Genomic DNA, 57,671 nt, shown 5'->3' on the forward strand with positions numbered 1-57,671 from the left:
GGTTCTCGCATCCCGCGTTTCAACGTCCCATCCTTCGTCCTTTTTCGCTTCTCTCACCGGGTTATCCAGCAGGGTGAGAGCTTCTCCCACCAAATCACTGAACCAACGGAACATCAGCTGCTGCAGCTTTTCTTCCATATCCAAAACATCCGGTGTTTCTTTCAATATCTCGTGCATTTCTGCTATAATGGGTTTCATGAGAAGGCCTCTTTTCACTCTGTATTTGCTCGCTAGGCATACATTGATGATAGAGGACCTTCTCTTTTTTTGCCACCGATCAGCTCTCGCAACTACCGAGAACTATTTTACACATACATTCTACACCTTGTAACAGAATTTTAATGTACTGAAACTTGAATTATTAAAAAATTGATTCTATACTGAAAATAGATTCATCAAGATAGATGAGTAGATGGATATAGTGTTCGAAGACGGCATGTATAAAGGAGGTCTGTCATGACTGATAAAAAGTTCGCCTATCTTTATAATGGCACGGAACGGCAGATTACCGTCGGCACTTCCGACACCATCGAACGAATGCAGGGTGGAAATACGCACATTCATTATGCAGGAACCGAAGAAGAACTGGCAGAAGATGTGCATCCATATTACAAGCAGGAATACATCGTCACGATGGCTAACCGGCTGCACGATTTTGAAGACAAATTATTTTTATAGAAAACGGCCTGTTCTCCTGTTTAGGGAAACAGGCTTCTTTTGGTCAGGATTCTGTTTTTCTGCTTCATAAAGAATGTCCACTCATTTCCTGAAAGAATGAAATGAGTTTTTAAATAATATAGTCATCTGATGACCATATCACTTATTGTAATCGGTGTCATTCTTGTTTACAATAGTATAATAGATTGGATGGATAACAGACTAAAAGGGATTGTGCGGGGTCTGTCCTGCTTTAAAAAGCGAAGGAGGAACGAATATGACCGATAATCAAACGACAACCGAAGTTATTCTCATTGGTGCCGGCATCGTGAGTGCGACACTGGGAACACTTCTGAACAAGTTACAGCCGGACTGGCATATCACCATTTTTGAAAAGCTCGACACAGCAGGAAAAGAAAGTTCGAACGAATGGAATAACGCAGGTACAGGGCACGCAGCTTTGTGTGAATTAAACTACACCGTCGAAAAGCAGGATGGCTCCATTGATATAAGCAAGGCAGTTAAAATTAATGATCAATTCCAGGTTTCCATGCAGCTCTGGTCTCATCTGGTAAAGACAAATGATATTACAGATCCCCGGGATTTCATCCGTCCCCTGCCCCATATAAGTTTTGTGTCCGGGGAAAAGAACACAGCCTTTTTAAAGAAAAGGTATGACGCCTTGTCCAACCACCCCCAATTTCAGGGCATGGAATTTTCCGAAGACCCTGAACGCTTAATGCAGTGGATACCTTTAATGATGGAGGACCGCACTTCTGAAAAACCTGTTGCGGCAACAAAAGCCGGCCACGGAACAGATGTCAATTTCGGTGAATTAACGCGTCAGCTTCTGGACAGTCTGGCTCAACAGGATAATGTAGATATTCGTTATAATCATACGGTGGATGATCTCAACCAATTGGAAAACGGGAGCTGGGAAGTAAAAGTACAGAATACAAAACACCACACCCTGGAAGAACATACAGCCGATTTCGTATTTATCGGTGCCGGAGGTGGTGCGCTGCCGTTACTGCAGAAAACAGGGCTCCCTGAGAGCCGGCATATCGGCGGCTTCCCTATCAGCGGCGAATTTCTCGTTTGTCATAATCCAGAAGTTGTCAAACAGCACGACGCCAAAGTGTACAGTAAAGAACCGGAAGGCACACCGCCCATGACAGTTCCCCACCTGGACCGGCGGCATATCGAGGGGAAAGACACTCTGCTGTACGGACCATTCGCCGGCTTTACGCCGAAATTTTTAAAGACCGGTTCTTACATGGATTTATTATATTCTGTTAAACCGAACAACACCCTTACCATGCTGGCAGCGGGCGCAAAGAATATACCGATGATTAAATACCTGGCCAAACAGCTGAAAATGTCCAAGGAAGAACGAATGGAAGAGCTGCGTCAATTCGTTCCGAATGCTAAAAGCAGGGATTGGGATATCCTGGTGGCAGGTCAGCGCGTGCAGCTGATTGAAGATACCGAGAACGGCGGCCGGGGAGCTCTGCAGTTCGGCACAAAATTGATTCATTCTGACGATCAGTCGCTCGCGGCGCTTCTCGGCGAGTCCCCCGGAGCTTCGGTGTCAGCTTCCATTATGCTGGAAGTCTTGGAAAAGTGCTTCCCGGATCATCTCGAAGCATGGAAGCCTAAAATTAAAGAAATGATTCCTTCTTACGGCGAATCACTCGAGGACAATCCTGATTTGCTTGATACTGTTCATGTTTCAACTTCACGCACCCTCGGCTTGACCGATGCCAAAACGTAAAAAGCCGTATTCGGCTGAAAGCTGATTCCTATGGGAAAAGCAGCCCCATCTGTCATTTGACGGGGCTGCTTTTTTTAGAAAGATCCATTTACTGGAGCTCTGCTGCGGTTGTTCTTGGCCGCAGCGGTTCGGTGGACACTAAACCACCCGGCAGTGCCCATAGCATCTACGGAAGTACTGTTCGTGGACACTATTACTCCCCTGCCGGCAGATAGTGTCCATGGACTTCCGCCGGCACCTATTACTTCCTGCTTTCAGCGGCATAGTGTCCACAAAACAGTGATTCGTGTACACTATTCCCTTATTTTTCGACGGCAGTGTCCACAACCCGCTCAGCCCTCGTTTAAAATCAACTGCTCCCGGTTGTCTCTGGTGACAGCCGGGAGCAGTTTTTCAGCGGACATGCCGCGTATTATTTTTAGTCTTTGTTTTTCCATTTCTGCAGAGCTTCGGCGAGGGCCGGGTTGGCGATGCCATCGTCCTCCTGATTGTTCAGGTATTTATTCACGTCCTGCTTCGACGCTTTGTCCTGCTTTTCCTTATTACGCCGTTCCACAAAAGATGATTCTTTTTCTTTATACCCGCAGCGGCAGACGAAAATCTTTCCATCCCCTTCCCCGCGCAGCTCCATTTTCTTCTTGCAGTTCGGACAGCGGGCGTTGGTCGACTTTGCGATGTTCTTTTTGTACCCGCAGGAGCGGTCCTGACAGACTTTCATTTTACCGTTTTTGTTTTTTACTTCAAGCATCAATTTGCCGCATTCGGGACACGGCGTTCCAGTGACATTGTCGTGTTTGAACGACTGCGAACTCTTCTTTATACCGTCCACAATTTCTCCGGCATAGGATTTCATCTGATTGATGAATTCCTTCTTATTCAGGTTTCCCTTTTCAATATCATCAAGCTGCTGTTCCCACTCGGCCGTCAGTGTAGCTGATTTCAGTTCTTCGGGAACAAGGTCGAGCAGCTGCTTTCCTTTTGAGGTAACATGAAACGCATTTCCTCTTTTTTCAAGCAGAAAAGAGTTCTGGAGCTTATCGATAATGTCGGCCCGCGTCGCGACTGTACCAATGCCGCCTGACTGCTTAATTGTTTGAAGGAGTTCCTTGTCTTCTCCCTTCATAAACCGGGCCGGGTTTTCCATCGCCGAAAGCAGTGCCGATTCCGTCAGCGCCGACGGAGGCTTTGTTTCTCCTTTGTCGAGTCCGCTTTTCACGAGGTTCAGTGTATCCTGTCCCTTGACTCCGGATGGAATGCTGTTCTTTTCTTCGTTTTCTTCCGAATCATACACCGCTTTCCAGCCTGTTTCGAGCACCTTTTCTCCTTTTGCGGCAAACGGCTCTCCGCCGATCTCTGCCTGCAGGTCCGTCATCTCTTTTTTCTGCGGCGGGAAGAATGCTGCGAGAAAACGGGTGACGACCATCTCATACAATTTCTTTTCTTTATCGGACATTTTTGGGTATACCGGCGCTTCTTCGGTTGGAATGATGGCATGGTGGTCGGAGACTTTGCTGTCATTGAACATCCGGCCGGCCATCTTCCACCCGTTTTTGTTGATGGTCAGCACATTTTTCGAAAACGGACGGACATCGACGGCTTTCAGTCTTTCTTTCATCGTGCCTTTTAAATCGGAAGAAAGATAGTTCGAATCTGTCCGCGGATAGGTGAGCACTTTGTGCGTTTCGTACAGCCGCTGCAGGACACTGAGTGTCTCTTTGGCGGAGTACCCGAAGCGCTGGCTGCATTCGCGCTGCAGTTCGGTTAAGTCGTACAGAAGCGGCGCATCATTCTTCTTTTCTTTTCGCTCCACCGACGTGATAACGGCCGGCTTGTTTTTCACTTGTTGCTCAAGCTGTTCCGCTTTTTCTTTGGAAAACAAACGGGTATCGCCCGATTTTGAATGTTTCCACCAAAACACGGGTCCTCGTTCCGCCTTCGCATAAAGCTGATAAAACGTGTCGGGCTTAAATTCTTTTATTTCCTGTTCCCGGGACGCCACCATCGCAAGAGTCGGCGTCTGCACTCGACCGCAGGAAAGGGAGGCATTGAACTTCGTCGTCAGCGCGCGGGTGGCGTTCATGCCGACGTACCAGTCCGCTTCGGCTCTTGCCTGAGCCGCTGCATAAAGCGAATTGAATTTCCGCCCGTCGTGAAGGTTTTGAAAGCCCTGTTTTATGGCCTGATCGGTTACCGATGAAATCCAGAGCCGCTTGATTTTTTTCTTTGTGTTGGCTTTATCGAGGATCCAGCGCGCGACAAGCTCGCCTTCGCGGCCGGCGTCAGTGGCGATAATCACTTCACTGACATCATCACGGGACAGCTGTCTTTTTACCGTATTGAACTGTTTCCCGGACTTATTGATCACAGACAGTTTCAGCTGCTCCGGCAGCATCGGCAGGTCTTCCAGCCGCCACGTCTGGTACTTTGCGTCGTACGTATCCGGTTCCGCGAGGCCGACAAGGTGGCCGAGCGCCCACGTTACGATATACTTCGACCCTTCAATAACACCATTTTTTTCGTTCCTGCATCCCAGCACTCTGGCAATATCTTTTCCTACCGATGGTTTTTCGGCAAGAATGACTGATTTACTCATCGATCAAAATCCTTCCTCTTCTGTTCTCTCTCCCTCTATTTTATCATATCCTGCTTTTTAAAGGTTGACGGATGCAGAACGTCATCTTATGGTAGGATTCACACTGTTGTCAAATTTTCACCATGGGTATAAAGGGGGCGGGGACATGCGTGTCAGTATTCAAACGAAAATTATAGTACTTATCTTATCCCTGCTCACATTTATCACCGTTATTTTATCCGGTTTCTTTGCCTACATGGAGTTCCGTGACATTGAGGACAGACTAGGAGATAAGGCGTTAAGTACAGCAACCTACGTCGCAGGTTCACCTGTTGTCAAGGAGGCTTTCCGTTCCCCTGATCCAAGTGAAAGACTCCAGCCTTATGCCGAACGAGTCCGTAAACAGGCTGGGGCTGAGTTTGTTGTCATAGGAAATGAAAGCGGTATCCGTTATGCCCACCCGGATGAATGGAAAATCGGCAGACATATGGTAGGTGGTGATAACGCCAGAGCTCTTCAACATGGTGAATCTTACATATCCAGAGCAGAAGGAACACTTGGGCCTTCGCTGCGTGGTAAAACACCGGTTCGAAATGACAATGGTGATATAGTAGGAATCATATCTGTCGGTTTTTTAATTGAGGATCTGCGAAGTACTGTGCTGCAGCGCCTCGGGGTTCTAGGACTCCTTACCTTTCTTGCGATTGGATTCGGAACGGTTGGAGCCATATTCCTATCCCGCAGCATCAAAAACGATATGTACGGACTCGAACCGTATCAGATTGCTGATCTATATGAAACACGTCAATCTACACTGAAAGCCATACGAGAAGGGATTATCGCCATCGATACAGATGGAAACATTACGACGATAAATGACTCGGCTGCTGACATGCTGGGCTTAAAGAGCCATGTTGAAGGAGTCCCGGTAACGAGTATCCTTCCCAATTCAGTCATGAAACGAGTACTGCAGCATGGAGAACCGGAATTCAATCAGGAACTGTCGATGAACGGTAAACTTTTCATTGTGAACCGCGAACCAATTTATCATAAGAATACTATTGCCGGGGTGGTCGCAACATTCCGGGATAAAACAGAGATGATGGAGATGGCAAATACATTGTCGGACATAAAAAAGTATTCGGATGATCTCCGCTCCCAGAATCACGAGTTTTCAAATAAGCTCTATGCCCTTGCCGGCTACCTCCATTTAGGTAAAAACAAGGAAGCTGTGCAGCTGATTGAAGAAGAAACAGTTAATCAAGAAAAACAGGCATCCATTTTATTTCATCAGATTAAAGACAGTGCGGTCCAAGCCATACTCACCGGCAAAGCCGGCCGTGCTTCGGAAAAGAAAGTCGACTTACAAATCGATGAATCGAGCCAGCTCGATCCGCTTCCGCCTCATATCAGTCAAAGCCATTTAATATCCATTCTTGGAAATATTATCGATAATGCTCTTGAAGCAGTATCATACCAGGAGAATCCTGTTGTGTCCTTTTTTGTAACCGACCTTGGCCGCGACATTGTATTTGAGGTCTCTGATAACGGCCCAGGTCTTCAGGCTGATATCACTGAAATACTTGAGAAAGGCTTTACTACGAAAGACGGTTCTCAAAAAAGAGGATACGGCCTCGCTATTATTCAGGAAACTGTTCATGGTTTGGGTGGAATGATGGAAATCGAGAATGGAACAGAAAACGGAGCCGTATGCTCCATTTATATTCCGAAAGAAGAAGGGAGCGCAGCAAAGCCATGATACATACAGCTGTTGCAGAAGACGATTTCCGCATCGCATCCATTCACCAGGAACTTGTAGAGCGTGTCGATGGGTTTCAATGCAGCCACCAGGCATTGAACGCCAAGGAGACGATGGAAATACTGGATCAGCATCCGGTCGACCTTCTCCTTTTAGATATTTTTATGCCGGATGAACTTGGAACCAATTTATTCAGTCGAATCCGCGAGAATTTTCCGGATATAGATATCATTATTATCTCTGCATCTTCCAGTACCACTCACGTGCAGAAATCTCTCCGATACGGGGTTTTTGACTATATAGTGAAGCCAGTGTCTCTGGAAAGACTGGAACAGACGCTGCAGAATTATCTTGCTTTCCGAGGACTTTTAAGTGAGGACGGGGAAATGACACAGTCTCATATCGATCAACTCACCTTCCATCAGCCTCCCGATCCACCTTTAGAGCAAGTAGAAGTAAATTCCGAGGAACAGCTCCCTAAAGGTATAGACCCACTTACCCTGCAGTCCGTACGCAAGAAAATGAATGAGATGAAAGAAGGAGTTACCGCCGAAGAGATGGGAACATTTCTAGGAGCCTCCCGCACCACTGCAAGACGCTACCTCGAATACCTGATATCAGCTGATGAAGCAGAGGCCAAACCAATATACGGCATCGTCGGCCGCCCGGAACGTAAATACTTTCAAAAATAATCCCGCTTTGCAGAGCGGGGTTTTTTATGTCTGTAAAAGGCCTGTTCATCTTAACCTCCACCCCCTCGATTCCTTTTACCCTTTTATTTTTCAGAACCACCATGAACAGAATGAACATTATTCGTTTATTGTTTTTTATATCGTTTAAATTGAAAACGATTACATAAACCGCTGAATCTTTTATGATGTGTACAGTTATTTAAACAAAGGGGGTTTCTTAATGAAAAAATCACTGGTTTTATCTTTAAGTCTTTTCACGGTACTGGGTCTCGCCGCCTGTGGAACAGAAAATTCGGGTTCGAATGAAAATGGAAGCGCTTCCGGTTCGTCCGGACAGGAAAACTGGACACCACAGCAATCTCTTGAAATCGTTGCTCCCTCCGGAGCCGGCGGAGGCTGGGATACAACTGCACGTATGGCTGCCGAAGGATTCGAAAGTGAAGGCATCATTGATAAAGGCATTGGTGTGGTAAACAAAGAAGGCGGAGGGGGAGCCATCGGCTGGTCTTATATCGCTGAGAAAGCCGGTAATCCTCATCATATGTTTGTTTCATCCCCCCCACTTCTCTTGGTTCCATTAAACGGGCAATCTCAGTACGGATTTGAAGATTTCACTCCGATTGCCAATATGATTTCTGATTACGGAGCTTTCGCAGTCCGGGATGATGCAAAGTGGGATAACCTTAACGAACTGTTTGACGATATGAAGGACAATCCTGAAGATATAACGGTTATCGGGGAATCTTCACCAGGCAGTATGGACCACATCCAGTTCGTTAAAATCGCCAAGGCTGCCGGTGTTGATCCACAATCCATTAAATATGTATCGGCACAGGATGGGAGCACAATGACTAACCTGCTGAACGGCAACGCGGATGTCTATTCTTCGGGAGTAACAGAAACCATTGAGCAGGTTCGCGCTGAAGAAATACGGGTTCTCGGGGTTACCGCGGAAGAACGGCTGGAAGGCGATGTAGTCAGTGAATTCCCGACTGCAAAAGAGCAGGGTATTGATGAAACATTTGTAAACTGGAGGGGATTCTTCGGTCCACCTGATATGACAGAAGCACAAATCAGTTACTATGAGGAAAAATTCAAAGCATTGAGTGAGTCTGAACACTGGGCCGACACGCGGGAAAAATTCGCCTGGAATGAAATGTACATGGACAGCGGGGAATACACGCAGTTCCTGAAAGAAGAAAAAGAATCCATGCAGCAATTATTAAATGAATTGAACATTTCAGGCGGATAACACTTAAACTACTTGTGCCGTGATCGCATTCCGGTCACGGCTCTGTCTTACTTACCACCATTATAAAGGGGGTGCTGCCGGTGTTGAAGCCGGTCCACCGGAAAGCCAGTCTATTTCTCATTGCTCTGGCCGTTTTTTACTTAATTCTCGCCTATCGACTGGAAAGTTTCACAGCAGGACCGATCGGCGCTGATACGATGCCGAAAATTCTGGGGTGGCTCCTTATTCTTCTGAGTGTCATTCTGTTCTTTTTCAAAGACCAGGAGACAGAAGAAGAGAAACAAAGCAGGCGTATCGCAAAAAACGATCTTATAAAGATGGCAGGAGTACTGCTTCTTACTTTCTGTTATATCTTTCTGCTGGAACGTGTCGGTTTTATTGTTACATCGTTCTTGTTTATCTGGCTTTGTTCCTGGTTCCTTGGCTATCAAAAACATGTCAAAAACATTGTAACGGCAGTCTTGTTTCCAGTTGTTTTATACAGTCTTTTTACATTTATGCTCGGTATCGCACTGCCATCCGGCATTTTGCCGTTTTAGAAAGGAGGACAGATCATGGGTTCATTGGAAGGAATATTAAGCGGAGTACAACTTGCGTTTAGTTTTCAGGGATTATTATTTGTATTCTTAGGGGTCGTAGCAGGAACCCTGATCGGCATGATGCCGGGTCTTGGTCCTATCAGCGCCATTGCGATCATGATTCCGATTACGTATAACATGGATCCGGCTGTTGCGCTCGTGCTGATGGCAGGTGTCTATTACGGAGCTGTTTTCGGTGGATCGACTTCTTCCATATTGTTGAATGCACCGGGAATTTCCGGGACGGTCGCCACGACATTTGACGGGTACCCCATGGCACAACGGGGAGAAGCCGGAAAAGCCCTTGCCATTGCCGCCATCTCCTCGTTTGTCGGAGGAACAATCAGCGTTATCCTGCTGATGCTTTTTGCTCCGGTGCTGTCTAACATCGCTATTCAATTCGGCCCTGCCGAGTATTTTGCTTTAATGGTACTGGGTCTTACAGCAATATCCAGTCTGGCTGATGGTTCCACCATCAAAGCCTTGATATCAGCTGTAACCGGCATTATGGCCGTTACAATCGGTATTGACAGCCAGACAGGGACGACACGGTTCACATTCGGTAACCCTAACCTTCTCGAGGGAATTGATTTTCTTGTCGTCGCTCTCGGGTTGTTTGCTATTGCTGAAGTATGCGCTCTTATTATCAACCGGCATGAATCACCAGAGCGAAACGGCTCCATCGGAAGTCTAAAGTTGACGAAAAAAGACCTGAAAGACATGAGCGGTCCTATGGGAAGGCAGTCGTTTCTTGGTTTTATTCTTGGTATTCTTCCGGGGTCCGGAGCTACTATCGGCTCATTTATGGGATATATCTCAGAGAAAAAGATCGCTAAAAATCCAGAAGAATTCGGAAAAGGATCGGTCAAAGGAGTCGCCGCTCCGGAAACGGCCAATAACGCAGCAACGAGCGGAGCCTTTGTGCCGCTTCTCAGCCTCGGCATTCCGGGATCCGGCACTACGGCTGTGCTGCTGGGGGCACTGCTTGTCCTCGATATTCAGCCGGGACCGCTTTTAGTTCAGGATCAACCTGCATTGTTCTGGGGTGTCATTATCAGCATGTATATCGGCAATGTTTTTCTATTGATTCTGAATCTGCCGCTCATACCCTACATTGCAAAAATACTGGCGATCCCACGTCCGATGCTGATTTCCATGGTAATCATGTTTAGTATGATCGGGGTTTATGCCATCAGTTTCAACACATTTGATTTGTACCTGCTTTTGATTTTCGGAGCCATCGGATACATTATGAGGCTTTTCAAATTTCCAGCTGCCCCTTTCATTCTTGCCTTTATTCTCGGTGGGATGATGGAAGAATCATTCCGGCAGGCGATGACGATATCGAATAACGATATCACCGTGTTCGTCACCCAGCCGATTGCAATGAGTCTTTTACTTATCGCCCTCTTATCGTTTATTGTGCCGATCGTACAGAACACACGCCGCAAAAAAGCGGAGCAGAAATAAAACGGGAAACCACAAAAAAGCGCCCCGGTCCGGGACGCTTTTTTTCATTATTTCGCTTCGGTGTTAATGGTTACTTCGATGTTGCCGCGTGTTGCCTTGGAATACGGGCAGACTTGATGGGCAGCGGCTGTGAGCTCTTCTGCTTCTTCCTGGGAAACGCCGGTTATCTCCACGTTCAGTACAACACTGAGTTTAAATCCGTTGTCGGTTTCGTCTTTATTAAGGTTGACTTCACCGGTGACTGTGGAATCAATGTCCTTTTTTTGGTTCTTTGCGACAAGGTTCAACGCACCGTCATAGCATGCGGAATAGCCTGCTGCAAACAACTGCTCCGGGTTGGTGCCTTCATCAGAGCCGGTTCCCGGAGTGACAAGGTTTACATCAATTTTTCCATCTTCTGTTTTTACATGACCGTCACGGCCGCCTTCTGCTATTGCTTTTGCTGTATAAATTGCCATACAAATCACCAATCCTCTTCGTATATTTTTTAGTTATAAGTATCTAAGCTGCACAGTGATATATATTTCACGTTTCATCGCTGATTAAACATAAAATTGATGATTTTCTTTCTGCAAAGAGAGGAACTGCTTTAAAAAATTTGATATAATATAGTTTAGATATCAGGGCAAAGGAGTCAACACATATGCAAAATCCCTTTTCTAATCCAATCTCCATAGATCTTCTTATGAAGACTCTGGATGCCGCAGGCTCAGGTATTATCATTACTGACCCTGAAAAAAATGACAATCCCATCATTTACGCAAATGAAGGTTTTTTTCATGTTACCGGCTACAAAGCAGAAGAAGTCCTCGGATTCAACTGCCGCTTCCTCCAGGGAACAGATACCCCGCAGAAGGAGATTGATAAAATCCGGCATGCCATCCAGAATGTATCTCCTGTATCCGTCCAAATTCTGAACTACAGGAAAGACGGCACAGCGTTTTGGAATGATCTTCACATGGAACCTGTTTACATAGAAGAAGAAGATAAACATTATTTCGCCGGTGTACAAAAAGATATAACAAAGCAGCGCTCGGCTGAAGAAAAAGCCGCCGGCTACAACAAAGAAATTCAACTGCTTTCTGCGCCCATCATTCCCATTGCTGATGATATTTTTGCCCTTCCGGTTATCGGTAATGTGGATGACGAACGGCTGCAGATTATATTCGATCAAACCACTGAAACGATTCATTCCTCCAAAGTGGGAGTGCTTATTCTTGATTTGTCCGGCCTCACAAGTCTGAATGAGGAGACGATCAAAGGTCTCTTCAACCTGTATCATCTCGTCCGCCTGCTTGGTTCTGAACTTGTCATCACCGGCATCTCCCCTCATATGGCAATGAAGTCGAATCATCTGAACAGCGGGATCAGCAACATCAGAATTTTTTCTACGATTAAAGATGCTGTGAAGGTATTGCAGGAGAGTGATTAAATGTTGTAAAACATTTTTCGTTCAATGCTTGCATTTATTTGAAAGCCATGATAAGATGAACTTGCTATTTTGTCACCTAAGATTGTTGGAATAAATTTTCCGGGCAATCGTAGCGTTTAGCAAGATAAGTAATTTATTTGGTGCGCAAAAAGCGTACACAGGAGGATCACATGGAACAAGGAACAGTTAAATGGTTTAACGCAGAAAAAGGCTTTGGATTTATTGAACGTGAAGGAGCAGACGACGTATTTGTTCACTTCTCCGCTATTCAGGAAGAAGGTTTCAAAACACTTGAAGAAGGCCAGCAGGTTAGCTTCGAAATCGTTGAAGGCGACCGCGGTCCACAAGCTGCTAACGTAAACAAACAATAATGACAACAAAGATATGAAAAGGACCCTCCACGCGGAGGGTTCTTTTTACGTTTGAGGGTTTAATTCGACGGTTATGCCTGCCTCGTTACAGCTCCACCGCGCCATCCGTATAATATGTCACACAGGAACATAATCCTTATTTTTCCATTTAAGAATAAAAAAACGGCCGGGGTCTTTCCTTCGCGAAAAACTCCGGTCTTCTTTTTCTTCTTTAATGTTTATGAAAGTGATCAGAAAACAGAGCCATAAACGCCTGTACCACTTCCACCGATTGAAAGGTAAACAAACTTAACGCTGTCAGCGAAAACAATCCGACAGCAACAGCTCTGAGGTGCTGCATCACATGTAAGACAACCATCACGTATCCCTCCTGTATTATCTATTATATTCCGGTATTCCCCCATTGAAAAGCAATATGCTCAACTTTTGACTTTCCCGGCCGCTGCACGCTGCAATACCTCCAGAAAAGGTTCTCCATATGTTTCGAGCTTCTGCCTGCCGACTCCTTTGATTTCCATCATCTCCGATTCCTCCTGCGGCAGATGACGGCAGAATTCTTTCAATGTTTTGTCCGAAAACACCATATAAGGAGCAACACCGTGCTGTTTAGCCAGATGCAGGCGCAGCTGTCTCATTTCTTCAAACAGCGGATCTTCGCTGCTTACGGTTTCCGCTGTCAATGTTTCCTTTCTCATCACCCGGTCTGTGCCCCGCAATACATCTATCGCTGCGTTTGTCAGGGTGAGAACCGGATAAGCCCCGTCAGACAACGAAAGGTAGGCATGAGCAGCAAGAAAATCAATAAAGGCGGCGACGTCCTTCTGGGTTCTGTTCTTCATCAGACCGTAGGTAGGGAGTGTATGAAGATTCAGCGTACGGATTTTTTCATTGGATGACCCTGCCAGAACCTGAGCCGTCATCACTTTCCCGAACCGCTCCCGCATACGTTTCACACACGAAAACACCATCTGCGCTTCTTCGGTCACATCTTCAAGCGTCCGGTCATCGGTACAGTTCAGACACCTGCCGCACGGCTCCTGCGGCTCTTCCCCGAAATAACGGAGCATCTCATTCTGCAGGCAGTCTTCAGTATGGCAGTAATGAATCATCTGCCTCAGCTTGCGGTATTCTTTATCTTTTCGTTCTTCGTCAAGATGGGACTGATCGATCAAAAACTGGTGCGTGCCTGCGTCCTGCGGCGAGAAAAGCAGCGTGCAGTCTCCAGGATCACCGTCGCGTCCGGCACGACCCGCTTCCTGATAATATGATTCTATGTTTCTTGGCATGCGGGCATGAAGAACAAACCGGACATTGGATTTATTAATCCCCATTCCAAACGCTGTGGTTGCTGCCATGACCGTCACTTCATCATACACAAAACGCTCCTGCGCCAATTCTCTTTCGGCCGGTTCCATGCCCCCGTGATATTTTTCCACGGCGATGCCTTCTTTGTGCAGCATCTCCCAGAGCTTCTCTACTTCTTTTCTCGTGTTCGCATAAATAATGCCCGGATGTTGTTTACGTTTCTTGACGTAATCGATGATATAGGCCTCCCGGTTCTGACCCTTCACGACAGAAAACGTTAAATTTTCACGCGCAAATCCTGTTTTCACCATTTGGTCCGGCGGGATGTCCAAAGCATGCGATATGTCCTGTGCCACCTGCGGGGTTGCTGTTGCGGTGAGAGCGAGGACTGCTGTGTCACTGCCTGTAAAGGAAAGGAATTTTGGGATTTCCATATACGCAGGCCGGAAATCATGACCCCACTGCGACAAACAGTGAGCTTCATCCACCGCCGTAAGCGATACCGGAATGGACTGGAGTTGACGCAGAAACTCCTGGTTGGACAGGCGCTCCGGTGCAACATAAAGAAGCCGGCACTCTCCCCGCCGGAGAGAATCCATCTGCTCCTGCATCTCGTCATAGGACAGCGAACTGTTGATAAATGTTGCTGGAATGCCGGCTTCACGCGCTTCATCCACCTGGTCTTTCATTAAGGAAATCAAAGGGGAAATGACGACGGTAATCCCCGGAAGTAAAAGGGACGGAATCTGGTAACAGACCGATTTGCCCCCGCCCGTCGGCATAATACCGAGCACCGACTGCCGCTGCATGACGTGATGCAGAATATTCTCCTGTCCATTCAAAAACGTTTCATAACCGAAATGATGCTGCAGTTTCTCTTTCGCTTCGTCCAGCATAACCGTCCTCCTGTTCTTCATCTATTATACTGCGCTTTCGCTCTATTGAAAAAGGGATTTTTCAACGATTAGTAAAGCGGACCGAAGGGAATGCAAAAACCAAATGCTTTTTACCCAAAGGAGGAGAAAATGAAAAAAATAATAGCAGCAGGCAGTGTTATGATACTGCTTGGCGCCTGCAGTCCCGCAGATAACGAAGAAGAACCAGACAGCGGAATGGAAAACGGTGCCTCCTCCGGTCCGGAAACAGACAGCGGAGACGAACCGACAGACGGGAATACGATTGATGACGCGTCGTCTGCCTTGTCAGCCGAAACGATTGCCTCCGGTCTGAATGTGCCGTGGGACGTGGAGGTTCATCAAAATTCCTTTTATATCACGGAACGGGGCGGAACTATAGTCCACGTGAATGAAAATGGAGAAAAAGAACGGCAGAATATCGAACTGAACGAGCCTGTGGCGGCTTCCGGAGAGGGCGGACTGCTCGGTTTTGAACTGGCCCCGGATTTCGCGCAGTCGCAGGAAGCATGGGTATATCACACATATGAAGAGGATCAATCACTGTCGAACCGGATTGTGTCGGTGACGCTTGAAAATGGAACATGGCAGGAACAGGACGTGCTGGTGGACGGTATTCCGGGAGGTGCAATTCATAACGGCGGACGCCTGAAACTCGGGCCGGATGATATGCTATATGCGACCGCAGGAGATGCCGGCAGAGAAAATGCCGCCCAGAACAGAGACTCCAAAGCCGGCAGCATTCTCCGGATGACACAGGAAGGAAACGTACCGGACGATAACCCGTTTGAGGGATCGTATATTTATTCCTACGGCCACCGGAATCCGCAGGGCATCTCCTGGAATGAAAACGGGGAAATGTACAGCTCCGAACACGGCTCCAATGCACGCGATGAAATCAACCGGATTGAAGCGGGCGCGAACTACGGCTGGCCGGAGATCACCGGGAACGAAAGCGCAGAAAACATGCGGGCCCCGCTCGTTCACTCCGGCTCGGACACATGGGCCCCGTCGGGAACAACGTTCGGTGAATCCGGCGCGTTTTATGTCACCGGCCTGCGCGGCACCCAGCTGATGCGTTTTGATGTGGAGAATGAATCAATGGAAGTCGTGTTCAGCGGACAGGGGCGGCTCCGAGACGTACTCCAGCACGACGGCTCCCTTTATGTAATCACCAATAACACCGACGGCCGCGGAAACCCCGGGAAAGAGGACGACCTTTTGCTGAGACTGAACGGCAGCTCCTGATCGCGCAGCCAAAACAAGCGACATATGATCCGGATGGTAAAGCCCGCTGTGCTGCCATCCGGATTTTTTAATGACTTACCAGCCAAATTTCTTTATTTACATGCCAAATGCCCGTTCATACATGCCAAGTGAAAGGCAATACCGTCCGAGTCATTTTTTACAATCCAACCGGAGCTGAATACATGCCAAGTCTCTCCCTTCACATGCCAAATCAACTGGAATACATGCAAAGTCCAAAAAACAACAGCGCAGCTAAAAAAGGCACCGGGGCATACACCCCGGTGCCTTCTTTCTTTTAAAATATTTTCTGCCGGTCCCGTTCTTCTTTCAGCATCTCCACTGCTTCCCGGAAGCGCTGGGAATGAACGACCTCCCGCTCGCGCAGAAATTTGAGTCCGTCGTTTAGATCCGGATCATCACTCATATCAATAATCCATTGATATGTAGCACGTGCCTTCTCTTCGGCTGCGATATCTTCATACAAGTCCGCAATCGGATCCCCTTTAGCCTGGATATAGGTCGCCGTCCAAGGTGCGCCGGCAGCATTGTGATAAAACAGCGCGTTATCATGATTCGCGTAATGAGCCCCGAGCCCCGCTTTCTCCATTTCCTCGGCAGTAGCATCTTTTGTCAGTTTGTACACCATCGTCGCAATCATCTCAAGATGCGCGAATTCTTCGGTACCGATGTCGGTCAAAAGCCCAATCACCCGGTCCGGAATCGAATACCTCTGATTCAGATACCGGAGGGCGGCGGACAATTCCCCGTCCGCTCCCCCGTACTGTTCGATTAAATACTTCGCGAGCATCGGATTACATGTGCTCACTTTCACGGGGTACTGCAGCTTTTTTTCATAAATCCACATACACAGCCTCCTTCATTATATCTGCCATGGCCACGGTGCCTGATTCCAGTTCCACGGATAACCGCTGTAGCTGTTACCGAACTGCTGCAGCGGACCGATGTACTGTTCGACTTTTGGAACGAGCATTCTGCGGTGGTAGGAGGCATCGTTGAACTGCTGGATTGCTGCATAATCTTCCGGGTGGGTATCAAGATAAAGGGTCAATTCGACGAGGACAAAATCCACCACCTGCAGTTCTTCCATCAGCGGGTAAAACTCTTTTGGGAGCTGCACCTGGCTGCTCATGACTCTTCCCTCCCCCAGTATCTGCCGTTGTACGGAGAAAACAGCGCCGGCCACAGCGTCCCGGCGTAAAGCGCCTGCTGCGGCGGATACTGCGGCAGATTGTACGGCTGATACCCAAGATAAAGTTCAGGCGGTGTTTCGTAGGATTTCACACGAATCGGCGGACACGGATCGAACGGACTGACATACGGCCGGTAATACTTCCGCTGGGTAAATTCTTTCATGTGCATACCTGCCTTTGTATAAAACGGATTACTTCACCTTATGCCGGATTATGTTTGATTAGAATGCTTTTCATTTTTCTTTTCTTTTTTTCAGCCATTTTTGCACAAAGCTTGTCTGATAGAGGAGATCCAATGCTGTGCTTATGATTAAGCCGTACAACACCACGCCGAGAATGCTGAGCAGGACGAGCAGAAAACGTCCAGCTCCGGTGACAGGATCAAAGTCCGAACGTCCGAAAAAAACGAGCGACAGCAGGCTGCTGGAGAAAGCGTCCCAGTAACTGACCAGCTCCGGCTCCAGGTGATAAAGCGGAATGATGGTGATAAATAAAAAACCAAACGCCGCAGATGCGACGAGTGCCAGGTTCTGCTTTTTCAGAAAGCGGATCAGCGGCATCGTATAATATTTCGTGATCGTCTTCAGGCGGAGAAGATGGAGGATTCTGGCGAAACGCGCAAACTGGAAGATGGCATCAAGCGGAATGACGGCAATGACTAGAAAGGGGTTGGCCTTGATAAACTGCCATTTGCTGTCGGCGCGCCAAAGCCGGTAGACAAAATCTGCGAAAAACACACCCCACGTTCCCCATATCAGATAATTATCCACCGCCGTGTCATACCAAAGCGTTCCGATCGATAACGCCGCGAGCAGCACCATGATAATTTCATATGTAATATCCAGATTGGAACGCTCAGTGTTTGCTGCAGTCATGCTCAGCCACTACTTTCTTTCGTATATAGGATAGATTGATTGTTTTATATCTAAAAAACCGGAGCAGGGCAGCTCCGGTTTTCATTACCCTCGATTTACTCAAGGTATTCCGCGAGTTCCTGGAGGAGGCGGGTGTAGACCTTCTGTCCTTTTTCAAACTGGGAAAGCCGGTAGAATTCGTTCGGTGCGTGCATGCCTTCATCAAAAACCGAGTAGCCGAGCTGAACGGTATGCACGTCAAGCAGCTGCTGGAGTAGTCCGGCAACAGGAATGGATCCACCGATACGGAGTTGGTGGGGGGATTTTTCCTCCACGTGCTGCACCGCTTCTTCCACAGCTTTCAGTCCGGGATGGTCTTCCGGGAGCATGTAAGGGTACGCTTTCCCTTCAAGCGGGAAGACGAGAGCATCCACTTCTGCGGGAGTATGGCGCTCGACGTGCCGCCGGATGAGATCAATCACATGTTCCGGATCCTGATTGGGCACCAGGCGGCACGTGACTTTGGCGTGGGACTCTGCTGGTATTACCGTTTTCACACCGATGCCCTGATAGCCTCCCCACAATCCGTTGATATCAAGGGTCGGGCGGATCAGCGTCTGTTCTCCCGGCGTGTAACCCGGCTCCCCGTACACCCGGTCCACGCCGGCCTTCTGCTGAAACGTCTCGTCGGAGCTGAAGGTAGCATTGATTGTTTCTTTTTCTTCATCGCTTCGTTCCATCACGTCGTCATAGAATCCTTCCACCGCCACGGTACCGTCCTCGTGCTTTAACGAATCGAGGATACGCGCGAGAGCCTGCGCGCTGTTTGGCACCGCGCCGCCGTACAGGCCGGAATGAAGATCGCCGCCAGCACTCCGCACATCAATCTGCACACCGGCGAGGCCGCGCAGGCTGACCATCGATGCCGGCTGGTCTTCTTCCATCCGCCCGGAATCGGCGCTGATCGCGGCATCAGCGCGCAGCAGTTCTTTGTTTTCTTCCATAAATCCGGCAAGCGATGGGCTGCCGATTTCTTCTTCGCCTTCAAACAGGAATTTCACGTTCACCGGCAGTGTGTTGGCGTCTTTCAGCCACGTTTCACACGCAATCACCGGCAGCAGGACGTTGGCTTTCATGTCTGTTGCGCCTCTGGCATAAATCCGTTCGTTTTCGATGACTGGTTCAAACGGCTGGCTGTTCCATAAATCCAGCGGTTCCGCCGGCTGCACGTCATAATGCCCGTAAAAAAGAACCGTCGGCGCCCCTTCGGCATGAAGCCAGTCCCCGTACACAATCGGATGGCCGTTTGTCTCCATCACCTTCACATGTTCAATGCCCGCGTGCTGCAGACGCGACGCCGTCCACTCCGCCGCCTGCTGCACACTTTCCTTGTATTCAGGCAGGGTCGAAATACTTGGTATCCGGAGAAACTCCGTTAATTCATCGATAAACCGTTTCTGATTGTCCGTTATATAGGAAAAATCCATGTCACTGCCTCCCTGTGATTTGCTGCTTTTATTGTACCATGTCATTTCTAAAAAAAATATTTAAAAACCCCTTGCAAAAATCAGGGGGCTCTTATATAATAGAATTTGTCTTGCGGTTGTGGCGGAACTGGCAGACGCGCACGGTTCAGGTCCGTGTGGGCATAGCGCCCTTGGAGGTTCAAGTCCTCTCAGCCGCACCAATTTTAACATGAAATGCAGGACCTATAACACAAAGCAGTGTTGGCTTAACAGTCAGCGCTGTTTTTTTGTATTATAAGTATGGACCCATAGTGAAAGTTTTCCGCGTTTTATACCATTTTTCAACATTAACGTAGTAACTGCATGATTTTGTCTTTTAACGGTGGAAGCTCTTTATCAATCACATTCCACACGATGTCATTATCTACGCCGAAATACTCATGAATTAATACGTTTCGGATTCCTCTCATCTCTTGCCAAGGAACATGAATGTGTTGGTTTCGAAAGTCTTCGGAAATATGCGTTGCTGCCTCCCCCTATGATTTCCAGATTACGAATCACTGCATCCTGTACCAATTTGGAACGGAAAAAGTCTTCCTTACCATTTGGAATATACGTTTCAATGTTTTCTATACACTCCAAAATATGAGTCAGATAAAGGTTGTCATCCTTCATAATTGTACAGCTCCATTTATGACATTTTCCTTGATACGCCAATGAACAGCGTTTTCCGTAACAACATCCACTTCTCTGTTAAACAGATATTCCATATCTTGTTTAAAACGTATCAAATCAAATAAACTTCTTCCTTCTTCAACATCAACTAACAGATCAAGATCGCTTGCAGAATTGGCTTCGGATCGCACAACGGAACCAAACACCCTTACATTTTTCATGCCGTGTTCCTGCGCTTTTTCCAAAACCACATCGCGCTTTTCCTGAAGATCGTCTAACATGCAAGTCCCTCACAATCTTCATACTTTTTTCTTGTATTCATTATACCATCTCCCAACAAATTTTTATGTTGGAGAGTATCTTTTAACACAACCGAAAATAGTAGTAACCGGCGGATAAAAGATGGCAGAGCATTGTTTTCTATTTCCATCAACAAGTCGGCAGCTGGAACAACCCCGTGTTCTCATGCTACTCGATTTTTCTTTGCTTCACCATTCCAGTCACAATCGGAGTGAAGACTCCTATTAGAATAATGGGCAGCATCCATTCCCCTGCCCCTTCTCTCCAGCCCAGGGCAATAGAGATCGATTCCACTAAGAGGAAAGCAAACATAATCAGGCAGATATTTTTCAGCTGGTTCACCATCTTCCGGCTGTGGCGGTAAAAACGGGCGGCATTGGATTCATTCAACCGCTTGGGATAGTTATGGATTTCCGGGAACTTTTCAAACAGCGTCATCAACAAAATAATAAAAACCCCGATGCCCGGCAGAATCAGAAGCTCCCATTTTGACCCCATGCGGTCCACCTCCCCTGCTGCGTTGTAGTGGGCAGGCACCTGTTCCGGAAGCGCGCTCCAGGTCAGGAGCAGAAAAACAATGGAACAGAAAAAACAGAAATACCCGGTGAAATCCCAACCTTTTTCGCTTTTTGTTTTTGGAATATTGATTTTAGGACGATTCTCTAACGCTGCCATCCATTCCTCTCCCTTTGAACAAACACTTCTGTGCTTTCTTCGTATTTTCATCATTGCAATCTATTCTTTATATTTAGGATAATGGAAATTACAACAGCTCACAAGAAGAGGTGATGGCATGAGTGAACTGGCTGATCTTTTAAGAGAATCAAACCATACCGTGGTGATGACCGGAGCGGGCATGTCCACGGAAAGCGGACTGCCGGATTTTCGTTCAAATACAGGGTTATGGCAAAACCGCGATCCGGCGGCGCTTGCGAGTGTGGATGCGATGGAACACCACCGCGGTGATTTCTTTGAATTTTACCGGTCGCGCATCGAGGCGCTGCACGGCGTCGAGCCCAATGCCGGACACCGGATTCTCGCAAAGTGGGAACAACAGAGTTTGGTGCAGAGCGTGATTACGCAGAATGTGGACGGGCTTCATCAGCAGGCCGGCAGCCGGAACACAGCGGAACTGCACGGTTCCATCGCGGGACTGCACTGCCATTCCTGCGGACACAACACCGGGAACGACCGCTACCTGGAACATGACACGACCTGCCCTGTCTGCGGTGGATTCCTGCGGCCAGGTATTGTGTTATTTGGTGAAATGCTGCCGGAGCAGGCGATTGCAACTGCGCAGCAGGAGGCCGCCCGGGCCGACCTTTTTCTCGTTCTCGGAACCAGCCTCACCGTCGCCCCCGCGTCACATTTTCCGGCGGAAGCCAAGCAGCAGGGCACCCGGCTCGCCATCGTCAATCAAATGCCGACCGACATGGATGACGAAGCAGACCTCCTCTTTCAGGGAGAAAATATCAGCACCGTGCTCAGCGAAGCCGATGCCTGCCTCCAGGACGGACCTTGATTCAGGGTCCGTTTTTTTATGATAATACCCCAGCACTGTTCCCCTTTCTTCCATAAAGTTTGAAAAATAATCTGACAACACATGCTTGTAATTGGAAATGATATGATACTATTTCTTTACATTATAGACGAAAGTCCGTGTTACAAAAGGAGTGTTTTTATGGAAGAGCTTCAGTTTCATATTGATATGGTGTGGATTATGCTGGGAGCGGTGCTGGTGTTTAGCATGCAGGCTGGTTTTACCGCTCTGGAATCCGGCCTGACCCGGGCGAAAAATTCTATTAACGTCGCGATGAAAAATATGACGGATATTCTGATAGCATCGGTCGTGTTCAGCCTGGTCGGCTTTCCGCTTATGTTCGGGGCGTCGTACGGAGGATGGTTCGGCACGGATGCTTTTTTCTTCGAGGGGATGGATGACTCGTTTACGTGGGCCTTTCTTATGTTTCAGATTGTGTTTGCCGGAACAGCGGCGACGATTGTATCCGGCGCCATCGCCGAGCGGGTGAAATTCAGCGGTTATATTCTCGGTACAATCGGTATTGTTATAATTATTTATCCAGTTTTCGGCCACTGGGCGTGGGGAAGCTTGTGGAATGCCGACCAGAGCGGCTGGCTGGAGGCAATGGGCTTTGTTGATTTTGCCGGGTCGACCGTCGTCCATTCCATCGGCGCCTGGACAGCTCTCGGCGCCCTTCTCGTAGTCGGCCCGCGTATTGGAAAGTTCGATCAAGACGGGCGGCCGGCGGAATTTGGCGGCAGCAACACCGTGTTGGCCGCGCTTGGTGTGATGGTGCTCTGGATCGGCTGGTTTGGATTCAACGGTGCCTCCACATTGACGGCTGATGGAAGCATCGCGCTTATTCTTTTAAACACACAACTTGCTGCGGCAGCCGGTGGTATCGCGGGTCTTGGGACCGGCCGCTGGATGCACGGAAAATTAAAAGCAGAAAGCTTGTTGAACGGAGTGATCGGCGGTCTCGTCGGTATTACGGCCGGGGCTCATCTTATGGATCCCCTGTCATCACTTGTCATTGGCTTTCTTGGCGGCGCAGCTGCAGTGGCGGGTGCCAAAGCACTGGAACGTTTCCGGATAGACGACGCCATCGGAGCTGTCGGTGCGCACGGTTTTGCGGGCGCCTGGGGAACTTTGGCAGTAGCTGTGTTTGCACCCATTGAAGCGCTCCCCGCCGCCGGGCGCGGAGCCCAGCTGCTCATTCAGTTTACCGGCGTGGCCGCTGCGTTTGGCTGGGCTTTCTCCCTCGGTTTTGCCCTCTACTGGATCCTGGATAAAGCCATTCATCTCAGGGTGTCAAAAGAAGACGAGCTTGCCGGGCTGAATGTGTCCGAGCACGGGGAACATATTGCGCTGGTGGATACCATCTCTGCGATGCAGGAAATCGCCGCATCCAAAGGAGACTTGACGAAAAAACTGCCGGTTGAGCCCGGCGAAGATAACGCGGAAGTCCATTCTGCTTTCAATACACTGCTGGACAAGTTGAATACATTAATAGGAGAAGTGAAAGCGCAGGCCCGGGTGGTTGAACAGGAAACCGGGCAGATCAGCGGCATCTCCTCGACCATCGAAGATCATTCTCATCATCAATATCAGTTCGTCAACGATTCGATCGGCTATTTTCATAATGCTTCACGGCAGTTTGAAGAAAACACTGCATCCACCCAGGAACTGATTGCCTCCATTCAGGAAACCTTCCAGTCGATCAGTGAATGGGGCCGGGATTTACAGGCGTTTAAAGAAGAACTCGACAGCATGCAGGGGGTTGTCCAGGAAGCCGATGAGTCGAACCGGCACGTGCAGCGATCGGTACAGCAGGTGAGCCGCACATTAACGGATATGAACGAACAGTCGACCGATATTCAAGATGCGATTTCAACCATTAATGGTATTTCCGAACGCATCAATCTTTTATCCCTGAATGCTGGAATCGAGGCGGTTCGTGCCGGAGAATCCGGGAAAGGATTTAAGGTCGTTGCCGAAGAGATCAAAAAGCTCGCGGAAGAAGCCAAAACCTCCACCTCGCGTATCACAGGGATCCTGGAGCAGAACACGGAAATGATTGCCTACGGAAACCGCAGCATGGAGGAATGCAGTGCACGAAGTACGAGCCTTCAGGAGACTCTCGGCCAGATACCAGTTCTTTTCTCGACGTTTCAGGAGAATATGGATCACATGACGCGGGGCACCGCGTCCATGAACGAACGGCTGGATCAGATGAAAACTGAAACCAGCAGACTCGGCACGTCCCAGCAGGAGCAGCTGGAAGAAATGCAGCGGCTGCTTTCGATGATGGACACGATGCAGGATACGACCGCCGAAAATGCCACCCTTGCCCGGCAGCTGCGGGAACAGATGCAGAGCCTGCAGGAGCGGAGCATGCAGCTAGGTGCCGAAGTGAATCAATTCACCATCGAAGAAGCACCTGCTGCCGGCTGGTAACCTTATTTTCTTCAACAAACCTGCCTGTAAAACAGCGCATGCCCATTTTTGGACGTGCGCTCTTCTACGATGCACTTCCTGCTGTGGAAACAATTATTGTGACTCTTAGACGCTGCCTAAACCACACATTTTCGGCTTGCCGCTCCAATTGTGACTCTTACCGCTTTTCTACGAGTCACAATCACAGCCTCTCTGCCAAATTGTGACGCTCAGACAGTCTGCTCATACAGGGAAACAACGTACCCGCAGCGGGCATTACAGGATCTGCAGTCTCACGGCTTCCCCGTATGCCGGCATGGAGGTATCCACTGCTTGAAACCATACTTTCACGTGCATCCCCGGTTTCAGTGCTGCACTGTTCTCCACATCATCTGCATCAAACTTTATGCCGTTTTCGTATTTTTTAAGAAGCTTCTTTGAAGACTCAGCTTTTGCTTCTCCTGGTTCTGCTCCCTTGATCATCAGCACGCTGTCTTCTTCCATCGACACAATCGTACCTGTTCTAGCGTTGTTTGCATTGGAGTCAGAATCCGCTGACATAAACTCTGACATGAACAGTCCTCCGGAGAAAAGCAGTCCCAGTACCACAACCAGTGCAGCAAGCAGTACTTTCTTCAACGTGCCCGCCTCCTTTTTTCTTCCTATTCTATCACATCCACCAAACATAAAGAGCGCACGCCCTATATTTGGACGTGCGCTGGTCTACGCTGCACTTTTTGCTTTTCAAACATTCATTGTAACTCTTAGACGCTGCCTAACCCTCACTTTTTCGGCTTGCCGCTCCAATTGTGACTCTTACCACTTTTCTACGCGTCACAATCGCAGTCGTTCTACCAAATTGTAAGGCTTAGCCATCTCCAAACCACGTGCTGCCTGTTCAAACCGCTCATCTGTCAGCAGAACGAGTCTTTGGATTTTGGCACAGATAGCCCAAACAGCGGCCGGATAAACAATGCGACAAACGTTCCGGCGAGGGCTAGAATGCCCCATAGGTAGCCGTGCAGACTGAAGGACGCGATGCCGGTGAAATAAGCGCCGATGTTGCACCCAAAGGCGAGGCGGGCGCCGTAGCCCATCAGCAGACCGCCGATGACAGCGGTGGATACGTTTTTCACGTTGACACTGGTGAAACGGAACAGGCCGCCTGCTGCTGACGCGATAAACGCGCCGAGGATGACACCGAAGTTCAAAACGCTGGTGCCATGGGCGAAAACACTGGACTGCAGCGTTTCAGCACTGCTTCCCTGCCAGTATCCCCAGCTGGCCACATCCATGCCCATCGTTTGAAGAACCTGGGAACCCCAGAGTGTGAACCCTGACGTGACACCCCAGCCGCTGCCGCGGGTAAGAAGCGTCAGCGCGTTAAGAACCGCCAGTACAACGGCTGCGGTGATGAGCGGCCATGACCCGCGGAGAACTCTTTTCCAGCCTGACGCTGTCGGAACCGGCGCCATACGGGGCGGCTGTGTCCTTTTCTCCCGGCGGAGGGTCCACCAGATAATGAATCCGAAAAAGAGAACCGAAACGGCCCAGGCGCCGAAATAACCGAGTCCGGTTGATGTCGCGAGCGATACAGAGCCGAATGACGGCATCTCTTCTGACCAGAACGGCAGGTGATAAGCGCCGAGCGTTGCGCCGATAATGAAAAAGAACAACGTCACAAACATGACCGTGCGGCCGCCGCCTACTGCGTACAGTGTACCGGATGCGCACCCGCCTCCAAGCTGCATGCCAAGACCAAACAAGAACGCACCGACAACCAGGCTGATACCGATTGGGTTTACGTTACCAGTGGCTGCTCCGCCGAAAAAGGTTGTACCTATGGCAAGAATCGGAGCGAACAGCGTAACGGCAACCGCGAGCATAACCATATGCGCCCGCAGCGCCTGCCCGTTGCCGACGGAGGCAAATCTCCGGAACGCCGATGTGAATCCGAATCTGGCATGAAATAACGTATAGCCAAGTAAAAGTCCGAGAATTAAAAGAATCGGCTGGGCCGGCTGCTGTGTCAGGGCCAGAAAGACCGTTAATACAGCAGCGACAATGAGGGCCCCGACAACAAGTGGTATCTGGGCTTGATTCAGCGAAGGCTCTTTGGCGCCTTCATGTTGATGACCGGTAACAGCTTCTGCTTGAACCGCCATATTATCCACCTCTTTCTTATAATACCTATATTATTAGTAGGGATTTAGAACAATCATATTATATACCGCCTTAAACCATATTGTAAAGTTAAATGCCCAGTTTTCTCATTTACTGGAGTACCGGGGATTTGTCGTTTTTTTGTTATCATAGAAGAGGCTGTATCAAAAATCTGTGAATAAAAAAATGCCTCGTCGACATATTGAGTATGCGCTGCAGGCGGACACTTTTCCTCCAGAGTACAAGAGCGGCATCGACTCGCAGATGCTCACTGCGTCTTCTTCCCTCTGGAGATGTATCTGTTTTTTTGCAGAAAAAGGGCCGTTACATCTGGAATCGAGCTTTGGCTGTTACGTACCGGAGTGGCTTCGTGGACACTGCATCGCCTGAAAAACACTTAGAGTCCACGGAGGTAGTGTTTGGGGACACTGAGACTTCCCCGCCGTCGGTTAGTGTCCTTTGATTTACGCCTGCACCCACTAATCCCTGATTCCAGCGGCGTAGTGGACATTAAGCGGTGCTTTGTGGATACTACGCCCCTATTTTTCGATAATAGTGTCCAAAACTGGAGGAATTGCAGCCGAAAGCGGCCCGCTGAAATACACGGCATGCACTTATCCTCCAGAGCACAACCGCGGCATTCCTTTCCTGCCTATGATTCAAAAAAAGGAGCTGTATCTGTTTGATACAACTCCTCTGTTCATTAATTCCGTATCAAGTAGTCAAAGGCGCCAAGAGCTGCAGAGGCTCCGGATCCCATTGACGTAATAATCTGTTTATACGGCATATCGGTGCAGTCGCCTGCCGCGAAGACGCCGGGAACATCGGTGGCGCCTGTTTTATCCGTGACGATTTCACCGAATTTATTCTTTTCTACCGTATCCTCAAGCCATGCGGTATTTGGATCAAGGCCGATCTGGACAAAAACACCGGCGAGTTCAATGCTGCGCTCTTCGTCAGATTCGCGGTCTACATAGCTCAACCCCTGCACCTTACTCTCGCCGTAAATTTCAGATGTACGTGCATTGGTGATAACCGTCACGTTGGAGAGGCTGTGCACCCGTTCCTGCAGCACGCTGTCTGCGTTCAATTCAGGCAGGAATTCGAGGATCGTAACGTGCTTGACGATACCGGCTAAATCGATCGCGGCTTCAATGCCGGAGTTCCCCCCGCCGATGACCGCTACATCTTTTCCTTCAAACATCGGACCGTCACAGTGCGGGCAGTAGGCGACGCCTTTATTGGTGAATTCCGCTTCGCCTGGTATACCGATCGTTTTCCAGCTCGCGCCGGTGGAAAGAACGATGGTTTTACTCTGCAGCGCCGCACCGTTTTCCAGTTTCAGCTCGAAATCGTCTTTTTTCTCCAGTGAGTCGGCGAGCATGGAATCCAGGATATCGACATCATAGTCGCGGACGTGTTCTTCAAGGCTCGCTGTCAGCTGCGGTCCTTCGGTGTACTTGGTCGCGACAAAGTTTTCGATCCCCTTGGTATCTGCTACCTGGCCGCCGAAACGATCCGCTACAATACCGGTACGAATGCCTTTTCTCGCCGCATAAATGGCAGCACTCGCGCCGGCCGGTCCACCGCCGACAATGAGCATGTCATACGGATCTTTATCGTTCAGGGCGTCGACATCCACTGCCGTATTTCCGAGTTTTTCAAGGATACTTTTCAGCGTCTGGCGTCCATCCACAAAAGCATCTCCATTTAAGTAGACAGACGGAACAGCCATCACATCTTTATTCTCTGCCTCGTCTTTAAAGGCTGACCCTTCAATCATCGTATGGGTGATATCCGGGTTAATGACACTCATAAGGTTCAGCGCCTGCACCACATCCGGGCAGTTATGGCAGGACAGGCTGACAAATGTCTCAAAATGAAGCGGACCTTGCAGCTGTCTGATTTGTTCAAGCACCTGCTCTTCTTCTTTCGGAGGACGGCCGCTCACCTGCAGCAGTGCCAGAACCAGGGACGTGAATTCGTGGCCGAGCGGTACACCGGAGAATACAACACCTGTATCTTCGCCGGGCCGGTTCACACTGAAACTCGGCACCCTCGGGAACTCTCCCTGTTCCATCGTGATTTTATCAGACATACCGGTGATTTCCTGCACGAGTTCATCTACTTCTTTCGAAACATCGTCGGAGCCGAACTGCACTTTCAGAACAATGTCGTTTTCGAGCAGTTTCAAATACTCTTTAAGCTGTGATTTAATTTCCTGATCGAGCATAGGGACCCTCTCTTTCTTTGTATCTCAACAGTAAGGAAGTTCGACGCCGTTAAACGTCGAACCCCCTTCAAAAAACCGTCATGTTTTTATTTTGCTGCGGATAACGGCGTTTCTCTTAAATTTTACCTACGAGATCAAGGCTCGGCTTCAGTGTTTCACCGTTTTCATCCCATTTGGCAGGGCATACTTCATCCGGATTTTCACGTACATACTGCGCTGCTTTGATTTTGCTGATGATGGTGCTTGCGTCACGGCCGATGCCGTCTGCGTTGATTTCCACCGTCTGAATCACGCCGTCCGGATCAATGATGAACGTACCGCGGTCAGCCAGACCTTCGTCTTCGCGCAGCACATCAAAGTTGCGGGAAAGCTGCTGGGATGGATCACCAATCATGGTGTACTCGATTTTGTTGATGGATTCCGAAGCTTCATGCCATGCCTTGTGTACAAAATGTGTATCTGTGGACACCGAATACACTTCTGTTCCAAGATTTTTCAGCTCTTTGTACTGTTCCTGCATGTCTTCGAGTTCTGTCGGGCAGACAAAGGAAAAGTCTGCTGGATAAAACACGACAACGCTCCATTGACCTTTAAAATTTTCTTCTGATACATCGATAAACTCACCTTGATGGAACGCCTTGGCTTGAAATGGCTCTACTTCTTTTCCTATTAGTGACATCGTATAGGTCCTCCTTCTTGAAAAAACAATATTGGATGTACGTTTTCTATAGTACCATTAAACTTGCCATTAATAAAAATATAATGGTTTTTTTATTATAAGAAGTATTAATAATTGTCACCAATTCATCAAATACATTCTCATAACTAAGAGTCCTTTCCCCCGATCAGTCAGTAAATAAACACAAGATTTTTTGAAAACGCTTTATTTTCTATTCTTAATGTATAGATCTAATTGAGAAAGAAAGGCTCTGTCAGCGCTTTAAAACAGCCTGCAGCGTTTTATTTCGATACAAATCGATTCCCCGTTTCCCAAAACCTGTAGGGATAGTCTCTAGCTTCTCCTGTATTCTCGATTCCTATCCGGGGCCCGGAAGAAATCTCTGCGGGATTTTGTCCCGGTATGATGTACAGCGGTTTTTCAGAAAAATGGCGTCCGTAATCCTCCATCGTGATGCCAAGGGCCTTCGTTAATTTCCCGGGACCGTTCGTTAATTCTATGTCCTTCTGCCGGTTCCGCCGCGTGCGCATGAGGTCGATTCCGTCCACCGGCTCAAGTGCCCGGATTAACACCGCTTCGGGCCTCCCTTCCGGTGCGGTCACTACGTTCACCAGACAGTGGGTGTGCATTTCAAACGTATAGACATGTCCCGGGGCATGGAACATAATTTCGGTTCTTTTTGTTCGTCTGCCACCATAACTGTGCGCGGCCCGGTCCTCAGGGCCTGTATAGGCTTCTGTTTCTACAATTCTACCGGCGGCGGCCCCGTCTTTTGTTTCTTTTACGAGTATACACCCAAGAAGATCTTCTGCTGTTTGCAGTGTAGATTCACAAAAAATTTTTTTGATATTGGAATGTCCCATTATTTCGCCTCACCTCGTACATGTTGGTATTTATAACGCTCTCAAACACAATATATGCGGTCAAGGTGCCCTTGACAGGACGGCAGTACAAGCGATATAGTTTGTCTACAAACATAGATATATGACGGAAACAGGCACCCTGTTTATTACCTTATCAGGATGGCGTGAATCTGCCGGGCTGCTTCCGGGATTTTCACTTCTTCTAAAAGAAAAACCGGCAGATCCGCTTGTTTTATGACACCGCCCGGTCTGGGGGAGACAGCCAGGTGTCAGATACCACGTATCCAGCTGGGTATTTTTACTTACGCTTCTCCCGCGCCCGCGCGCCGTAATTACAGTAAAAATACCTTTTTTTTACGGCTTTTATCTTTTATTATGAACACTTTATTCTACCAAGGAGGCAGCCATATGGAAACCAACTGGATCAGCAGTTCCCCCGGATACCCCCGGCTCGGGGAAAATCGCGAATGGAAACGGATCCTTGAAAGCTATTGGTCGGATAAAATCAGCAGAGAAGAATTTCTGCAGACGATGAAAGATCTCCGGCTTCAGTATCTGCAAAAACAAAAAGACAAAGGCATCGCGCTTGTTCCTTCCAGCGATTTTTCCTACTATGACCACATATTGGATACAGCTGTGATGTTCGGTCTTGTCCCCGAGCGGTTTCAAGGCAGCGGTGACATGCTGCAGACCTATTTCAACATGGCGCGCGGCACAGATGAAGCACCAGCGTGCGAAATGACAAAATGGTTCAACACCAATTATCACTACATCGTGCCGGAACTTGGTGAAATCACCCCGTCCCTTCAGGAAAACAAACCGCTTCAAGATTTCAAAGAAGCCAAAGAGGAACTGGGGATGGATACAAAGCCGGTCCTTATCGGGCCGTTCACGTTTCTGAAACTGTCCAAAGGGTACGAGACTGCCGACTTTGAAGCGAAACTGGAGCAGCTTCTGCCGCTTTACACGACTGTACTGCAGCAGCTTCAGGAAGCCGGTGCCTCCTGGGTGCAGATAGATGAACCTTCTCTCGTGCCGACAATAAGCGAAGAGGAATTCCGCTCTGTACAGCACATCTACGAGACGTTCGCCGCAGATGTTCCGGAACTCTCCATTCTACTTCAGACCTACTTTGAAGGTGTTCATTTTTACGAAAAGGTAACGAGCCTGCCCGCTGCCGGTATCGGGCTGGATTTTGTTCATGGATATGAGAAAAACATGGCCGCTCTGAAACAATTTGGATTCCCGGAAGACAAGACACTTGCCGCCGGCGTTATCGACGGACGCAACATCTGGCGCGCCGATCTGAAAGCCAAAGAAGAACTGCTGAAAGAAATCGATGCACATGCGCCCCAGTCGGATAAAATTGTGCAGCCGTCCTGCAGTCTGCTGCACGTACCAGTGACCAAAACACTGGAAACAAAGCTCGATTCCGTCCTTTACGGTGCCCTCTCTTTTGCAGATGAAAAACTGGAAGAGATTGCTGCACTTACGGATGTACTCAGTGGGCACAGTGCTGCAGATACTATGGAAGAAAACCAGCAGGCACTGAAAACTTTCGCAAAAACGTACCGGCAGCAATCTGCGGACTTAACAAAAGAACGTGAATCGCTGCCGTCCAAACGGGAGCTTCCCTTTGCTGAACGGAAAAAGTATCAGGATGAGACATGGGAACTTCCGCTTCTGCCGACAACAACCATTGGCAGTTTCCCGCAGACAAAAGAAGTCCGCGTAGCGCGTCAGCAGTTCCGTAAAGGAGAAAAGAGCCCGGAAGCCTATAACGAATTCATCCGCAGCAAAATCAAGGAATGGATTGATCTTCAGGAAGATATAGGCCTTGATGTGCTTGTACACGGAGAATTTGAGCGCAATGATATGGTCGAATTTTTCGGGGAAAAGCTGAACGGCTTTGCCTTCACAAGCTACGGCTGGGTGCAGTCTTACGGTTCCCGCTGCGTCAAGCCGCCGATCATTTACGACGATGTTACGTTTGAGGCGCCGATGACCGTGGAAGAGTCCCGTTACGCCCAATCGTTGACTGATAAGCCGGTAAAAGGTATGCTGACTGGTCCGGTGACAATTCTCAACTGGTCGTTTGAACGGGACGACATTCCAAGAAAGGAGACTTCTTTCCAGATTGCCGTCGCCCTCAGCCGTGAAGTGCAGGCACTGGAGGAATCCGGCATCAACATGATTCAGGTGGATGAACCGGCAGTACGGGAAGGTCTTCCGCTTAAGCGGGAGGAATGGGACGAATACCTGGATTGGTCTGTGACTGCGTTTCGGCTGGCCACGTCCAATATCAAGGCGTCCACCCAGATCCACACTCATATGTGCTACAGCGAATTTCAGGACATGATCGAGTCCATCCGGGATCTGGACGCCGATGTCATTTCCATCGAAACGTCCCGCAGCCACGGCGGGCTGATCGAGTCCTTTGAAACAGCTGTATATGATAAAGGAATCGGACTCGGTGTGTATGATATTCACAGTCCGCGGGTTCCTTCCGTCGACGAAATGAAAGATATGATTGACCGTGCGCTGCGCGTGCTGCCGGCGGATCTGTTCTGGATCAACCCTGACTGCGGCCTGAAAACAAGGAACACACCGGAAACGGTCGACTCTCTGAAAAATATGGTTCGCGCAGCAAGAGAAAGTCGGGAAACACGAGAAATGCCTACTAAGTAAAACAGAGGGGGGCCGCTGCACGGCACCCTAATGATGGAGGAATCAAAGTGACAGTAATTACGAAAGACAACGGTAACCGGGAACTCCCTTTTGACAGAGATCGCCTGAGCCGTTTCATTGACGACGTAACAGCCGGCTACCCCAATCTATCCATACTGGATTTCAAAAATGACGTAACGACCAATATTGAATTCAAGGACACGTACGCTTCCGAGCAGATCACCCACCTGCTTGCGTTAAACGCATCCGAACGGATTGACCGCACAGAACCGGACTGGACGTATGTCGCTGCCGGTATTTATCTGCGCCAGCTGTATAAAGAAGCTTCTAAAAACCGCGCGTATGACACGGATGAAAAATACGGCTCTCTCTACGGGCTGCTGAAAGTCCTTGGTTCCAAAGGTGTTTATGACCAGACCCTCCTGAGGGACTATTCCAAAGAGGAAATCATGGAGCTTGAAAAAGCAATCGACCCGGAGCGGGATAAGCTGTTTACATATGTCGGGATTCTGACACTTGCCCACAAGTACCTGGCTAATGATAAAAACAATCATGTATTTGAGCTGCCGCAGGAACGCTTCATGATTATTGCGATGAAACTGATGATAAATGAGCCGGTTTCCAAGCGTCTTGACCTCGTAAAAGAAGCTTACTGGGCGCTGTCGAACCTCTACATGACGGTTGCTACACCGACGCTCACAAACGCCGGCAAAAATACCGGACAGCTCAGTTCCTGCTTTATCGATACCGTTGATGACAGCCTGCGCAACATTTTCGATTCCAACACGGATGTTGCCAACCTGTCGAAAAATGGCGGCGGTGTCGGTATCTATTTCGGCAAACTCCGCAGCCGCGGTTCGGACATCAAAGGTTACACAGGTGTTGCCGGCGGCATCATGGGCTGGATGAAACAGCTGAACAATACCGCCGTCTCGGTCGATCAGCTCGGTCAGCGCCAGGGGGCATTCGCCGTCTACCTCGACGTATGGCATAAAGATATCTACGAGTTTCTTGACGCGAAGCTCAACACCGGTGACGAGCGTCTGCGCACCCATGATATTTTCACCGGCGCCTGCATTCCGGATCTTTTCATGGAAAAAGTCGAGAACCGCGAAGACTGGTACCTGTTTGATCCGCATGAAGTGCAGACCGTGATGGGCTGGTCCCTTGAAGATTTCTATGATGAAAAAGAAGGAGCCGGTTCCTTCCGTGAAAAATATCAGCAGTGCATCGACCACCCGGATCTGAGCCGCGAACGCGTACCTGCCATCGATATCATGAAACGTATTATGAAGTCACAGCTTGAAACCGGCACGCCGTATATGTTCTACCGCGATACAGTGAACCGGGACAACCCGAATAAGCACGCCGGCATCGTGTACAGCTCCAACCTCTGCACCGAAATCATGCAGAACATGAGCCCGACGACCGTGAAAGAAGAATATTTGACCGAAGAAGGAACCATCATTACCGAGAAATCTCCGGGAGACATGGTTGTCTGCAACCTCTCTTCAATTTCGCTTGCCAAGTCGGTACGTGAAGACGTGCTGGAGCGTCTCATTCCCATTCAGGTCCGTATGCTTGATAACGTCATTGACCTGAATACAATCGACGTGCTGCAGGCGCGCCATACCAATGAACGGTACCGCGCAGTCGGACTCGGCACATTCGGCTGGCATCACCTGCTTGCCCTCGAGGGGATAAGCTGGGAAACAGACGAAGCCGTAGAACTGGCCGACCGTCTGTATGAAAAAATCAATTACCTGACGCTGAAAGCTTCCCGCGATCTTGCGATAGAAAAAGGTTCCTATCCACTATTTGAAGGAAGCGAATGGCAGTCCGGCCGGTATCTGGAGCGCACGTACCGCACAAGCGGTAACGGCTGGACCGATGACGCATGGCGCGAACTGTCCGAATCCATCCAGGAAAACGGACTCCGTAACGGCTATCTGATTGCGGTAGCACCGAACGCTACGACGTCCTTGATTGCCGGTTCCACCGCGAGCATTGATCCGGTTTTCCGCCAGGAACACGTGGAAGAGAAAAAAGGCTTCCGTTCTCCTGTCACAGCACCGGACATCAATTCAAAGACGATCTGGTACTACAAATCCGCATTCAACCTCGACCAGTCGTGGAGCATTAAGCAGAACGCCGCCCGCCAAAAGCATATTGACCAGGCCGTCAGCTTCAACCTGTATATCCCGCGCAGCATCAAAGCCAAAGACCTGCTTGGGCTGCACATGCAGGCGTGGCATTCTGGTTTGAAAACGACGTATTACACAAGATCCACCTCGTCCGTCGTAGAGGACTGCGAAAGCTGCGAAAGCTGATAACAACGCTGAAAAGGAGCATAAGACATGTCGACTATTCATAAACGCGAACTCTATGACACCCAGGCACCGAACAAATCGACAGGAATTATTAACGGAAGCAGCTCCAACATTTTGAACTGGGACGACACGGCACGTAAATGGGCCTACCCGATGTACAAGAACATGCTGCGTAACTTCTGGATTCCGGATGAGGTTCCGCTTGTTAACGATAAAAGCCAGTACGAGACGCTGACCGAAGACGAGCGCGAAGCCTTTAACAAAATCATCGGCCTGCTTGCTTTTCTCGACAGCGTACAGACCGACTTTTCCTCGAAAGTGGCTGACTATCTGACGGACTCCAGTCTGTCTGCCCTCATGTCGGTTCTTGCGTTTCAGGAAGTTGTCCACAACGAGTCCTATACGTACGTTCTGTCGAGTGTAACCGACAGCAAGACGCAGGAAGAGATTTTTGAGTACTGGAAGACTGATGAAGTGCTGCTTGAGCGGAACAAGTTTATCGCCGACGGCTACACCGAGTTTACAGAGAACCCAACCAAAGAGAATTTTGTCCGCGCCATCGTTTATGACGTGGTCCTTGAAGGGCTGTTTTTCTACTCCGGGTTTGCGTTTTTCTACAACCTCGCCCGCAACGAAAAAATGCTCGGCACCGCTAAGATGATAAACTTCATCAACCGCGATGAGCAGCTTCACGTCCGGCTGTTCTGCAACATTCTCAAAGAAACTCTTGAGGAGAACCCGGAACTCAATACCGATGAATTTGCCCAGTTCGTGCATGACACGTTCCTGCGTGCGGCCGAACTCGAAATTAAATGGGGGAATTACATCATCGGCAACAAGATCGAAGGCATCAACTCCAACGAGCTGGAGAGCTATATCAAATTTATGGCCAATAAACGTATCAAAGAACTCGGTTTCCCTCACGTTTTTGAAGGCTATACAAAGAATCCAATGCGCTGGATTTCTGTCTATAACGACAATACAACCGGCAAGGCCGATTTCTTTGAAACGACCGTTACCGATTACAACCTTGTTGATTCCGATAACGACTTTGACTCCCTGTAAAGAAACGTAACAAATGCAGCAATGCCAAAGAGGCCCGGTTTCCGCGGGCCTCTTTCTTTTTTTGCACTGGAAGAAGGATGGAGATACATATGAACGAAGAAAAAAGCACCTGGATGACGCCCAAAAATCTGATACTGGTGTTCGGTATTATTTTTGTGGCGTTTAATTTACGTCCGGCCATCACGTCGGTCGGTCCACTGATTGGCATCATCCGCGAAGACACCGGCATCACAAACGGGGCAGCTGGTCTATTGAATACACTGCCGCTCCTGGCGTTTGCCGCCCTTTCCCCTCTCGCACCTGCGGCCGGACAGCGGTTTGGCAAGGAACGGATTGTGTATGCCGGATTACTGCTTCTCACGGCGGGCATTGTGCTGCGCGCAGCCGACATACTCCCTGCCGTTTACGTTGGAACCGCCATGGCCGGCGGGGGTATCGCGATTGGGAACGTTCTGCTTCCCGGCGTCGTGAAAGAGCGATTCCCACAGCATGTCGGCACGATGACAGGGCTGTACACGACATCCATGGTCCTTTTTGCAAGTGCCGCTTCGGGGCTCAGCCTCCCTCTCACCAACGGGCTGAATCTCGACTGGCATATGTCGCTCGGTTCGTGGGCGCTGTTATGCGTGCCCGCTCTTTTGCTCTGGCTCCCGCAGCTCAGGCAGAAACCGGAGTCTTGCAGCCAGGGCTTATCCGTAGAAAATGAAGCATCGGTCTGGCGTTCACCACTTGCCTGGCAGGTCACACTGTTTATGGGCCTGCAGTCGTTTTTATTCTACTGCTTGATTACGTGGCTGCCGGAAATTCTGCAGGCGCGCGGCCTCGATCCGGCTGCAGCGGGATGGCTGCTGTCCATCATGCAGTTTGTCAGTCTTCCGCTGTCCTTTTTCATTCCGGTTCTGGCCGCCCGTCTTTCCCATCAAAAAGGGATTGTGTCCGGAATCAGTCTTCTTTACATCATAGGTCTCTCCGGGCTGTTTATCGATGGACCTGTCATTTTACCGATTATCAGCGTTTTGCTGTTCGGACTAGCCCAGGGGGGAGCGCTCAGTCTTTCATTGACGCTGCTCGGACTGCGGGCCCGTACCGCTTCACAGGCATCACGTCTTTCCGGCATGGCCCAGTCTTTCGGTTATCTTCTCGCTGCCGTTGGTCCTTTTTCGACAGGACTGCTGTTTGATATGTACCAGAGCTGGATGCCCGCCCTTATCATTTTTGTCATCGTGACAGCCGTTATGTTCTGGTCGGGAATAAAAGCAGGAGAAGACCGTTATATTCTGCCCTCTTGATTTGCTGCAGCTGTGAAGGTTTCTTTCAAAAGAGCCAGGCGTTCCAGCTTATTTAAGCCAAAGCAGTATTCGCCCGTCATATCAAACGAAAAGGGAACCCGGGGTGTTTTCACGTATTGAAGTACATCCATGGAGGTGAACCAGTCCTTTCTCCAAATGCGGCGGGGCTGCCTGTCCCGCCAGACCGCGCCGAGTTCCGGACTGTACAACAGCGGCGCGTCCGTTCTGATTTTTTCAGCAATCAACCGTTCTTTCGGGCGTGCTGCGCGTCCTCGGGTTGTAAACAGACCGGGCCAGTAGTCACGGCGTGATCCGGAATGAGACACCTCTTTCATCCACGTGTTCACCCCGTCCTGCACCTCTTTTATACCAAAAAGCACCGCATACATCCGTTTGCCGGCTTCAATTCGTTCGGACAATGATGCAAAATGTTCAAGAGTCAGCCCGGCCAGACGGATACTGCTTTTCTCCCGGTAAGGAAACACAACTTGAGTCATCTGCAGCAGTTCCTGCGTGATAAACGGGAATGTCTGCAGCACACGTTGTTGAAAAGAATCGCTTTGGATCACCCGCTTTTCAATATAATGCTGCTCATTGATGATCAGTGCTGTCGTTAACAGTACCGGGTTACGGTGAATCCAAAAATCATCCCAGAATGGCTGCATGAACCGGGAGACGTGAAAAGATGGAAGCAGGTGAAAAAGATTCCTTCCCCGGCGTTTACTTTCCACGTACAACAGCAGCTGCGGATACGCATCCTGAAAGATGAGGAAATTAGCCGTTTCATAAAGGTCAAACAAGTTTTTCCGCTTTTCTTCAGACAACAGCTCCGGCAGCCACTCTCCTTTTAAATCTGTCATGCACCAGCCGCTGCTGCGCGACACCATGTGGGCGAGCATCGCCCAGTGAAGCTCCTCGTTTTGAAGATATATCCGGCGGTAGCATTCGGTTCGTGTGATATTATTACGGGCTCCCTCTCTTGTCTGCTGTTTGATTCGTTCCACGATATCTTTCTCATTAGACTCAGCCTCCCACCCGCGTACCCGTTGCTGCAGTTTTCGGCTCATCTCCGACCTGCTCTTTGGTGTAATTCTAAACATATCCCGGCGCCGCTCCGCCTTTATATGACGAACCGTACTCCCCGCCTTGGACTCCATAGGTAATATCAAACGTGCCAATGGATCCAATCCTTCCTCCCTCCTTTCCATTTTTTAAGTAAAACCTTCACTTCATGCTTGTGTCAGGATAAAAGCAGGACTCGCTGCAGACACTGAAGGGTGGAGGTGATGATAGTGCTGTCGCTGCGGAGTCTGTTTCATAACATCCGGTCCAATTTTCTCTATGTTCCGTCCCTTTACGGACTTGGTGCCTGCTTACTGGCGGTGCTCAGTGTATACATCGACTCTCGTTTTCTGCCACAGGCCGCACCCGTCTGGATCCCCTCCCCGCTGTTTATACCGCTGGAACTCTCACGCACGATTTTAGGCGCCATTTCAGCGGCCCTGCTTACGATGACAACCATCACCTTTTCCACCATCCTTGTCGTCTTAACAACCTACCTGTCCGAATTCTCGCCGCGCACCCTGCAGAATTTCATCAGTGATGCGAAAACACAGCGGGTGCTCGCTTTTTTCACGGCCGGCATCATTTATTCCCTTCTGCTTCTGCTGTTTCTGCGGGGCGGAGAGGAGGCTGTTTTTTTGTCACCTTCCCTCGCTGTATTTTTTGCGATAATTTGCGTCTTTATGTTTGTTTTTTTTATCCATCACGTGTCCAGCTGGATCCAGGTGAGCAGCCTGCTGCATTACATCACAAAAGACACATTGGAAAAAATAGAGAAAGAACTGCCTGATTTGCCTTCATGGGCGCCGGTTGTTCCGTGGGAAGACTGGGAAAGCGAAGATATTAAAACGATAAGCCCGTCACCGGTGCGCTCCGCGGATTCCGGGTATATTCAGCACATCGATACAAAGGGGATAATACGCAGGGCATCACGCGATGATTGTATCGTGCGGATTAATGCGGAAGTCAGTGATTATATAGAGCAGGGAGCTCCTTTTCTGTCGGTGTGGGAGCAGGGAAAAAAGATCCGTTCCGCTCATTACAGACCTTTTGTGACCCTTGGAGCGGAAAAGTCGTCGAGTGACACGATCGAACTGGCCTTAATTAAGATTGTGGAAATCGCCCTCCGCGCCCTTTCTCCCGGCATTAATGACCCGAACACTGCGGTTGCCTGTATCAAAAATCTCGGCAAAATCCTTGCCCGGCTCGGCCGCAAGCAGCTGCCCCGGACGTTTCATTACGACGCCTCCGGAGACCTGCGCCTGATCATGAAGCAGCCTGCTTTTTCGGATTATCTGTACACATCGTTTCATCAAATCCGGCAGTACGGATTTCAAGACCTGGCCGTGTTATCGGCGGCGCTCGATGCCTTCATTCTTATGGCCGACGTCAACGCAGATGAGGTGAAAAGCATCATTTGGGAATTCACCGAATACGTGATGGAAGGGCTGCAGCGCGAGGACCTGCTGACTCTTGACCGGAAACACCTGAACCACAAACTTCGCACGCTTGCCTCCATCTGCGGGCGCCGCCACCAGTTCCAGCCGCTGTAACCCGGCCCCCGCAGCACACTACTCCTGCTTTACTGAAAGGTTTTACTTTTCAGAAAAAAATCACTATAATTATTGATGTTACCTATATTCTGTGAATAAGGACTGGTGTGTATGGCAAAGACAAGAAAGCCTTTAGGGTGGGGGAGTATCTCCCTTTTTGTTTTCGTGTGTAGTACATTTGTTTCGTTCTGGTCGTTTAACAGACAATTGCTTGGAGAACATATAGTCGATTACCTGCATCTTGATATCAGCTATATTGTTATTACGATTGTTTTATTGGGACTCAGTATCATACTGGGATGGAAATTTCCGAAACACCTGTTTTCAAAATCAGGTTTAATCTCTTCTTCCATTTTTCTAAACCTGCTCCTCGTGCTGTTCGTTATAGATATCATCCTATCCATTTTCAACATGGTGCTTTGACAGCACACCTTTTCGTAAATAATACACAGGCGTTTCTTCCACCAAAAAAAGGAGCTGTACCTCTTGATACAGCTCCCTTTTTAGCAATGTTGTGTCCCTTTCATGATGTCCGCGTGATTTGTGGTTTTTTTACCGTACTTCGACTTCCACGGTGCCAAGGGTGGTGGTGGTTCCGCCGTCTTCTGCATTTAGGTAAACCTTGGCTGCGCCTTCGGATTCTCCGTGCAGGGTGATGTCATGGGCGGATAGTGTACCTTGAGGCTGCAAGGTCTTGGTCAACGCCCCTTCCTTTTCATCAAGACTAACAACATCAGGGTTGCTGACGCGCAGAATAATCCCGCCGGAGGCTTCATTGATATAAGACGTATCTTCTATACTGAACATCTCCTCCACCGGCATCGAGAGCGTGCTGCTCTCCTCGTCAAATCCCTTCGTCCCTTCTATCGTATTTAATCCAATATTCAAGCCTTCGGTCTGCTCGGTGGCCGTCTGCTGATCTGTTGTGTAATAATTTTGTAAGATTTCGTTCAGGGAAAACGAGTTCATAGATGTATCAGTGCCTGCGGCGGCTGCACTTCCACCGGCGGATGCAGCTGTCACGGCAACGGCTGCTCCAATCAATGTTTGTTTTACGATACGGGTTATTTTTTGTTTGAACATGATTTGTTCCTCCTTAAAAAGCGTTCGTCTCTGTCGTTCTATTAGATACGTTCCTTTTTTGTTACAAACTTAAACGTTAAATTAAGATAATATTACATTTTAGATACAAAAAGATTACAAAAAGAAAGAGAATAACAGAGACACAAAGGAGAAAACTATACGAAAAAGGGGGAAAGGATGTGGAGACTATCACTGAACTTTTCACCGTGGCCGGGCGCATCATCACGATTCTTCCCCTTCTTCTTTTGATGGCACTGTTCATGGGAAAGCGCGCCATCGGGGAGCTGCCCGTGTTCGACTTTTTGATTGTCCTGACGCTTGGTTCCGTCGTCGGCGCGGACATTGCCGACCCTGACATCCAGCACGTACACACAGCCGTCGCCGTTGTTCTCATTGCGCTGCTGCAGCGCGGTGTGGCAATGCTTAAAATAAAAAACAGGACGATTGGAAAATACATTACATTCAAACCGACCGTCGTTATTCAAAACGGGACATTTATCCGAAGTAACCTGAAAAAAATACGCTATTCCGTGGACAATGTACTCGAGGCCCTTCGTGAGAAAGACATTTTCAACGTAGACGATGTAGAAACCGCGGTCGTTGAAGCGAATGGCAGCCTCAGTGTGTTAAAAAAACCGGCAAAATCCACAGTAACAATTGAAGATACACCATACCTCAAACAGTCCTCGGCGATTGCGTTTCCGGTTGTCATCGAAGGCATCATCCAACACGACGTGCTCCGCCGTCAGAACGTCGATGAAACCTGGCTGCAAGACGAACTTGCTGCCCAGGGTATCACCGATATCGAAGAGGTTTTCTTCGCTTCGCTGACCCGGGAACTTCAACTGCACGTATCCCTGCAATATGCTGATACCCTTTCATTACCCCCTATTCTGCACTAAAAAACCACCTGAGGTGCTCCAGGTGGTTTTTGCATTATTTTTCGATGAACATCTGGGTCCAGTAATTTCCATTCTCTTCATAGCCTATGCCAATATGGGTGAGCTCCTCGTTTAAAATGTTTTTTCGATGACCTTCACTGTTCATCCAGCCTTCCACCGCCTGCTCCGGAGTTGTCTGGCCGGCGGCGATATTTTCCGCTGCCGCCTGAAAATCAGCCCCGTATTCTTTCAGCATCTGAAACGGAGATCCATAGGTCGGTGACTGATGGGCAAAGTAATCATTGGCTGCCATATCTTCCGATTTTGCCTGCGCTGTTTCAGCCACCGTCCCATTTTCCTGTAAAGGATTAAGTCCCCGCTTGGTGCGTTCCTCGTTCGTCAGGGCTATGACTTCAGCTTTGAGATTTTCCTCTCCCGGATTCCCCTGCTCCGTCTTCTGTTTTTCCCGGCTCTCCACTTGTTCTTCCTGTTGTTTTTCTGTCTCCGTGTCTTGTTCGTCATCCGGAAGCAGGTCAAATGGGATATTGTCTCCCCCCTCTTCCCTTTCCTCATCAACGATCGTCAGCGGTTGATTATCTCCGGTGTCCTGTTCCGCCTGCTGGCAGCCGCTGATGAAAAGAAGCAGGCATGATGCGGTGCATAAAAAACCTTTCATGATTTCACTCCTTTTCTCATACCATGAATGAACTACTATTACTATGGACCAGCCTGCTTGATTTTAACCGTGCAGGCCGGCAAAGGAGTGTCTTTTTTGAAAATATGCGACTTCCCCGTTTCCATTCAGACATACCGCCTTATGGAAGAACCGGTGTTTTTCCCGTGGATCGTTCACCCCGGCGCAGAAGCCGTCAACCAGGACATATTCTCCCGCGTGTACGGCATGTTTCAAAAATTGCAACAGGAGGGGTATTACCAGCCCGGAGTGACAGACATTCAAGGATCATTCCGCGTTAAAAACAATCAAGAGTGTATTGTCAGTTTTACGTTTTCCCTGTTTGCCAATTCCCCTCAGCTTGCGCATCCGGTGGAATACATGGATTCGGTGACAGCGGACGTGTCCCGGGATAAGGTATATTCGCTGTCAGAGCAGTTTCAGCCGGGCAGCAATTGGAAAGAGAACGTAAACCGGATCATTGAAGCGCAGATAAAAGAACGTGACATTCCTCTTTTGAACGGTTTCCCGGGAGTCAGTCAGGATCAGAAGTATTATCTTGCCGACAAAAGCCTTGTCATTTATTTTGATCAATACGATATCACGCCGGGATACGCCGGATTTCCGATGTTTCCTATCTCCGGATACTCTCTGCAGTCCGTCGTCCGCGAGTCTTCTCCGCTTGGAATGATGTTAAGCGGCGGATGACATGATATAATAAGGCGACACAACAAGTACATCTGGAGGTTCTATGCTTACATTCGAAGAAAAAATGGAAATACTTGATGGATTCCCGGAGCTCACGATGAAAGAAGTATCGCTCGGCCGGGTGAATTACCATTATGAAGACAGCGTGATTGATAAAAAAAATGTCGTCTACCACCTTCATCCAAACGGGAACGGTTTCGTCTATGCCGGACAGATCCACGGCATGAAAACCGATGAAAAAGGGATGGTCAACATCCGCGAATACAGCGCCGAGGGGCTGCGCGAGATCGTTTCTGCAGCGATTGAATCCATGTCGCCGCAGGAAGACCCGGAAGAAATGACGATGGAAGAATGGACGAATGAAAACGACCAGGTGCTCGTTATCATGAAAGAAGACGGCGGCTGGAACATCTACGCCGGGCTGGAGCTTGAAGGAGCCTTCAACACCTATCCCGAAGCCGCCGACTTTCTCGAAAAAGAAGGATTCACGAGAGCGTAGAATACGAAGGATAAAAAAATAATCCGAACGAGGGATACGGCATGCTGTGTGCTGTTTCCCTCGTTCGGATTTTTTCGTGGCTCTGTTCAAATGGAGTACTTTTTCATCCGCAGCCCTGCACGAAAGCAGGTGGAGCGTTCGCTTTTCATTTAATGGGATTTTATGAAGATTACAGACAAGAGGTGCGGAGAAATGTCCATAACCTGAAAATAAGGGACAGGTTGAATCGCGTGACACAGAAAAATGTCCAGTATATATAAATAACAGACACTTTCCGCCAGCAAGTCCAGTAAGTGTCCAGTAAAAGAAAATACTGGACACTCTGGTGCTGGTGCTGTCTATAAAAACCATCCTATAGCCCACAATAGAGCTGACACCGGAAAATTGTGACACTTAGACTGATTCTACGGGTTCCTTTTTTGGCCAACTGACCGAAATGTGACGTTTAGCGGCAGGCTGCGCGTCACTTTTTCGTATCCTACGGGCCATTGTGACGGTTACACACAAGAGGCACGGGGAAATGTCCCGTCTATAAACAACAGACACCGGCGTGAAGGGACAACTGGACGAGTGCTGTGCATTCTGCGGTGACTGAGGCTTGCTGTGTTACCAACTCCTGCACCAAAAGACTCGAATAACGAATCGTCTGGGTCTTTTTTATACTTGGACTTCTTTTAGATTCTGTTCTTTTTTGTTCTTGAGAAAGGCTTTTTGGTTCACGAGGAAACAGGCGGTGCTCATCACAGCGAGGAGAAGAAATCCGATGGCGTAAGCCCCGGTCATGTCGCGCACGACGCCGAGCAGAATCGGTGGGAAAAATCCGCCGAGTCCTCCGGCTGCACCAACGATGCCGGTGACGGTTCCGGTCGCACTTGGAAAAATACTCGGAACCATCTTGAAGACAGCACCGTTTCCAACCCCGGACGCCGCCGCAAGCAGCAGACTGGCGGCCGTCATGAGCATCATGTTTTCCCCGCCGATGGCAATCCCGGCTCCACCTGCCGCGACCGTGAGAAACACCCCTGCCAAAATAGGCCCCGGAGCTAATTTATCAGCAGCAAACCCACCGAGCGGGCGGATGAACGTGGCGAGTATAATAAACCCGGCCGTCCGACGTCCCGCATCCACTGCCGACAAGTCAAACACATCAGTGAGCAGCGTCGGCAGGTACACGCTGAACGTCACAAAGATACCGAACGTGACGAAATAAAACAGCGACAGCGTCCACGTATGTTTGTACGTAAGCACCGACAGTTCTCCTTTTACGGTGCGGGACGTATCCGCACTCGGCGTTTCCGGAGTGAAAAACCAGAGGAGCACCGCCATCGCGGCAATCGGCAGAATCAACGACCAGAATACCCACTCAAGACCCGCGGCAAGCGCAATCATCGGCAGCGCCAGACTGGCCGCGGCCGTACCCGCGTTACCGAGCGCATTGATGCCGAGCGCGGTCCCCTGCTTTTCTTTCGATGTCCATTTCGAAACAAACGTCATCGATACCGCAAATGATGTACCGGCCATCCCGAGGAAAAAAGCACAAACGAGAAGCGCTGCGTACGAATCCACAAATCCTGCCGCGGTGAGCGGTACAATCAGAAACAAAAGCAGCAGCGTATAGACTTTTCTCCCTCCGTACTTTTCCGTCAGAATGCCAAGCGGTACCCGCATCACCGAACCAAGCAGCACCGGCACCGCGGCGAGCACACTTTTTTCTGTGGCGGACAGGTTGTACGTCTCCCCGATCTGATTGATCAGCGGAGAAAACGCCCCCCACACCATAAAAGCCACCGTCATTCCAATCGTCGTCAACAGCAGCAGACTTCCTCCAGCACGTTTTTGTTCCATTGCCGGATCCCTCCTTCCTTGTTGCCCGGCTCTTTACTTATAGAGTCTGCCATAGTATTCCGGAACTGTAAGGGAATTAGGAAGGTTTTCTATCAATAAATCTGCATTTACGGTACATGTTTTATGGCACGTGCTGAATGATGACACGTAACCGCTGAAAAAATATTAATTCTATTAAAAGAGTATGGGACAAAAGTAAAATAGGTGGAGGACAACACGAATGTCTTGCATCCTTGCTCAACAGTCGAATGGTAGCGGAGTCAAAATGCTTCGACTCCTGCGGGAACAGCACGAGTCTCAAGACCCCGCAGGAAGCGATTTTCTTCCGAGGATTCCGCGAGAAGCGCCAGCGAATCGATGTCGCCCTTGTGCTCTGGAGTAAAAGCGAAGCATTTTGGCGCAGCGGTTTGTCTCAGCAACGAAAAATGCCGAACGATTTTTTAAAATCGTTCGGCATTTTTCTATCTTATAGAGGTTTTGTCCCAGACTCTTTTTCATTCTTACGGTATTGCATTATAGGCATCGTATTCTTTTACATCTTGTAATTTTTCGGAAAATCCGTCCGTGTCAATATAGAAGTATTGCCGTATAATGGTTTTCCCATTTTCCAGCTCATAAGCTATACTCACAGATTGTTTGGATGCTCCTTGTTCCTCTTCAGGACGATGATCAATAATCGCCTGATGCAGCTGCTGAACGTCATCCAGGTAAGCATCCGATGTACTGTACAGATTTTGATAATCTGCCGGGTGTGATATAAATTCTCCAACATACACACTCTGTACGGAGTCACTGTCCGGGATCGTGGATTCATAGCCAAATACATCGTAATGCAGCATCGCACCTGCGATAATAATCACAACAGCGTACCCGCCGTAACCGATGAGAGCTCTACCCCGGAACACCCTCCATGTTTTTTTCAAAATCATTTCCGCAATGAAGTACCCGGCAGCCGACCCGAAAACGTATCCGAAAATTATCCAGCCTGTATTATCATTTTGACTATAAAAGACGCTGAACGTCAGCATAGCACAGAATGTCACACCGTACTTAAATATGGGGCGCAGCACACGGAACGTGATCGCTTCCGATGCGGTTTCTATCGGACGGAGTTTGTATAAGACAAGCGCAGCAGCTCCAAACAGTACCGCCGCAGCCGCGTATCCCGCTAACTGCCATGCTGTTTGTTGATTTTCTACTATGTTAGATACAAACAGAAGCGGCGAAAAAGGTACGATGGCTTCCATGGCACTGATGTTAGAAGATGGAGCACCATATAAATAGAAGGCAATAGTACCATTAATAAGGGTGTACATGCCGGCCGGCAGTATAAGCAGAATCATGGTTATGATACCGGTCGCTATCGACATCCCGACAGCCATTCCCACAAATACTGTAAAGAGAAAGAAAAAAACACTCATAATGAGGAATGCTCCGGCCCATGACCAAATCGTTTGAGGGGTTAACTCATTGAATTCAGGATACATCCCGGCAATCACTTGTGCCGCTCCTGCAGTAATGAGTAATGGCGCCATGATCAAAACCAACCCGGTCAACACTTGATTGAAAAAAAGGCTTTCTCTGCGTACCGGCAGACTGTGCATCATGTCGGCTGCATCAGGAACCTGCAGGTATCGAAACAGAAACATGCCGGTTAAAATACTTCCGCCGACAATGACCGGAAGTTCTGTTCCATTGGAAATCTGGGTCATGGTAGTAACATCTTCCGGGCCATACCAATCGTCGGTAATCCTTATCATTCGCATGGGAACGATGAATATCCAACCTATTAAAATAACAATGCCGATCCAGCCGAATTGTTTAAAATTCTGTTTTTGTATTCCGGGATTAAAGAAGGACACTTTCGATGTCATAGCCGATGCCTCCCATCTCGTAAATGAAAATTTCCTCGAGCGTCAGCGGCAGCAGGTCAAAGACGCGCGGCTCATACGGTTTGAGCTGCTCCTCTATCGCTTCGCGGTCCCCGCGGACGATAAGCAGATAGACGCTTCCGCGTTTCTCTTCGTGAAGAATGTTCAGTCCGGCAGCGGCCTCTTCTTTTGTTTCGTCTGAGTCAAAGGCGGCCTGGACTTTATGTGTGTCGGTCTTCAGCTCATCGAGTTCTTTTTCGATGCGCAGCGTGCCGTTATGCATGATGCCGACCTGGTCGCAGATGTCTTCGATTTCCCGGAGATTGTGGGAGGAAATGATCACCGTCACGTCCCGCTCTGCGATATCCTGGAACAATAGATTCTTAATCTTCTGACGCATGACCGGATCGAGTCCGTCAATCGGCTCGTCGAGAATAAGAATCTCCGGCATGGCGGAAAGGGCGAGCCAAAAGGCGGCCTGGCGCTTCATTCCTTTCGACAGCCGTTGGATTTTTCGTTTCGGATCAATCTGGAACACCTGCTCCAGCTTTTGATAACGCTCTTCGTCCCAGTTTGGGTAAAACGAGCGGTAATAGGCAGCCATTTGCTTAATGGAAGCCTGCGGCAGAAAATACGGATTGTCCGGGATAAAAATCACTTTCTGTTTCTTTGGTACATTTTCATAGACCGGTTCCCCGTCTATCTGAACCGTTCCTTCGTCCTGCCGGTAAATGCCTGCGAGTATCTTCAGAAGTGTTGTTTTTCCGGCCCCATTTGACCCGAGCAGACCGTAAATATGCCCCTGTTTCACCGACAGATTCAGATCATGGACAGCGTCTTCTTTTTCAAACGTCTTCGTGACATGCTGCACGTCAATCACGATGGTCTCCCCCTTCCTGTTCTGCTTCCTCAAACCAGCGCAGCAGCTCCTCTTTCGTCAGTCCCATGTAGATGGCTTCTTTGAGAAGAGGCCGGAACTGGTCTTTCATCTCTTCCAGCTTTCGGTCATTGGATATCCAGTCGGTCGGTGCCACAAAATACCCCTTTCTGCTTGCGGAATACAGAAATCCCTGCCGCTCCAGTTCGCGGTAGGCTTTCTGAATGGTGTTCGGATTGACCGTCAGTTCCTGTGATACGTGACGCACCGACGGTAGTTTTTCATCCGGCCGTAACACACTGGTCACAATGAGTTCCTTGATATTATCCATCAGCTGTTCATAAATCGGCTTCCGGCTCCGCACGTCAAGCTCGAACAAATCATCCCCTCCTCTGCTTTACCGATTTGTATGCCTGGTGTGTTTTCTGTATTATATTTATTAATACAATTGATAGTATAATCGTTCTTTTATCTGTTGTAAAGATATAATTTCCATTTCATTTCAGAAAAAAAGTTGATGACTCATCACAGGCCGGCGGCAACAGCTGATCCACCTGCAAAATGTGGGCGCAATCGGTCGTGAGGCGCGCTCTAGCGACCAGTTCCAAGCCGCATCACAGAACAAACGGCCCCTGGGCATCCCCCAGGGACCGTTTCCCTCCTGCTCCAGCGAGTAACTAGCTCTTTGCACCGCCCTAGCGACCCATTCATTCCCCATTTGCGCGTAATTTGGTCGTTAGCAGAAACCGCCGGCAATCGTCACAAAAAAGCCCCGGCCGGCACGCTGAAGGTTGCGCGTGCCGGCCGGGGCCCTGGACCGGGCGATACGGTCAGGCGTTGGCTTTCTGCATTTTGCGGTACAGGTCCTGGTAGGCTTTTGATTCGGCGTCGCGGCCGAGATCAAGATAGATTTTAGAGAGCCAGCGCACGGGTTCGGGATCGGTCGTGTTCATTTCCATTTCCCAGCTGAAGCAGTCCACGGCCTGGTCGAGCTGGTTGAAATCATACAGCATCTCCCCAAGTTCACGCTGCTTTTCGGGGTCATCGTGGTAAGCTTTCATTTTCTCCAGCTGCTGGAGGACCGGGGAGGCATGCGACTTTTCCCGGATCGGCGCGAGCCACGTGATGACGTCCTGAAGCGGACGATCCGAAAGAAGTTCATTCACACACAGCTGCAGAATTTTCTCTGCTTTCCGGGGCTGGTTGTCATACATGGATGCGATGTAAAGAGGAAGGTCATCCAGCCGCGCGCCGGATGTTTTCAGATCCATCTTCTCCAGCATATCTTCCAGAGCAGCCTCTTGTTTCTCATTAAGAGACATATCGTGCTGCTGAAGGAGCCGCAGGGTGTTTTCCAGGTCATGACGGGACAAATAAATGGATAGCAGATCCTGAGGAAGCCGCTTCATGGACGGCACTTTAGCATACAGGTCGTTTAAAATCAGCTGCTGCTCCTCTTTGTCGTAATACAGATGGAGCCACTGCAGCAGTTCGTCGTAATAAGCGTCGCCGCCTTCCCGCTGGATTTGATCGATCATCAGCGAAAACGCGTCGACCCAGCGCTTTTCTTCTTTCAGGAACCGGAGAAGCTGCGCTGCGTTTTCCGGATCTTTGCGTCCGTAATAGCAGGACTTTTCCATATAAAGGGGGTCTTTTTCCCATAATTCCGGTTCCATCCTCTGATACATATCCTTAAAGGTGGAAAATTCCATATCGTTTGCCAGCTGTTTGACCCAGCTGTGTTTTGGTGTGAAATCCATCAGCACCCGGATAATCCGGTAACCAAGAAACAGCTGGCCGGTGCGCCGGTGCTGGTAGTAAAACGACTGGATGTCCTGAAACAGATCTTTTTTGGACACGAACGCATCGAAAAAGGTAAGCATACGGGCGGTTTCCTGATAGGTGTGCTGGCTCTGGAACTTGCCGCGGAGCTGGCTCAGACCGCGCTTTGGAAATGACGTTTTATCCGACAATACTTCCCCGATGAACGGATGCGGTGCCTCATAGACCGCGCCGTGCTTCACGGCTTTTTCAAGAAACGAACGCCGCCGCACGTGATGGGCTTTCATGGTCGTAAGATACTCATTTTTGAAAAAAATCATGTAGTAAACCTGTCCCGTTTTATCCCAGGCTTCTATCATTTTGCCCTGCAGAAATACGATGAGCGAGGCGGGACGTACCGTCGTCTGTTTTTTTCCATCGGTGATAACGCATTCGGTTTGGTTCATTTGAAAAACCTCCCTTAATATAGTAAATCACGTACAAAAAGAAGCAGCCGCGCGCGGAACTGCTTCTTTTTCTGAAGTCACGTCCGCAGCTGGTCCGCTTCAAATACAACGCCCAAATCCTCTCGGATCCGGTCGGTCTGACGCATCACCATCTGCGAATCGTGCCAATGTAATGAAGTTGTATCATTCGTATCACAGGCACCGATAAACGCTGCCGCTTCGTAATACATATCCGGATGCTGCTGGTTGATATCCACCGTTTCCGGTTCTCCTTTCACCGGAACAAACGTCAGATGCTCCATCTCATGGATGGTGTCGATATAGAGGGTGCCTTTTTCCCCTTGAATCTCACTCGGGCTGTTCGACGCTGTGATTTTCGAGTAGGCGGCCACCGCATCCATGCCGTCGTAGGAAAGAAGCACATTCGTTTGGCCGTCCACGCCGCTCTCGAGTACGTGGCCGGACGCCTTCACCTCTTCCGGTTCCCCGAACAGGCGCTGAAGCGGGTGCAGGCAGTACACACCGATATCCATCGTCGCCCCGTTTGAAAGCGAAGGCTTGAACGCGTTCAGGACCTCTCCGTTCAGGTAGGCATCATAGCGGCTCGAATACTGGGAAAAATGGAAGACGGCTTTGCGCACCGTGCCGACTTTCGGCAGCCATTCCTGCAAGGTTTGAAACCCGGGGGTATAAAGGTTTTTCACCGCTTCCATGAACACCACGTCGTGTTTCTGCGCGGTTTCAATCAGGTGACGGGCTTCCTGCTCATTGCTGCAGAGCGGTTTCTCGCAGATGACATGTTTGCCGTGCTCCATCGCCGACGCGGCCTGCTCGGCGTGGTACCGGGTCGGGCTTGCGATGTAGACCGCATCCAGTTCATCGTCACCAAACAGGGCTTCAAGATCCGAATAATATGTACCGGCTCCCGTTTTGGCCGCGAAATCCCGGGCCCGTTCTTCGTCTCTGGAATACACCGCATGCAGACAGAACGCATCCACGCCGCGTGCCGCATCGATAAAGGCCTCTGTGATCCAGTTCGTTCCGATCGTTGCCATCTTCACCGCCGGCATCCCCCTTTTTGTCTCCAGTTGTCCTTATTATACTATACTCAAGAATGTTTATCACGTATTCTTCTGTATTCAGCGTAACGTATTTCAGGTTCATATAAAAGGGCAGAGTATTCAGCCGCCGGTCTCTTGTGATGGGGGTGGTAATATGAAAAAGAATAAAAGGAATCAAAACGAAGATAACGAGAGAAAAAAGAGACTGCTGTTGGATAATATTTTTACAAACGGCATCTTTACCTTTTTGACATTTCCGGGTAAAGCAGTGGAAGATCCTAAAGAGTTCTTTACCATTCTGGCGGTCATCCTGCCTGTTTTAGGCGGTATGTTTTGGTTGATTCATCTTTTCTGGTAAACAAGAGTCAGCGCAGTGTATTCAGCGAAAAAATAAAATACGAGATATAGAGAACGACACCGGTTAAGAGAATCTGGATGAGGAGAAGCGGTACGAGAAAAAAGATAGAGTAGAACGTACTGACCCACAGCACAATCAGTGCGGTCCACTTGGTTTTGAGCGGAAGCGCCCGCTGCGTCCGGTACTGGTGGATGTAGGTGCCAAGCCATTTCGTGCGCAGCAGCCGGTCGTACAGCTTCTGCGATGATTTCGCGTAACACCAGGCGGCGAGCAGGAGAAACGGCGTTGTCGGCACGAGCGGCAGCACGATACCGATCAGTCCGAGCACAACACAGAGACTGCCGCTGAAAATGAGGAGTGTTTTTTTCATCGACGTAATCATGGTTTTGCCCCTTTAATATGTATCATTTATACATATTATAGTTCGGCGCAGGCGTTTCGTAAACCAGACAGCGGTTAGAGACATTTTTCTTCTGCTTTTGTCCGTAACCCGTCGATGATAGACAGTTTGCCTCTCATTTTGTCCTGTATCTTTTTTTACTGGACACTTCTTCCCGCAAACTTGAGGAAAGTGTCCGGTATCCTGATATAATGGACACTTTAAACCGGGAAGTGTCTGTAAAAAAACCTGCCGCCCGAAAGGCAGCAGGTTCCACTTATAAAGAGGGGAGAAGCGCGTCGAGGGTGGTGTCTTCAAGCGAATCCAGCCGGCGGTCGTGGTGCCCGAATGCCAGGGTTTCGGTCACTTTATTCGGTACAATCACGCAGCGCATGCCGGCGCGTTCGGCAGCGAGGGCGCCGTTGACGGAGTCTTCAAATACGACGCATTCTTCCGGCCGGACGCCGAGGCAGGCGGCGGTTTGTTCGTACAGCGCCGGATCCGGCTTCACGTCCTCTACATCATCCGAGGTCCGGATGCAGGAGAAATAGTCAAACAGCCCCAGGTTCTTAAGGTGCATGGACACCCAGTCCAAGTCGGAACTTGAAGCCAGGCCGACCGCGAGTCCCCTGTCCCGCGCTTCGCGGATCCGGGCTTCTGCTCCCGGAAGGGCCGGTTCTCCGTTCACCCGGTCCAGAAAACGTTCCTTAAACTGCTCGAGAAACATGTCCTGCTGCACCATCTTCCCCGTACGAGACGCCAGATAATCGGCCGGCGTGAATCCCGTCGATGTGCCGATTTCCTGCTGCCACACCTCGAGCGGCAGATCGGTGCCGTACTCTATGAACAATTCCTGCAGCACATCGAACTGCCTCGTTTCGGTATCCATGATCAATCCGTCAAAGTCAAAAATAACTGCTTTTACGTCTTGTCCCATGGGCTACACCGACTGCGGATGGCTGCCGCTCACCATATCAAGATCGGCCGCTGCCGCGTTTGATGCGACCTGGTCCGGGTTCTTGCAACCCGGTATCACGGTGGTCACCGCTTCATGCTTCAAACACCAGGCGAGCGCCCACTGCGCCATCGGTACGCCTTCGGGTACTTCGTTTTTCGCCAGTTCTTCGACCATTTCAAGCGTCCGGCGCGTCTCATCCTTATCGTGGCGGTGACGTACGTCATTGTCCGCAAACTGCGCGCCCGGCTTGTATTTCCCGCTCAGGTAGCCGCTTGCCATCGGTACGCGGGCAAGGACGCCGAGATTCTGTTCTTCGGCAGACGGCAGTACATCTTCTTCGGGAGAACGGTCGAGCCGGTTGTAGATGACCTGGATGCTTTCCGCTCCGGCGTCGGATGCGTTTTTCGTCTGATAGCTGTCTTCTTTTTTCCCGATGGAGAGGCCGATGTGACGGATTTTGCCTTCCTGCTTCTGCTTATCAAGCATCGTCCACAAGGCGTCGTTGCCGAATTCTTCCCCAATGCCGGTATGCATCTGATATAAATCGATGTAGTCGGTGCGGAGCGCGCGCAGAGAATCCTCGAGCTGCCGGCGTACGTCATCCGCTGAGAAATGACGGGTCCGTTCATACAAATCGTGAAACTTGTGTCCGAATTTCGTCGCCAGCACCCAGTTTTCCCGGTCTTTCTCTGTGGCGCGTCCGATGAATTCTTCCGACAAATGATCGCCGTAGCATTCAGCCGTGTCAATCAGGTTGATCCCTGTTTCTCTCGCCTTATCAAAAATAGCATCGACTTCCGGCTGGGTGTAGTCTCTGCCCCATTCGCCGCCGAACTGCCACGTTCCCATGCCGATGACAGAAACATCCATGCCGGTTTTTCCTAATGTACGGTACTTCATGTATAGATCCTCCTTTTTTCACTCCTGCTTTTTCTATTATAAGGCAAACTGCCGTGGAACGACAGTCACGGCATCTAGCTGGTTTATGACCGGTGGCAGGTGGATGGTGGCGGGGAGCGGCACGGGAACCGTTTGTGGTATCTACGGAGTGCGTAAACGTCACTCGGTATCGGTTCCAGTTACGTTTACACCACTCCCGCCTCCCGTAAACGTCATTAGAAATCTCTCCGGGTTACGTTTACGCCTCTTACCGCGGCGCAATCGTAACTCGGCAGCCCTGCCTCACGCCGGCAGCCTCTCTGCATGCAATGATTGAATGGCTACGTTCATTGTAGATTGGCTCCAGCGACGTTTCCCGCTGCTCCGGGACCCCTAAACGCAACTCGGAACCTGCCCCAGTTGCGTTTGCACCTCTCCCGCCTCCCGTAAACGTCATTAGAAACCTCTCCGGGTTACGTTTACGCCTCTTACCGCGGCGCAAACGTAACTCGGCAGCCCTGCCTCACGCCGGCAGCCTCCCTGCATGCAATGATTGAATGGCTACGTTCATTGTAGATTCGCTCCAGCGACGTTTATCGCTGCTCCGGGACCCCTAAACGCAACTCGGTATCCGTTCCAGTTACGTTTGCACCTCTCCCGGCTCCCGTAAACGTCATTAGGAACCTCTCCGGGGTACGTTTACGCCTCTCCCCCCGGTACAAACGTAACTCGGCAGCCCTGCCTCACGCCGGCAGCCTCCCTGCATGCAATGATTGAATGGCTAAGTTCATTGTAGATTGGCTCCAGCGACGTTTCCCGCTGCTCCGGGACCCCTAAACGCAACTCGGAATCTGCCCCAGTTGCGTTCACACCACTCCCGGCTCCCTTAAACGTCTTTAGAAACCTCTCCGGGTTACGTTTACACCTCTCACCCCGGTACAAACGTAACTCGGCAGCACCTGCAGCAACCTGAGGCGGCTAAAACTGAAACACGACGATCTGGTGGCCGCGGACTTCGGGTATCGTAACGCTCACCGCGCCTCTGTCATATGAAAAGGACAGCTTTTCTTCCGAGGGGGCAAGGTACACCTGCTGCGGCGTTTCGTCCACCCGGTGGGACACGGTTATTCCGTACAGCGGAATGACATCTTCGAGCACGTCCAGCCCTTCCGCCCGGCGCTGGTGGATGTAGTGCAGTACGTGAAGCATCCGGCGGTTCTTATCCGGCTGGTCATTGATCGTGATCTGCGCTGTGGAAGGGAGATTTGTCTTGAGAACCGGTTCAGGGAGCAGAGCATCGATGCACTGCGCCGCGAGCTGTTTGTACGCGCGGGTTCCATAGCGCCGGTACGATTCAAACACGGGATGAGCCAGATACATCACCGCCCCGTCCCGAACGATCGCCGGATCAGCTGTGACGTCATCCACCGGCGTATGAAAGTGGGACATATACGTCGTCCGGGTGCGGTTGAAATAGGGGCGCTGCACATAAGCCAGCACATCGGCACCGGGGGAGGCTTCCACCCTGCTGCCCCGTTCATAAAACACCTGCGCCGTATCCGGCAGGTCTTCAAACGCGTCCGCCATATTTATGTAATCCGGGGAATACGGCAGGTCCCCTTTATACTGCAGCCCGGCCGGAACCTCCCGTACCCCGGCTTCATTCAACCCGGAACGGTGGGACAGAAGAAGCTTGCCGCCCTGCTTGATAAACGCGTTGATCTTCTCCAAAAGCGTATCGGAAAACGGGACATGGTCCGGCGCGATAATCAGCCGTACCCGTGAAAAATCCGACGCTTCATCCAGGAGGCAGAACGGACGCCGCAGCTCTGTGAGCATGCGCATCGCCCCTTCATCGCTGAAGCTGGACGGTTCGTTTGCCACCCCTTCGGATACCTGGGACATCAGCACACCGATCTCATCTGCCGGACGCACGTCCCGGCACCATTCTTCTTTTTCTGCCGCTTGTTTATACACATCCCCAATCAAACGATACGTTTCCTTATCAAGAGCGCCGCGCGGATGAAGCTGGTCACCAATCACGCAGCCCGCGCCGTGCGCCATCATCAGAAAACATTCATACTCAAGCGCCGCCTGATTTTTCAGACTGCCAAAATCCCCCCACATCGTGTGAAACCGTCCGGTCATGCCGGTAAAAGGACTGTTGAGCGTTTTATAAAACGCGGCATACAATGGAAAATGATTGTATCCCCAGAGACCCCCGGGAAGCGATTCGATGTCCACATGCGTCATCCATGCCATTTCCGGCCGGATTCCGGCTTCTGCATTCCTATCCAGCCGAACACGCCCGTTGAAAAAAACCGGCAGATCCGGTTTCACAGCGTGAACGGCCTCTTCCAGCCGCTCCATCGTCTTTCGTTCTGTAATCAGACTATGCCGGAGCAGATCTTCTGTATCTTCCGGATCCATCCCCAGCACATCCATCTGCTCGAGACAGTACGGACATACGCAGCCCGGTCTCGTCTGGTGGACAATATCGAAAAAAACACCATCCAGATGATAACCCCGGACAAACTCCTTTGTATGCGTTTCCAAATAATCGACATAAGGACTGTTCATGCAGAGCCACTTCCAGCCCGCGGCATCACGGTTATCTTCGCTGCCAAGAGGCGTTTTCCCAACCAGCTTTCCGTCCCGGTCCACCTGGCGCCAGTCATTATTCTCCGCCGCAAGCTCGTCCCACACTATCGTCGTGTACACCGGCACCCGGATACCGCGGGCGTGACAGGCGTCAATCATTTCCCCAAGCATATCCCGCCGCAGGGACGGATGCTCCGTACCGATGCGGGTCGGATAATAAGAATACCCGTGATGGCACTTTGCAAACACTGTGACGGAATCGATAAAACTATCATGCAGCACGTTGGCAAACGCTTCCGGATCAAAATCCCGCCCCACATCCGGAATGTGCGGCGACGTATGAAAATCCAGATGCAC

At 49.7% G+C, this 57,671-nt stretch carries 54 protein-coding genes and 1 tRNA gene (1 of these 55 running past the window's edge); 23 read left to right on the forward strand and 32 right to left on the reverse strand.

The genetic code is table 11. The features are described from left to right. On the reverse strand, positions 1–198 hold a 198-nt coding region (locus BM058_RS09890), incomplete at its 3' end, for a hypothetical protein (protein ID WP_143083009.1). A gap of 258 nt (positions 199–456) precedes the next feature. Between BM058_RS09890 and BM058_RS09895 the strand changes: the two genes are divergently transcribed. Next, complete coding sequence (locus tag BM058_RS09895) at positions 457–678, forward strand: hypothetical protein (protein WP_090926883.1); 222 nt, start codon at positions 457–459, stop codon at positions 676–678. Between the two features lie 256 nt (positions 679–934). Beyond that, positions 935–2,431, forward strand: coding sequence for a malate dehydrogenase (quinone) (gene mqo / locus BM058_RS09900; protein WP_090926884.1), 1,497 nt, complete (start codon positions 935–937; stop codon positions 2,429–2,431). Between the two features lie 418 nt (positions 2,432–2,849). On the opposite strand, the gene BM058_RS09905 is transcribed toward mqo, so the two are convergent. Further along, entirely contained in the window at positions 2,850–5,024 is a 2,175-nt protein-coding gene (locus BM058_RS09905; RefSeq protein ID WP_090926885.1) for a DNA topoisomerase III, read from the reverse strand. Between the two features lie 145 nt (positions 5,025–5,169). Between BM058_RS09905 and BM058_RS09910 the strand changes: the two genes are divergently transcribed. The 5 genes from BM058_RS09910 to BM058_RS09930 all read left to right on the forward strand — a co-directional run bounded on the left by BM058_RS09910 (position 5,170) and on the right by BM058_RS09930 (position 10,754). Next, the gene (locus tag BM058_RS09910; protein WP_090926886.1) at positions 5,170–6,762 is read left to right on the forward strand and encodes an ATP-binding protein; all 1,593 of its coding nucleotides are present in this window, start codon (positions 5,170–5,172) and stop codon (positions 6,760–6,762) included. Continuing rightward, positions 6,759–7,454, forward strand: a complete 696-nt coding sequence (locus BM058_RS09915) for a response regulator (protein ID WP_090926887.1) — start codon at positions 6,759–6,761, stop codon at positions 7,452–7,454. The genes BM058_RS09910 and BM058_RS09915 overlap by 4 nt, the downstream gene beginning before the upstream one ends. A gap of 220 nt (positions 7,455–7,674) precedes the next feature. Beyond that, the gene (locus BM058_RS09920; protein ID WP_090926888.1) at positions 7,675–8,706 is read left to right on the forward strand and encodes a tripartite tricarboxylate transporter substrate binding protein; all 1,032 of its coding nucleotides are present in this window, start codon (positions 7,675–7,677) and stop codon (positions 8,704–8,706) included. Positions 8,707–8,786: 80 nt separating this feature from the next. Further along, on the forward strand, positions 8,787–9,245 hold the full coding sequence (locus tag BM058_RS09925; RefSeq protein WP_090926889.1) for a tripartite tricarboxylate transporter TctB family protein: 459 nt from the start codon (positions 8,787–8,789) through the stop codon (positions 9,243–9,245). A gap of 15 nt (positions 9,246–9,260) precedes the next feature. Continuing rightward, a complete protein-coding gene (locus BM058_RS09930) occupies positions 9,261–10,754 on the forward strand; it encodes a tripartite tricarboxylate transporter permease (RefSeq protein WP_090926890.1) in 1,494 nt (497 codons plus the stop codon). 47 nt (positions 10,755–10,801) lie between these two features. Here BM058_RS09930 and BM058_RS09935 read toward each other — a convergent pair whose 3' ends face one another. Further along, positions 10,802–11,212: an organic hydroperoxide resistance protein gene (locus tag BM058_RS09935; RefSeq protein WP_218151896.1), complete on the reverse strand. Its 411-nt coding sequence runs from the start codon at positions 11,210–11,212 to the stop codon at positions 10,802–10,804. Between the two features lie 185 nt (positions 11,213–11,397). Here BM058_RS09935 and BM058_RS09940 point away from each other — a divergent pair, with 185 nt between their 5' ends. Both BM058_RS09940 and BM058_RS09945 read left to right on the forward strand, forming a co-directional pair. Continuing rightward, positions 11,398–12,186, forward strand: a complete 789-nt coding sequence (locus tag BM058_RS09940; RefSeq protein ID WP_090926891.1) for a PAS domain-containing protein — start codon at positions 11,398–11,400, stop codon at positions 12,184–12,186. A 170-nt stretch (positions 12,187–12,356) separates the two neighbouring features. After that, positions 12,357–12,557: a cold-shock protein gene (locus tag BM058_RS09945; protein WP_026703289.1), complete on the forward strand. Its 201-nt coding sequence runs from the start codon at positions 12,357–12,359 to the stop codon at positions 12,555–12,557. 211 nt (positions 12,558–12,768) lie between these two features. Here BM058_RS09945 and BM058_RS18240 read toward each other — a convergent pair whose 3' ends face one another. Together BM058_RS18240 and recQ are read right to left on the reverse strand one after the other, a co-directional pair. Next, on the reverse strand, positions 12,769–12,915 hold the full coding sequence (locus tag BM058_RS18240) for a hypothetical protein (protein WP_177195508.1): 147 nt from the start codon (positions 12,913–12,915) through the stop codon (positions 12,769–12,771). 61 nt (positions 12,916–12,976) lie between these two features. Continuing rightward, positions 12,977–14,758: a DNA helicase RecQ gene (gene recQ, locus BM058_RS09950; RefSeq protein ID WP_218151897.1), complete on the reverse strand. Its 1,782-nt coding sequence runs from the start codon at positions 14,756–14,758 to the stop codon at positions 12,977–12,979. Between the two features lie 129 nt (positions 14,759–14,887). On the opposite strand from recQ, the gene BM058_RS09955 reads away from it, so the two are divergent. Beyond that, positions 14,888–16,024 carry a PQQ-dependent sugar dehydrogenase gene (locus BM058_RS09955; RefSeq protein WP_090926892.1) on the forward strand — a complete coding sequence of 379 codons (1,137 nt, stop codon included), beginning with the start codon at positions 14,888–14,890 and terminating at the stop codon, positions 16,022–16,024. Between the two features lie 295 nt (positions 16,025–16,319). On the opposite strand, the gene BM058_RS09960 is transcribed toward BM058_RS09955, so the two are convergent. The 5 genes from BM058_RS09960 to BM058_RS09980 all read right to left on the reverse strand — a co-directional run bounded on the left by BM058_RS09960 (position 16,320) and on the right by BM058_RS09980 (position 19,576). Beyond that, a complete protein-coding gene (locus BM058_RS09960; RefSeq protein ID WP_090926893.1) occupies positions 16,320–16,889 on the reverse strand; it encodes a manganese catalase family protein in 570 nt (189 codons plus the stop codon). Between the two features lie 15 nt (positions 16,890–16,904). After that, positions 16,905–17,174, reverse strand: coding sequence for a spore coat protein CotJB (locus BM058_RS09965; protein WP_090926894.1), 270 nt, complete (start codon positions 17,172–17,174; stop codon positions 16,905–16,907). Next, the gene (locus tag BM058_RS09970; protein ID WP_407690173.1) at positions 17,171–17,398 is read right to left on the reverse strand and encodes a spore coat associated protein CotJA; all 228 of its coding nucleotides are present in this window, start codon (positions 17,396–17,398) and stop codon (positions 17,171–17,173) included. Before BM058_RS09970 ends, BM058_RS09965 begins: the two co-directional genes overlap by 4 nt. A 70-nt stretch (positions 17,399–17,468) precedes the next feature. Then, a complete protein-coding gene (locus BM058_RS09975) occupies positions 17,469–18,110 on the reverse strand; it encodes a hypothetical protein (RefSeq protein WP_090926896.1) in 642 nt (213 codons plus the stop codon). 95 nt (positions 18,111–18,205) lie between these two features. Further along, positions 18,206–19,576 carry a dipeptidase gene (locus BM058_RS09980; RefSeq protein ID WP_090926897.1) on the reverse strand — a complete coding sequence of 457 codons (1,371 nt, stop codon included), beginning with the start codon at positions 19,574–19,576 and terminating at the stop codon, positions 18,206–18,208. Positions 19,577–19,688: 112 nt separating this feature from the next. Here BM058_RS09980 and BM058_RS09985 point away from each other — a divergent pair. Beyond that, positions 19,689–19,776, forward strand: a tRNA-Leu gene (locus BM058_RS09985). Positions 19,777–19,902: 126 nt separating this feature from the next. Here BM058_RS09985 and BM058_RS18860 read toward each other — a convergent pair. From BM058_RS18860 to BM058_RS10000, 4 genes are all read right to left on the reverse strand, one after another. Beyond that, positions 19,903–20,073, reverse strand: coding sequence for a HepT-like ribonuclease domain-containing protein (locus BM058_RS18860; RefSeq protein WP_218151899.1), 171 nt, complete (start codon positions 20,071–20,073; stop codon positions 19,903–19,905). Then, positions 19,994–20,230, reverse strand: a complete 237-nt coding sequence (locus BM058_RS18865; RefSeq protein WP_407690174.1) for a HepT-like ribonuclease domain-containing protein — start codon at positions 20,228–20,230, stop codon at positions 19,994–19,996. Before BM058_RS18865 ends, BM058_RS18860 begins: the two co-directional genes overlap by 80 nt. Then, positions 20,227–20,511 carry a nucleotidyltransferase family protein gene (locus tag BM058_RS09995; protein WP_090926898.1) on the reverse strand — a complete coding sequence of 95 codons (285 nt, stop codon included), beginning with the start codon at positions 20,509–20,511 and terminating at the stop codon, positions 20,227–20,229. The genes BM058_RS18865 and BM058_RS09995 overlap by 4 nt, the downstream gene beginning before the upstream one ends. Positions 20,512–20,698: 187 nt before the next feature. Continuing rightward, positions 20,699–21,205 (reverse strand): DUF1648 domain-containing protein, encoded by a 507-nt coding sequence (locus BM058_RS10000; RefSeq protein WP_090926899.1) that lies wholly within the window; start codon positions 21,203–21,205, stop codon positions 20,699–20,701. A 118-nt stretch (positions 21,206–21,323) separates the two neighbouring features. Between BM058_RS10000 and BM058_RS10005 the strand changes: the two genes are divergently transcribed. Together BM058_RS10005 and amt are read left to right on the forward strand one after the other, a co-directional pair. Then, entirely contained in the window at positions 21,324–22,052 is a 729-nt protein-coding gene (locus tag BM058_RS10005; RefSeq protein ID WP_090926900.1) for an NAD-dependent deacylase, read from the forward strand. 159 nt (positions 22,053–22,211) lie between these two features. Beyond that, on the forward strand, positions 22,212–24,509 hold the full coding sequence (gene amt / locus BM058_RS10010) for an ammonium transporter (protein WP_177195509.1): 2,298 nt from the start codon (positions 22,212–22,214) through the stop codon (positions 24,507–24,509). 255 nt (positions 24,510–24,764) lie between these two features. Here amt and BM058_RS10015 read toward each other — a convergent pair whose 3' ends face one another. The 5 genes from BM058_RS10015 to BM058_RS10035 all read right to left on the reverse strand — a co-directional run bounded on the left by BM058_RS10015 (position 24,765) and on the right by BM058_RS10035 (position 30,426). Continuing rightward, entirely contained in the window at positions 24,765–25,127 is a 363-nt protein-coding gene (locus BM058_RS10015; RefSeq protein WP_177195510.1) for a DUF3221 domain-containing protein, read from the reverse strand. A 275-nt stretch (positions 25,128–25,402) separates the two neighbouring features. Further along, complete coding sequence (locus BM058_RS10020) at positions 25,403–26,653, reverse strand: YeeE/YedE family protein (RefSeq protein WP_090926903.1); 1,251 nt, start codon at positions 26,651–26,653, stop codon at positions 25,403–25,405. A 701-nt stretch (positions 26,654–27,354) separates the two neighbouring features. Then, a complete protein-coding gene (gene ahpF / locus BM058_RS10025; RefSeq protein WP_090926904.1) occupies positions 27,355–28,884 on the reverse strand; it encodes an alkyl hydroperoxide reductase subunit F in 1,530 nt (509 codons plus the stop codon). Between the two features lie 115 nt (positions 28,885–28,999). After that, positions 29,000–29,563 carry an alkyl hydroperoxide reductase subunit C gene (gene ahpC, locus BM058_RS10030; RefSeq protein ID WP_090926905.1) on the reverse strand — a complete coding sequence of 188 codons (564 nt, stop codon included), beginning with the start codon at positions 29,561–29,563 and terminating at the stop codon, positions 29,000–29,002. Positions 29,564–29,844: 281 nt separating this feature from the next. Then, positions 29,845–30,426 (reverse strand): DNA-3-methyladenine glycosylase, encoded by a 582-nt coding sequence (locus BM058_RS10035; RefSeq protein WP_090926906.1) that lies wholly within the window; start codon positions 30,424–30,426, stop codon positions 29,845–29,847. A gap of 408 nt (positions 30,427–30,834) precedes the next feature. Here BM058_RS10035 and metE point away from each other — a divergent pair, with 408 nt between their 5' ends. The 4 genes from metE to BM058_RS10055 all read left to right on the forward strand — a co-directional run bounded on the left by metE (position 30,835) and on the right by BM058_RS10055 (position 37,798). Continuing rightward, positions 30,835–33,114, forward strand: a complete 2,280-nt coding sequence (metE, locus tag BM058_RS10040) for a 5-methyltetrahydropteroyltriglutamate--homocysteine S-methyltransferase (protein ID WP_090926907.1) — start codon at positions 30,835–30,837, stop codon at positions 33,112–33,114. Between the two features lie 47 nt (positions 33,115–33,161). Next, complete coding sequence (locus BM058_RS10045) at positions 33,162–35,444, forward strand: ribonucleoside-diphosphate reductase subunit alpha (RefSeq protein ID WP_245736930.1); 2,283 nt, start codon at positions 33,162–33,164, stop codon at positions 35,442–35,444. A gap of 27 nt (positions 35,445–35,471) precedes the next feature. After that, positions 35,472–36,509, forward strand: coding sequence for a ribonucleotide-diphosphate reductase subunit beta (locus tag BM058_RS10050; RefSeq protein WP_090926909.1), 1,038 nt, complete (start codon positions 35,472–35,474; stop codon positions 36,507–36,509). Between the two features lie 89 nt (positions 36,510–36,598). Further along, a complete protein-coding gene (locus BM058_RS10055; RefSeq protein ID WP_245736931.1) occupies positions 36,599–37,798 on the forward strand; it encodes a CynX/NimT family MFS transporter in 1,200 nt (399 codons plus the stop codon). Here the strand turns inward: BM058_RS10055 and BM058_RS10060 are convergent. Beyond that, the gene (locus BM058_RS10060; RefSeq protein ID WP_177195511.1) at positions 37,780–38,985 is read right to left on the reverse strand and encodes a DUF2515 family protein; all 1,206 of its coding nucleotides are present in this window, start codon (positions 38,983–38,985) and stop codon (positions 37,780–37,782) included. The genes BM058_RS10055 and BM058_RS10060 overlap by 19 nt on opposite strands. Positions 38,986–39,084: 99 nt before the next feature. On the opposite strand from BM058_RS10060, the gene BM058_RS10065 reads away from it, so the two are divergent. Together BM058_RS10065 and BM058_RS10070 are read left to right on the forward strand one after the other, a co-directional pair. Further along, positions 39,085–40,413: a DUF2254 domain-containing protein gene (locus BM058_RS10065; protein ID WP_090926912.1), complete on the forward strand. Its 1,329-nt coding sequence runs from the start codon at positions 39,085–39,087 to the stop codon at positions 40,411–40,413. Between the two features lie 111 nt (positions 40,414–40,524). Further along, complete coding sequence (locus tag BM058_RS10070) at positions 40,525–40,836, forward strand: hypothetical protein (RefSeq protein ID WP_090926913.1); 312 nt, start codon at positions 40,525–40,527, stop codon at positions 40,834–40,836. Positions 40,837–40,965: 129 nt separating this feature from the next. Here the strand turns inward: BM058_RS10070 and BM058_RS10075 are convergent, their stop codons facing one another. Continuing rightward, complete coding sequence (locus BM058_RS10075; protein WP_090926914.1) at positions 40,966–41,496, reverse strand: hypothetical protein; 531 nt, start codon at positions 41,494–41,496, stop codon at positions 40,966–40,968. Positions 41,497–41,675: 179 nt separating this feature from the next. Between BM058_RS10075 and BM058_RS10080 the strand changes: the two genes are divergently transcribed. After that, on the forward strand, positions 41,676–42,398 hold the full coding sequence (locus tag BM058_RS10080; protein ID WP_143083010.1) for a DUF421 domain-containing protein: 723 nt from the start codon (positions 41,676–41,678) through the stop codon (positions 42,396–42,398). Between the two features lie 34 nt (positions 42,399–42,432). On the opposite strand, the gene BM058_RS10085 is transcribed toward BM058_RS10080, so the two are convergent. Further along, entirely contained in the window at positions 42,433–43,053 is a 621-nt protein-coding gene (locus BM058_RS10085) for a CAP domain-containing protein (protein WP_090926915.1), read from the reverse strand. Between the two features lie 96 nt (positions 43,054–43,149). On the opposite strand from BM058_RS10085, the gene BM058_RS10090 reads away from it, so the two are divergent. After that, positions 43,150–43,758: an RsiV family protein gene (locus BM058_RS10090; protein WP_177195512.1), complete on the forward strand. Its 609-nt coding sequence runs from the start codon at positions 43,150–43,152 to the stop codon at positions 43,756–43,758. A gap of 43 nt (positions 43,759–43,801) precedes the next feature. Beyond that, positions 43,802–44,257 (forward strand): hypothetical protein, encoded by a 456-nt coding sequence (locus BM058_RS10095; protein ID WP_090926917.1) that lies wholly within the window; start codon positions 43,802–43,804, stop codon positions 44,255–44,257. A 657-nt stretch (positions 44,258–44,914) separates the two neighbouring features. Here the strand turns inward: BM058_RS10095 and BM058_RS10100 are convergent. From BM058_RS10100 to BM058_RS10125, 6 genes are all read right to left on the reverse strand, one after another. Next, positions 44,915–46,102 carry a nitrate/nitrite transporter gene (locus BM058_RS10100; protein ID WP_090926918.1) on the reverse strand — a complete coding sequence of 396 codons (1,188 nt, stop codon included), beginning with the start codon at positions 46,100–46,102 and terminating at the stop codon, positions 44,915–44,917. Positions 46,103–46,602: 500 nt separating this feature from the next. Beyond that, positions 46,603–47,976: a hypothetical protein gene (locus tag BM058_RS10105; RefSeq protein WP_090926919.1), complete on the reverse strand. Its 1,374-nt coding sequence runs from the start codon at positions 47,974–47,976 to the stop codon at positions 46,603–46,605. Further along, positions 47,951–48,853, reverse strand: a complete 903-nt coding sequence (locus tag BM058_RS10110; protein ID WP_090926920.1) for an ABC transporter ATP-binding protein — start codon at positions 48,851–48,853, stop codon at positions 47,951–47,953. Before BM058_RS10110 ends, BM058_RS10105 begins: the two co-directional genes overlap by 26 nt. Then, complete coding sequence (locus BM058_RS10115; protein WP_090926921.1) at positions 48,846–49,229, reverse strand: GntR family transcriptional regulator; 384 nt, start codon at positions 49,227–49,229, stop codon at positions 48,846–48,848. Before BM058_RS10115 ends, BM058_RS10110 begins: the two co-directional genes overlap by 8 nt. Before the next feature lie 451 nt (positions 49,230–49,680). Next, complete coding sequence (locus tag BM058_RS10120; RefSeq protein ID WP_090926922.1) at positions 49,681–51,078, reverse strand: tetratricopeptide repeat protein; 1,398 nt, start codon at positions 51,076–51,078, stop codon at positions 49,681–49,683. Positions 51,079–51,155: 77 nt separating this feature from the next. Continuing rightward, on the reverse strand, positions 51,156–52,133 hold the full coding sequence (locus BM058_RS10125; protein WP_090926966.1) for a Gfo/Idh/MocA family protein: 978 nt from the start codon (positions 52,131–52,133) through the stop codon (positions 51,156–51,158). A gap of 160 nt (positions 52,134–52,293) precedes the next feature. Here BM058_RS10125 and BM058_RS10130 point away from each other — a divergent pair, with 160 nt between their 5' ends. Next, entirely contained in the window at positions 52,294–52,497 is a 204-nt protein-coding gene (locus tag BM058_RS10130) for a hypothetical protein (protein WP_090926923.1), read from the forward strand. Between the two features lie 7 nt (positions 52,498–52,504). On the opposite strand, the gene BM058_RS10135 is transcribed toward BM058_RS10130, so the two are convergent. The 4 genes from BM058_RS10135 to BM058_RS10150 all read right to left on the reverse strand — a co-directional run. Next, positions 52,505–52,879: a YbaN family protein gene (locus tag BM058_RS10135; protein WP_090926924.1), complete on the reverse strand. Its 375-nt coding sequence runs from the start codon at positions 52,877–52,879 to the stop codon at positions 52,505–52,507. A gap of 274 nt (positions 52,880–53,153) precedes the next feature. After that, positions 53,154–53,813, reverse strand: a complete 660-nt coding sequence (locus tag BM058_RS10140; RefSeq protein WP_090926925.1) for an HAD family hydrolase — start codon at positions 53,811–53,813, stop codon at positions 53,154–53,156. Positions 53,814–53,816: 3 nt separating this feature from the next. Continuing rightward, the gene (locus BM058_RS10145) at positions 53,817–54,734 is read right to left on the reverse strand and encodes an aldo/keto reductase (RefSeq protein WP_090926926.1); all 918 of its coding nucleotides are present in this window, start codon (positions 54,732–54,734) and stop codon (positions 53,817–53,819) included. A gap of 957 nt (positions 54,735–55,691) precedes the next feature. Continuing rightward, positions 55,692–57,671 carry the 3' portion of an alpha-L-fucosidase gene (locus BM058_RS10150; protein ID WP_090926927.1) on the reverse strand. Its footprint extends 21 nt past the window's final position, so 1,980 of the gene's 2,001 nt are visible here — the last part of the coding sequence; its start codon lies beyond the right edge, outside the window — the gene reads right to left on this strand; the stop codon is at positions 55,692–55,694.

The organism is Salibacterium qingdaonense (genome assembly GCF_900114715.1).
Taxonomy (GTDB): domain Bacteria; phylum Bacillota; class Bacilli; order Bacillales; family Marinococcaceae; genus Salibacterium; species Salibacterium qingdaonense.

Bases quoted from the DNA above. Each gene is read 5' to 3' on its own strand.
- BM058_RS10120 (WP_090926922.1), bottom strand. From the start codon at position 51,078: ATGAACCAAACCGAATGCGTTATCACCGATGGAAAAAAACAGACGACG.
- ahpC (WP_090926905.1), bottom strand. From the start codon at position 29,563: ATGTCACTAATAGGAAAAGAAGTAGAGCCATTTCAAGCCAAGGCGTTC.
- BM058_RS10100 (WP_090926918.1), bottom strand. From the start codon at position 46,102: ATGGAACAAAAACGTGCTGGAGGAAGTCTGCTGCTGTTGACGACGATT.
- BM058_RS10105 (WP_090926919.1), bottom strand. From the start codon at position 47,976: ATGACATCGAAAGTGTCCTTCTTTAATCCCGGAATACAAAAACAGAAT.
- BM058_RS10095 (WP_090926917.1), top strand. From the start codon at position 43,802: ATGCTTACATTCGAAGAAAAAATGGAAATACTTGATGGATTCCCGGAG.
- BM058_RS09955 (WP_090926892.1), top strand. From the start codon at position 14,888: ATGAAAAAAATAATAGCAGCAGGCAGTGTTATGATACTGCTTGGCGCC.
- BM058_RS18865 (WP_407690174.1), bottom strand. From the start codon at position 20,230: ATGAAGGATGACAACCTTTATCTGACTCATATTTTGGAGTGTATAGAA.
- BM058_RS10125 (WP_090926966.1), bottom strand. From the start codon at position 52,133: ATGGCAACGATCGGAACGAACTGGATCACAGAGGCCTTTATCGATGCG.
- BM058_RS09970 (WP_407690173.1), bottom strand. From the start codon at position 17,398: ATGAAAGAATTTACCCAGCGGAAGTATTACCGGCCGTATGTCAGTCCG.
- BM058_RS10140 (WP_090926925.1), bottom strand. From the start codon at position 53,813: ATGGGACAAGACGTAAAAGCAGTTATTTTTGACTTTGACGGATTGATC.
- BM058_RS09960 (WP_090926893.1), bottom strand. From the start codon at position 16,889: ATGTGGATTTATGAAAAAAAGCTGCAGTACCCCGTGAAAGTGAGCACA.
- BM058_RS09945 (WP_026703289.1), top strand. From the start codon at position 12,357: ATGGAACAAGGAACAGTTAAATGGTTTAACGCAGAAAAAGGCTTTGGA.
- BM058_RS09995 (WP_090926898.1), bottom strand. From the start codon at position 20,511: ATGTTAGACGATCTTCAGGAAAAGCGCGATGTGGTTTTGGAAAAAGCG.
- mqo (WP_090926884.1), top strand. From the start codon at position 935: ATGACCGATAATCAAACGACAACCGAAGTTATTCTCATTGGTGCCGGC.
- BM058_RS10085 (WP_090926915.1), bottom strand. From the start codon at position 43,053: ATGAAAGGTTTTTTATGCACCGCATCATGCCTGCTTCTTTTCATCAGC.
- BM058_RS10070 (WP_090926913.1), top strand. From the start codon at position 40,525: ATGGCAAAGACAAGAAAGCCTTTAGGGTGGGGGAGTATCTCCCTTTTT.
- BM058_RS10050 (WP_090926909.1), top strand. From the start codon at position 35,472: ATGTCGACTATTCATAAACGCGAACTCTATGACACCCAGGCACCGAAC.
- BM058_RS10130 (WP_090926923.1), top strand. From the start codon at position 52,294: ATGAAAAAGAATAAAAGGAATCAAAACGAAGATAACGAGAGAAAAAAG.
- BM058_RS09980 (WP_090926897.1), bottom strand. From the start codon at position 19,576: ATGGATTTTTCCTATATAACGGACAATCAGAAACGGTTTATCGATGAA.
- BM058_RS18240 (WP_177195508.1), bottom strand. From the start codon at position 12,915: ATGGTTGTCTTACATGTGATGCAGCACCTCAGAGCTGTTGCTGTCGGA.
- BM058_RS09895 (WP_090926883.1), top strand. From the start codon at position 457: ATGACTGATAAAAAGTTCGCCTATCTTTATAATGGCACGGAACGGCAG.
- BM058_RS09915 (WP_090926887.1), top strand. From the start codon at position 6,759: ATGATACATACAGCTGTTGCAGAAGACGATTTCCGCATCGCATCCATT.
- BM058_RS09975 (WP_090926896.1), bottom strand. From the start codon at position 18,110: ATGACTGCAGCAAACACTGAGCGTTCCAATCTGGATATTACATATGAA.
- ahpF (WP_090926904.1), bottom strand. From the start codon at position 28,884: ATGCTCGATCAGGAAATTAAATCACAGCTTAAAGAGTATTTGAAACTG.
- BM058_RS10055 (WP_245736931.1), top strand. From the start codon at position 36,599: ATGAACGAAGAAAAAAGCACCTGGATGACGCCCAAAAATCTGATACTG.
- BM058_RS10145 (WP_090926926.1), bottom strand. From the start codon at position 54,734: ATGAAGTACCGTACATTAGGAAAAACCGGCATGGATGTTTCTGTCATC.
- BM058_RS10075 (WP_090926914.1), bottom strand. From the start codon at position 41,496: ATGTTCAAACAAAAAATAACCCGTATCGTAAAACAAACATTGATTGGA.
- BM058_RS10000 (WP_090926899.1), bottom strand. From the start codon at position 21,205: ATGGCAGCGTTAGAGAATCGTCCTAAAATCAATATTCCAAAAACAAAA.
- BM058_RS09965 (WP_090926894.1), bottom strand. From the start codon at position 17,174: ATGAGCAGCCAGGTGCAGCTCCCAAAAGAGTTTTACCCGCTGATGGAA.
- BM058_RS09905 (WP_090926885.1), bottom strand. From the start codon at position 5,024: ATGAGTAAATCAGTCATTCTTGCCGAAAAACCATCGGTAGGAAAAGAT.
- BM058_RS10135 (WP_090926924.1), bottom strand. From the start codon at position 52,879: ATGATTACGTCGATGAAAAAAACACTCCTCATTTTCAGCGGCAGTCTC.
- BM058_RS10035 (WP_090926906.1), bottom strand. From the start codon at position 30,426: ATGGGACATTCCAATATCAAAAAAATTTTTTGTGAATCTACACTGCAA.
- BM058_RS10020 (WP_090926903.1), bottom strand. From the start codon at position 26,653: ATGGCGGTTCAAGCAGAAGCTGTTACCGGTCATCAACATGAAGGCGCC.
- BM058_RS09920 (WP_090926888.1), top strand. From the start codon at position 7,675: ATGAAAAAATCACTGGTTTTATCTTTAAGTCTTTTCACGGTACTGGGT.
- recQ (WP_218151897.1), bottom strand. From the start codon at position 14,758: ATGCTGGACGAAGCGAAAGAGAAACTGCAGCATCATTTCGGTTATGAA.
- BM058_RS09940 (WP_090926891.1), top strand. From the start codon at position 11,398: ATGCAAAATCCCTTTTCTAATCCAATCTCCATAGATCTTCTTATGAAG.
- metE (WP_090926907.1), top strand. From the start codon at position 30,835: ATGGAAACCAACTGGATCAGCAGTTCCCCCGGATACCCCCGGCTCGGG.
- BM058_RS10065 (WP_090926912.1), top strand. From the start codon at position 39,085: ATGATAGTGCTGTCGCTGCGGAGTCTGTTTCATAACATCCGGTCCAAT.
- BM058_RS10005 (WP_090926900.1), top strand. From the start codon at position 21,324: ATGAGTGAACTGGCTGATCTTTTAAGAGAATCAAACCATACCGTGGTG.
- BM058_RS09935 (WP_218151896.1), bottom strand. From the start codon at position 11,212: ATGGCAATTTATACAGCAAAAGCAATAGCAGAAGGCGGCCGTGACGGT.
- amt (WP_177195509.1), top strand. From the start codon at position 22,212: ATGGAAGAGCTTCAGTTTCATATTGATATGGTGTGGATTATGCTGGGA.
- BM058_RS09930 (WP_090926890.1), top strand. From the start codon at position 9,261: ATGGGTTCATTGGAAGGAATATTAAGCGGAGTACAACTTGCGTTTAGT.
- BM058_RS09910 (WP_090926886.1), top strand. From the start codon at position 5,170: ATGCGTGTCAGTATTCAAACGAAAATTATAGTACTTATCTTATCCCTG.